41 protein-coding genes and 1 pseudogene (1 of these 42 running past the window's edge) are annotated in these 45,550 nt (G+C 73.9%); 25 read left to right on the top strand and 17 right to left on the bottom strand.

All coding sequences use genetic code 11. From position 1 onward, the window contains the following. Positions 1-133: 133 nt before the first annotated feature. Positions 134-1,033 carry an FAD-dependent oxidoreductase gene (locus tag ACFYMO_RS22965; protein ID WP_388548506.1) on the bottom strand — a complete coding sequence of 300 codons (900 nt, stop codon included), beginning with the start codon at positions 1,031-1,033 and terminating at the stop codon, positions 134-136. A 241-nt stretch (positions 1,034-1,274) separates the two neighbouring features. On the opposite strand from ACFYMO_RS22965, the gene ACFYMO_RS22960 reads away from it, so the two are divergent. Continuing rightward, positions 1,275-3,323, top strand: coding sequence for a prolyl oligopeptidase family serine peptidase (locus ACFYMO_RS22960; RefSeq protein WP_366771654.1), 2,049 nt, complete (start codon positions 1,275-1,277; stop codon positions 3,321-3,323). Positions 3,324-3,339: 16 nt separating this feature from the next. On the opposite strand, the gene ACFYMO_RS22955 is transcribed toward ACFYMO_RS22960, so the two are convergent. Further along, positions 3,340-4,809 carry an FAD-dependent monooxygenase gene (locus tag ACFYMO_RS22955; RefSeq protein WP_366771653.1) on the bottom strand — a complete coding sequence of 490 codons (1,470 nt, stop codon included), beginning with the start codon at positions 4,807-4,809 and terminating at the stop codon, positions 3,340-3,342. A 114-nt stretch (positions 4,810-4,923) separates the two neighbouring features. Between ACFYMO_RS22955 and ACFYMO_RS22950 the strand changes: the two genes are divergently transcribed. Beyond that, positions 4,924-5,520: a TetR family transcriptional regulator gene (locus ACFYMO_RS22950; RefSeq protein WP_366771652.1), complete on the top strand. Its 597-nt coding sequence runs from the start codon at positions 4,924-4,926 to the stop codon at positions 5,518-5,520. Between the two features lie 106 nt (positions 5,521-5,626). Here ACFYMO_RS22950 and ACFYMO_RS22945 read toward each other — a convergent pair whose 3' ends face one another. Next, the gene (locus tag ACFYMO_RS22945; protein ID WP_388548501.1) at positions 5,627-7,210 is read right to left on the bottom strand and encodes a glycoside hydrolase family 3 protein; all 1,584 of its coding nucleotides are present in this window, start codon (positions 7,208-7,210) and stop codon (positions 5,627-5,629) included. A 531-nt stretch (positions 7,211-7,741) separates the two neighbouring features. On the opposite strand from ACFYMO_RS22945, the gene ACFYMO_RS22940 reads away from it, so the two are divergent. Genes ACFYMO_RS22940 through ACFYMO_RS22920 form a run of 5 tightly spaced genes read left to right on the top strand, consistent with a single transcriptional unit; the run spans position 7,742 to position 13,232 of the window. Beyond that, positions 7,742-8,848, top strand: a complete 1,107-nt coding sequence (locus ACFYMO_RS22940; RefSeq protein WP_388548498.1) for a phytanoyl-CoA dioxygenase family protein — start codon at positions 7,742-7,744, stop codon at positions 8,846-8,848. Beyond that, positions 8,830-10,152, top strand: coding sequence for a DUF6271 family protein (locus ACFYMO_RS22935; RefSeq protein WP_388548496.1), 1,323 nt, complete (start codon positions 8,830-8,832; stop codon positions 10,150-10,152). The genes ACFYMO_RS22940 and ACFYMO_RS22935 overlap by 19 nt, the downstream gene beginning before the upstream one ends. Then, on the top strand, positions 10,149-11,444 hold the full coding sequence (locus ACFYMO_RS22930; protein ID WP_366771648.1) for a type III PLP-dependent enzyme: 1,296 nt from the start codon (positions 10,149-10,151) through the stop codon (positions 11,442-11,444). The genes ACFYMO_RS22935 and ACFYMO_RS22930 overlap by 4 nt, the downstream gene beginning before the upstream one ends. After that, entirely contained in the window at positions 11,437-12,057 is a 621-nt protein-coding gene (locus ACFYMO_RS22925; protein ID WP_366771647.1) for a GNAT family N-acetyltransferase, read from the top strand. Before ACFYMO_RS22930 ends, ACFYMO_RS22925 begins: the two co-directional genes overlap by 8 nt. Beyond that, positions 12,057-13,232: an MFS transporter gene (locus ACFYMO_RS22920; RefSeq protein ID WP_388548492.1), complete on the top strand. Its 1,176-nt coding sequence runs from the start codon at positions 12,057-12,059 to the stop codon at positions 13,230-13,232. Before ACFYMO_RS22925 ends, ACFYMO_RS22920 begins: the two co-directional genes overlap by 1 nt. Before the next feature lie 60 nt (positions 13,233-13,292). Here the strand turns inward: ACFYMO_RS22920 and ACFYMO_RS22915 are convergent, their stop codons facing one another. Beyond that, a complete protein-coding gene (locus ACFYMO_RS22915; RefSeq protein ID WP_366771660.1) occupies positions 13,293-15,362 on the bottom strand; it encodes a SpoIIE family protein phosphatase in 2,070 nt (689 codons plus the stop codon). Between the two features lie 631 nt (positions 15,363-15,993). Between ACFYMO_RS22915 and ACFYMO_RS22910 the strand changes: the two genes are divergently transcribed. From ACFYMO_RS22910 to ACFYMO_RS22900, 3 genes are all read left to right on the top strand, one after another. Next, on the top strand, positions 15,994-16,587 hold the full coding sequence (locus ACFYMO_RS22910; protein ID WP_366771644.1) for a hypothetical protein: 594 nt from the start codon (positions 15,994-15,996) through the stop codon (positions 16,585-16,587). Between the two features lie 98 nt (positions 16,588-16,685). After that, positions 16,686-17,303, top strand: coding sequence for a hypothetical protein (locus tag ACFYMO_RS22905; RefSeq protein ID WP_276476542.1), 618 nt, complete (start codon positions 16,686-16,688; stop codon positions 17,301-17,303). Between the two features lie 155 nt (positions 17,304-17,458). Next, positions 17,459-17,644 (top strand): hypothetical protein, encoded by a 186-nt coding sequence (locus ACFYMO_RS22900; protein WP_366771643.1) that lies wholly within the window; start codon positions 17,459-17,461, stop codon positions 17,642-17,644. Here ACFYMO_RS22900 and ACFYMO_RS22895 read toward each other — a convergent pair. Genes ACFYMO_RS22895 through ACFYMO_RS22865 form a run of 7 tightly spaced genes read right to left on the bottom strand, consistent with a single transcriptional unit; the run spans position 17,628 to position 25,207 of the window. After that, entirely contained in the window at positions 17,628-18,875 is a 1,248-nt protein-coding gene (locus ACFYMO_RS22895) for a beta-ketoacyl-[acyl-carrier-protein] synthase family protein (protein ID WP_366771642.1), read from the bottom strand. The genes ACFYMO_RS22900 and ACFYMO_RS22895 overlap by 17 nt on opposite strands. Next, on the bottom strand, positions 18,872-19,141 hold the full coding sequence (locus ACFYMO_RS22890; protein ID WP_366771641.1) for an acyl carrier protein: 270 nt from the start codon (positions 19,139-19,141) through the stop codon (positions 18,872-18,874). Before ACFYMO_RS22890 ends, ACFYMO_RS22895 begins: the two co-directional genes overlap by 4 nt. Continuing rightward, entirely contained in the window at positions 19,117-20,301 is a 1,185-nt protein-coding gene (locus ACFYMO_RS22885) for a beta-ketoacyl-ACP synthase 3 (protein WP_366771640.1), read from the bottom strand. Before ACFYMO_RS22885 ends, ACFYMO_RS22890 begins: the two co-directional genes overlap by 25 nt. Positions 20,302-20,305: 4 nt before the next feature. After that, the gene (locus ACFYMO_RS22880; protein ID WP_366771639.1) at positions 20,306-21,172 is read right to left on the bottom strand and encodes an SDR family NAD(P)-dependent oxidoreductase; all 867 of its coding nucleotides are present in this window, start codon (positions 21,170-21,172) and stop codon (positions 20,306-20,308) included. Next, entirely contained in the window at positions 21,169-22,263 is a 1,095-nt protein-coding gene (locus ACFYMO_RS22875; RefSeq protein ID WP_388548486.1) for a 3-oxoacyl-ACP synthase III family protein, read from the bottom strand. The genes ACFYMO_RS22880 and ACFYMO_RS22875 overlap by 4 nt, the downstream gene beginning before the upstream one ends. Next, complete coding sequence (locus ACFYMO_RS22870; protein ID WP_366771637.1) at positions 22,260-24,125, bottom strand: hypothetical protein; 1,866 nt, start codon at positions 24,123-24,125, stop codon at positions 22,260-22,262. Before ACFYMO_RS22870 ends, ACFYMO_RS22875 begins: the two co-directional genes overlap by 4 nt. Beyond that, positions 24,122-25,207, bottom strand: coding sequence for an acyltransferase domain-containing protein (locus ACFYMO_RS22865; protein ID WP_366771636.1), 1,086 nt, complete (start codon positions 25,205-25,207; stop codon positions 24,122-24,124). The genes ACFYMO_RS22870 and ACFYMO_RS22865 overlap by 4 nt, the downstream gene beginning before the upstream one ends. 551 nt (positions 25,208-25,758) lie before the next feature. On the opposite strand from ACFYMO_RS22865, the gene ACFYMO_RS22860 reads away from it, so the two are divergent. The 7 genes and pseudogenes from ACFYMO_RS22860 to ACFYMO_RS22830 all read left to right on the top strand — a co-directional run bounded on the left by ACFYMO_RS22860 (position 25,759) and on the right by ACFYMO_RS22830 (position 32,608). Beyond that, positions 25,759-27,135 carry a hypothetical protein gene (locus tag ACFYMO_RS22860; RefSeq protein ID WP_388548482.1) on the top strand — a complete coding sequence of 459 codons (1,377 nt, stop codon included), beginning with the start codon at positions 25,759-25,761 and terminating at the stop codon, positions 27,133-27,135. A gap of 88 nt (positions 27,136-27,223) precedes the next feature. Further along, positions 27,224-27,769, top strand: coding sequence for a hydrogenase maturation protease (locus tag ACFYMO_RS22855; RefSeq protein ID WP_366771634.1), 546 nt, complete (start codon positions 27,224-27,226; stop codon positions 27,767-27,769). 181 nt (positions 27,770-27,950) lie between these two features. Beyond that, on the top strand, positions 27,951-29,129 hold the full coding sequence (locus ACFYMO_RS22850; RefSeq protein WP_388548479.1) for a 4Fe-4S dicluster domain-containing protein: 1,179 nt from the start codon (positions 27,951-27,953) through the stop codon (positions 29,127-29,129). Next, positions 29,126-29,583: pseudogene (locus tag ACFYMO_RS22845) on the top strand (cyclic nucleotide-binding domain-containing protein). Before ACFYMO_RS22850 ends, ACFYMO_RS22845 begins: the two are co-directional and overlap by 4 nt. Further along, complete coding sequence (locus tag ACFYMO_RS22840; protein WP_366771631.1) at positions 29,580-30,377, top strand: FAD/NAD(P)-binding protein; 798 nt, start codon at positions 29,580-29,582, stop codon at positions 30,375-30,377. Before ACFYMO_RS22845 ends, ACFYMO_RS22840 begins: the two are co-directional and overlap by 4 nt. A 1-nt stretch (position 30,378) precedes the next feature. Continuing rightward, on the top strand, positions 30,379-31,164 hold the full coding sequence (locus ACFYMO_RS22835; protein ID WP_366771630.1) for an oxidoreductase: 786 nt from the start codon (positions 30,379-30,381) through the stop codon (positions 31,162-31,164). 103 nt (positions 31,165-31,267) lie between these two features. Then, a complete protein-coding gene (locus tag ACFYMO_RS22830) occupies positions 31,268-32,608 on the top strand; it encodes a nickel-dependent hydrogenase large subunit (RefSeq protein WP_366771629.1) in 1,341 nt (446 codons plus the stop codon). Between the two features lie 21 nt (positions 32,609-32,629). On the opposite strand, the gene ACFYMO_RS22825 is transcribed toward ACFYMO_RS22830, so the two are convergent. Both ACFYMO_RS22825 and ACFYMO_RS22820 read right to left on the bottom strand, forming a co-directional pair. Beyond that, complete coding sequence (locus ACFYMO_RS22825) at positions 32,630-33,049, bottom strand: hypothetical protein (RefSeq protein WP_366771627.1); 420 nt, start codon at positions 33,047-33,049, stop codon at positions 32,630-32,632. A gap of 42 nt (positions 33,050-33,091) precedes the next feature. After that, positions 33,092-33,724 (bottom strand): GAP family protein, encoded by a 633-nt coding sequence (locus ACFYMO_RS22820; RefSeq protein WP_366771626.1) that lies wholly within the window; start codon positions 33,722-33,724, stop codon positions 33,092-33,094. Positions 33,725-34,028: 304 nt separating this feature from the next. On the opposite strand from ACFYMO_RS22820, the gene ACFYMO_RS22815 reads away from it, so the two are divergent. Both ACFYMO_RS22815 and ACFYMO_RS22810 read left to right on the top strand, forming a co-directional pair. Continuing rightward, positions 34,029-34,310, top strand: a complete 282-nt coding sequence (locus tag ACFYMO_RS22815; protein WP_366771624.1) for a metal-sensitive transcriptional regulator — start codon at positions 34,029-34,031, stop codon at positions 34,308-34,310. A 132-nt stretch (positions 34,311-34,442) separates the two neighbouring features. Further along, a complete protein-coding gene (locus ACFYMO_RS22810) occupies positions 34,443-34,838 on the top strand; it encodes a DUF302 domain-containing protein (protein ID WP_366771623.1) in 396 nt (131 codons plus the stop codon). Positions 34,839-34,961: 123 nt separating this feature from the next. Here the strand turns inward: ACFYMO_RS22810 and ACFYMO_RS22805 are convergent, their stop codons facing one another. Beyond that, positions 34,962-35,615, bottom strand: coding sequence for a fasciclin domain-containing protein (locus tag ACFYMO_RS22805; RefSeq protein ID WP_366771622.1), 654 nt, complete (start codon positions 35,613-35,615; stop codon positions 34,962-34,964). Positions 35,616-35,720: 105 nt separating this feature from the next. Continuing rightward, positions 35,721-37,304 (bottom strand): molybdopterin-dependent oxidoreductase, encoded by a 1,584-nt coding sequence (locus ACFYMO_RS22800; RefSeq protein WP_366771659.1) that lies wholly within the window; start codon positions 37,302-37,304, stop codon positions 35,721-35,723. A gap of 254 nt (positions 37,305-37,558) precedes the next feature. On the opposite strand from ACFYMO_RS22800, the gene ACFYMO_RS22795 reads away from it, so the two are divergent. From ACFYMO_RS22795 to ACFYMO_RS22775, 5 genes are read left to right on the top strand one after another with little or no spacing between them, the layout of a single operon-like run. After that, a complete protein-coding gene (locus ACFYMO_RS22795; protein WP_366771621.1) occupies positions 37,559-38,851 on the top strand; it encodes an FAD-dependent oxidoreductase in 1,293 nt (430 codons plus the stop codon). A 20-nt stretch (positions 38,852-38,871) separates the two neighbouring features. Further along, positions 38,872-39,633 (top strand): DUF1365 domain-containing protein, encoded by a 762-nt coding sequence (locus ACFYMO_RS22790; protein WP_366771658.1) that lies wholly within the window; start codon positions 38,872-38,874, stop codon positions 39,631-39,633. 2 nt (positions 39,634-39,635) lie between these two features. Further along, on the top strand, positions 39,636-40,898 hold the full coding sequence (locus ACFYMO_RS22785; protein WP_388548533.1) for a class I SAM-dependent methyltransferase: 1,263 nt from the start codon (positions 39,636-39,638) through the stop codon (positions 40,896-40,898). Next, on the top strand, positions 40,895-42,205 hold the full coding sequence (locus ACFYMO_RS22780; protein ID WP_366771619.1) for a cyclopropane-fatty-acyl-phospholipid synthase family protein: 1,311 nt from the start codon (positions 40,895-40,897) through the stop codon (positions 42,203-42,205). The genes ACFYMO_RS22785 and ACFYMO_RS22780 overlap by 4 nt, the downstream gene beginning before the upstream one ends. Next, positions 42,202-43,023: a DUF1295 domain-containing protein gene (locus ACFYMO_RS22775; protein WP_366771618.1), complete on the top strand. Its 822-nt coding sequence runs from the start codon at positions 42,202-42,204 to the stop codon at positions 43,021-43,023. Before ACFYMO_RS22780 ends, ACFYMO_RS22775 begins: the two co-directional genes overlap by 4 nt. Positions 43,024-43,218: 195 nt before the next feature. Here ACFYMO_RS22775 and ACFYMO_RS22770 read toward each other — a convergent pair whose 3' ends face one another. Beyond that, on the bottom strand, positions 43,219-43,983 hold the full coding sequence (locus ACFYMO_RS22770; protein ID WP_366771617.1) for an anti-sigma factor: 765 nt from the start codon (positions 43,981-43,983) through the stop codon (positions 43,219-43,221). Beyond that, positions 43,980-44,564 (bottom strand): sigma-70 family RNA polymerase sigma factor, encoded by a 585-nt coding sequence (locus ACFYMO_RS22765; protein ID WP_019358982.1) that lies wholly within the window; start codon positions 44,562-44,564, stop codon positions 43,980-43,982. Before ACFYMO_RS22765 ends, ACFYMO_RS22770 begins: the two co-directional genes overlap by 4 nt. Positions 44,565-44,852: 288 nt before the next feature. Here ACFYMO_RS22765 and ACFYMO_RS22760 point away from each other — a divergent pair, with 288 nt between their 5' ends. After that, positions 44,853-45,550, top strand: the 5' end (the start) of a protein-coding gene (locus ACFYMO_RS22760; RefSeq protein WP_366771616.1) for an SDR family oxidoreductase. Its footprint extends 862 nt past the window's final position; 698 of the gene's 1,560 nt are visible here — the first part of the coding sequence; the start codon lies at positions 44,853-44,855; its stop codon lies off the right edge, out of view.

The raw sequence follows: 45,550 nt of genomic DNA, 5'->3' as shown, positions 1-45,550 counted from the left end.
CTCCGCCTACTGACACACCCAAAACCAACACCACCGCCACACCCCGGCAGCACGCCACGGAGCGGACGGGCGGGAGGAACACACCTCCCACCCGCGCGCTCCCGCACGCGCTCGAAGCGCCGACGAGCCGCTTTCAACCGGCGCCGCCCCACCCCGTGTAGTAGTGGGTGAGCACCGCCTCGGCTCCGGAGCCCTGGGCGGTGACGATCCGTTGGTGGCGGGCCGATCGGAGGTCACCCGCGACCAGGAGGCGGGGATGCTGGGTCGCGGGCGGGCAGTAGCCGTCGGGGCCGGGCGCGAGGTCGCCGTCGAGCGGCGCGGCACGGGCGCCGAGGTTGCCGAACAGCGCCCGGGTCCGCACCTCGTGCACCCGGCCGTCGGTACATCGCGCCGCGATCCGGTAGCCGCTGTCCAGGGACACCACGGTGGCGTGCTCGACCTCGTGGAGCCGTACCCGGGCGTCGTCGGCGACCTCCGTCGTCTTGTACGCGTCTCCCGCCGGGTGCAGCACCTCCAGCCGCGCGGCGGCGCCGGGGCGGGTGCGCAGCCAGGTGCCGAGCGGGCGGTCGGCACCCAGCACCACGGCCGGATCCCCCGCCCCTACGTCCTCGGGCCGCGCCCGCCACAGCGGGGGCGGCCGCAGCCCCTCCGGGGCCTCGATCCACGCCGCGTGCCCGGGTGTCAGCGCTGTGACCCCGGTGGCCACCAGCACGGCGGCCGCGGTGAGCGTGCGGCCGTCCGCCAGGACGGTCTCCGCCCGGTCCCGGTGGGCTCGTACCCGGAGGGCGCGCGCCTGCAGGAGGGTGCACCGCCCGGTGTCCCGCACCCGGTCGACGTCCGCGGCGAGCGCCCGGGCGAGGGCGGCGCCGTCGCTCCAGCCTCCGGGGACGTTCTGCAGCGCACCGATGTCCCACGCCTTGCCGCCCACCCGGTCGGCCTCGACGAGGACCGTGCGCAGACCCAGTCCGGCCGCCATGAGCACCGCCGCGACCCCCGCCGGTCCGGCGCCGACGACCACCAGTTCCGGCTCCACGCTCACTCCCTCGTCCGCCCTCCACCACCGGGCCGCTCCGGGCGTGCCGTGCCCCCACACGGTCCCATCCCGGAGGCGAGCGGCCCGCGACCGGCTCCGTCCGATCACCGGCTCGCCCCATCTCCCCCACACCTTGCCCCGGTCCACCGCCCTGCTTCCGGTCGCCGTTCCGCCGCCGGAGCCGGATCGCGGCCGGTCCCCGGTCCGCCGGTCGCCGGCTGCGGGGGACAATCGTGCGGTGATGGACGACGACCCGTATCTGTGGCTGGAAGAGATCGAGGGCGACGCCGCGCTCGGCTGGGTGCGCGAACGCAACGCGGAGACCGTGGCGGAACTGACCGCCGACCCCGGGTTCGAGACGCTGCGCGGGGAAGTGCGGGAGATCCTGGGCGATCCCGCGCGGATTCCGTACGTGAGGCGCCGCGGGCCGTATCTCTACAACTTCTGGCGCGACACCGATCACCTCCGAGGGGTGTGGCGGCGCACCACCCTGGAGGAGTACCGGCTGCCGGAGCCGTGCTGGGAGACGTTGCTGGACCTGGACGCGCTGGCCGCGGCCGAGGACGTGCCCTGGGTGTGGGCGGGCGCCTCGGTGCGGCGGCCGGATCGGAGGCGGGCGCTGGTGGAACTGTCCCGGGACGGGGCGGACGCCACCGTCGTACGGGAGTACGACCTGGAGGCCCGCGCGTTCGTGGCGGACGGGGGAGGCGGCTTCGCGCTGCCGGAGGCCAAGAGCTCGGTCGGCTGGATCGACGAGGACCACCTCTTCGTCGGCACCGACACCGGCCCCGGTTCGCTCACCGCTTCCGGCTATCCCCGCACGGTGCGGCGGTGGCGGCGCGGCACCCCGCTCGCCGAGGCCCCGGTGGTCTTCGAGGGGCGGGAGGAGGATGTGTCGGTCGCCGCCTGGCACGACCCCACCCCGGGGTTCGAGCGGAGTCTGGCCGCCCGGAACCGGGACTTCTGGCACCGCGAACTCTTCCTCCTGGGTCCGGACGACACCCCGGTGCGGGTCGAGGTGCCGGACGACTCCCTGGCCCGGGTGCACCGCCAGTGGCTGCTGGTGCGGCTGCGCTCGCCCTGGTTGGAGCGGCCGGCCGGAGCGCTGCTGGCCTTCGGCTTCGATGCGTTCCTGGCCGGGGAGCGGTCGCACGAGGTGCTGTTCACGCCCGACGAGCGCACCGTCCTGGACGGCTACGCCACCACCAGGCGCCATATCGTCCTGGAGACCCTCACCGACGCCTCCTGCGATCTGCACCTGCTCACCCCGAACGCGGGCGGCGGCTGGTCGCGCAGTCCGCTGGGCGAGGTGCCGCCGCTGTCGACGGCCACCGTGACGGCGACCGCTCCGGATGAGGAGGACGAGAACGCGGAGGAGGTCCTCTTCGACGTCGACGGATACCTGCAACCCTCCGCGCTGTGCCGGGTGGCGGCCGACGCGCCGCGGCCGGAGACGCTGAAGCGGGCACCGGCCCGCTTCTCCGCCGAGGGGCTGTGCGTACGGCAGCACTTCGCCGTCTCGGCGGACGGGACCCGGGTGCCCTACTTCGTCGTCGGACCGGAGCACCAGGAGGGTCCGGCACCGACGCTGCTGTACGGCTACGGCGGGTTCGAGGTGTCGCTCACGCCGTCCTACTCGGCGGTGACGGGCCGGACGTGGCTGGAGCGCGGCGGCACGTACGCGGTGGCGAACATCCGCGGCGGCGGCGAGTACGGTCCCGCGTGGCACCGCGCCGCACTCGGCGCCGAACGGGACCGGGCCTTCGAGGACTTCGCCGCTGTCGCACGGGACCTGACGGCTCGGGGCATCACCGTCCCGAAACGGCTGGGCATCGCCGGAGGCAGCAACGGAGGCCTGCTGACGGGCGTGATGCTCACCCGCTGCCCCGAACTCTTCGGTGCGGTGGTCGCCGAGGTGCCGCTGCTGGACATGCTGCGCTTCCACAAGCTCCTCGCCGGCAATTCCTGGATCGCCGAGTACGGCGACCCCGAGAACCCCGACGAGCGGGCGCACCTGCAGCGCTGGTCGCCGTACCACCATCTGGCCGCGGAACGTTCCTACCCGCCGCTGCTGCTGACGACCTCGACCCGTGACGACCGGGTCCACCCGGGCCACGCGCGGAAGATGGCCGCCCGGATGCGCGACCTGGGACTAGCGGTCCGGTATTACGAGAACACCGGGGGCGGTCACGCGGGTGCCGCCGACCACGAACAGGCCGCCTTCGTCGAGGCGCTGGTCCACACCTTTCTCTGGACCACCCTGAGCGCCCCGGGCAGGGTCCCGGACTGAGCCGGGGACCGGCGCCTCAGCCAAGATGCGTCCGGAGCGCCTCGCGGACCGCGTCCGGGCCGGGCGCCTCGGCGGCCCACGCCGCGTACCCGTCGGGGCGGACCAGCAGGGCGGTGCGACGGTCGCTCGCCCAGTGCCGTACGGCCAGTGGGCCGTTCCCCCCGGCGGCCGGGGGCGTCGCCGCCCTCGGCGCGATCAGGACGAACCGGCCGCCGCGCAGGGCCTCGTGGAGGCGTCCGCCGTCCGCGAGACGCACGTCGGGCACGCGGCGGCCGGTGAGCCGGTGGGAGCCGCGCGGCGCCGGGTAGCGGTAGCCGATGCCGGTGATCCGTCCGGTGACCGCGCGGCGGGCCGGGCCGACGGTGTCGAGGAGGGTGGTCAGGGCCCCGCGTGCGGCACGCGCCCAGGGGGTCTTCGCCATGGCGAGCCGGACGATCCCGCCGCTGCTGCGCAGCACGGAGGCACCGACGGGGTGCCGTTCGGAGTGGTAGGTGTCGAGCAGCGCGTCGGCGGCGTGCCCGGCGGCGACCCGGGCGAGCTTCCAGCCGAGGTTCGCCGCGTCCTGCAGTCCGGTGTTCATGCCCTGGCCTCCGGCGGGCGTGTGGACGTGGGCGGCGTCGCCCGCCAGGAAGACCCGGCCGACCCGGTAGGCGGGCGCCTGGCGCTCGTCGCTGTGGAAGCGGGACATCCAGCGCGCGTCGTACATCCCGAAGTCCCGCCCGAGTGCGCGGCGGGTGATCTCCTTGACCTCGTCGAGCGCGACCGCCTCGTGGTCGGGGACGGCTCGGCCGCGGTGCCATCCGATGACACGGTGGTAGCCGTCGCCGAACGGCGCGATGAACGCGAAGGCGTCCCCGACGGCGTTGACGGTGAGGAGCGACTCGGGCGGCTCGGCCAGTCGCACGTCGGCCAGCACGACGGAACGGATGACGGACCGGCCGGGGAAGGGCAGTCCGACCGCCTCGCGTACGGCGCTGCGCATGCCGTCGGTGCCGACCACGAAGGAGGCCCGGAGGGTCGCCGAGTCCGCGGCCGGTCCGCGTACGTGGACCGCCACGCCGTCCACGCCCTGGGTCAGACCGGTCAGTTCGGTCTCGTACCGGAAGTCGACACCGGCGTCGACGGCGCGCCGGTGCAGGACCTTCTCGACCTCGTACTGCGGAAGGACGAGGAGGTGGTTGAAGCGGCTGGGAAGGGTGTCCAGTCCGATGGTCAGCCTTCCGAAGAGGCGCAGCCGCTCCAGAGGCCGGCCGGAGGACTCCAGGTCTTCGGCAACTGCCCGCGCATCGAGGAGTTCGAGGCTGCGGGCGTGCAGGACGAAGGCACGGGAGAGGTTGCTGATCCCCGCGCCGCGCTTCTCCAGGAGGGTCACCGGGACGCCCGCCGCGGCCAGGTCACCGGCGAGGAGGAGGCCGGTGGGGCCGGCGCCGACGACGATCACGGTACGGGTGCCGGGGGTGGTGCCGGATCCGGTCGTGCTGCTCATCAGGACCCCCTGAACCGCCAACGGCTGTTGGCCAACACCCGTTGGCCACTGGACGGCGACACTATGACCCGGGACAACAGTCGTCAACGCTTGTTGGCCAACGAGTGTTGGCATATGGTCGCGGACGTGACCCGAAGCAAGCCCCCCACCCCCGCCGCCTCGCGGCGCTCCGCGACGACCCGGACCGCCATCGTCGAAGCCGCCCGCGAACGCTTCGCCGCCGACGGCTACGAGCGGGCGACGATCCGCGCCATCGCCCGGGACGCCGGTATCGACCCGTCGATGGTGATGCGCTACTACGGCAACAAGGAGGGGCTGTTCGCCGCCGCCGTCACCGTGGACCTGGACCTGCCGGATTTGGGCGCCCTGCCCCGCGAGTACGTCGGTCACACCCTGGTGGCGCACTTCCTGGGGATATGGGAAGGCGACGGAGAGCTCACGGCGCTGCTCCGGGTCGGCGCGACCAACGAGGCCGGAGCGCAGCGCATGCAGCGCATCTTCCAGGAACAGCTCCTCCCCGTCGTCCGGGGGATGCACCCCGGCCCGGAGCAGGCACCGGTACGGGCCGCACTGGTGGCCTCCCAGCTGCTGGGCCTCGGGCTGACCCGCTACGTGCTGCGGCTGCCGCCGGCCGTGGCACTGGACCGGGAGGAGATCGTGGCGTGGCTGGGGCCCACGCTGCAGCGCTATCTGACCGCCCCGCATCCGTAGGCCGGCCGCGGACAGGCCCCCTCGGCACCCGCCGGCGCCCGGCACCTCCGTACCGGGAACAGCGGGCACCGAAGGCGGCCTCCAGAACGCCGGGAGACGCGGCCCCTCAGGCCGCGCCGGGCACGCCCCCCGGGACAGCGGCCCGGGCGGCCGCCTCACCCGTCCGTCCGGCCACCGGTCCCCGGTCACCTGCCAGCACCTCGGCAGCGGCCACCCCCGAGGCGGCGCTGGCGCCGTGGGTGTAGATCTGCGCGGCGCCCTCGGAGGCGGCACCGGGCAGTCCCATCTCCACCACGATCGCGTCCGGTCGCGCGGCGGTGAGCGCGGCGGCGGCCCGGCTCATCCACGCGTGCCGGGAAGCGTCCCGGACCACCACGACCAGCGGTCGCCCCGCGGCCGGCGCCAGCGCGCAGTCCTCCAGCGTGACGGCGCGCTCCCGCAGTTCGTCGCCGCGCACCCGCGCGGACGTCGTACCCGGGAGCCGCTCCTGCAGCGGAGCCGCGACGCCCCACGGGGTCTGCTTGCCGACGGCCATATTGGTGACCGGCACCAGCTCCACCACGTGCGGGGCTGTGCGCAGAGGCAGGCTCTCCCCGGCCGCGCCACCGAGCCGGACGGCACGGCGGGCGGCGACGTGACCGATGTCCTCGACCATTCCCGGGGCGCTCCGGTCCGCGCGCAGCCGCGCCGACCAGTCGGCGAACTCCGCGACCCGGGCCGCCGCTTCGGCCAGCCTCTCCTCCGACAGGCCGCCGTCGGCGACGGCGCCGGCCAGCGCGTCGACCAGCTGCCCGACAGTGGCCTCCTCGGCGCTCTCCCCGCCGACGCAGATGGCGTCCACCCCGGCCGCGACGGCCCGCACCGTGGCTCCCTCGATCCCGTGGCGCCGGGTGACGGCACCCATTTCGATGGCGTCGCTGACGATCAGGCCGTCGAAGCCCAGCTCCTGCCGCAGCAGTCCTTCGAGCACGGGCCGGCTGAGGGTGGCCGGGAGTTCCGAGTCGTAGGCGGGGACGAGCAGATGACCGCTCATGACCGCGCGGACACCGGCCTGGAGCGCCGCCCGGAACGGGGGCAGCGCCTGTGCGGCGATCTCGGCCGCGTCGGCACCGTAGGTGGGCAGCTCGTGGTGCGAGTCGGCGGCGACGTCCCCGTGCCCGGGGAAGTGCTTGACGCAGGCGGCCACGCCCGACGACTGGAGTCCGCGGATCCACCCGGCGGTGTGCCGGGAGACCAGTTCGGGGAACGCGCCGAAGGACCGGACCCCGATGACGGGGTTGTCGGGGTTGGAGTTGACGTCCGCGCTGGGTGCGTAGTCCAGGCTCACTCCGGCGGAGCGCAGTTGGCGGCCCAGGTCGGCGGCGACGGCCTCGGTCAGCTCCGGGTCGTCGACGGTGCCGAGGGCGAAGTTGCCCGGCCGCGTCGAGCCGGTCGCCCACTCCATCCTGGTGACGTCGCCCGCCTCCTCGTCGATGGCGACGACGAGTTCGGGGTTCTCCGCGCGGAGTCGGGCGGTCAGCCGGGCGACCTGGTCGGGGGAGGCGATGTTGCGGGAGAAGAGCACGACGGACGCCAGCCCGTCGCCGATCTCGCGCAGGACCCAGTCGGGCGCCTCGGTGCCGACGAATCCCGGTTGCAGGACGGAGAGCGCGAGTCGGCGCAACTCGCTGCTGTGCTTCTTGGCGGACATCGACCGCGCCTTTCGGTGAGACCGGTACGTCGGCGACGGCAGGGAACGGATTCCGCGCCGCCGATCATCTTGGTATAGACCAACGCTGCACGCCCCAGATTAACCACCCGCGTCAAGGAGCGCCCCCGCACTCCGGAGGGCCGGACCCCGGTACCGCACGGCGCCGCACCACCACCGGGCGCCGGGGCGGCGGGAGTTGACATTCGATTTGGTCTAGTCCAACTTTGGTGGGGCGCGAGCCAATGGAGAGACACATGTGGCACGTGTTCCGTTTCACGGCGGAGCGCCCCGCATCGCTGCGCCTCCGGACCGCCGCAACGTGACCCGCCCGTGGACCAGGGGACGGTCGCGGGCGCCCGCCGTCCGCGACCGGCGACCGCCGCCGAGCGCCCCGTCCGACCCCGCCCCCGCGCCGCGACCCGGCCGCGAAGCGCACCCTGCCACCCGGCCGGTCACCTGCCACCGCACACCCACCGGACGTACGACTGCCTCCGCCCTCCCGGGGACGGCAGTGAGCACCTGGAGTACCGCATGGCGACGTCTGACCCCTACCTCCATCGAGCCGCATCGAACATCCCCTACTTCAGCGCGGACGGCGACACCTACCTGGCGCGGACGCCGCTGCGCGAACTGAGCAAGACCCGTCCGCTCCGCGTGCTGTCCGAGGAGGACTTCACCTTCTGGCAGACCTACGGCTACGTCGTGGTCAAGCAGGCGATCCCCGGCCCGGCCGCACGACGGCTGCTGGACTTCGCCTGGGGCTTCCAGGGACTCGACCCGGACCGTCCGGAGACCTGGTACCAGGAGCGCGCCTTCCGCTCCGACCTGGAACGGGAGCTGCACATCTACGGGTTCGTCGAGGCCTACCACCACCAGCTCATCTGGGACAGCCGCCAGACCCAGCGGGTGTACGACGCCTTCGTCGACGTGTGGGACTGCGAGGAGCTGTGGGTCACCCTGGACCGGCTCAACCTCAACCCGCCCAACGTCCGCAACCGCGACCGGGCCCTGATCGAGCGCCGGGAGCGGGGCTTCGACATCGAACTCCACTGGGACATCGACACCTCGCTCGGCGTGCCGCCGCAGCGGGTGCAGGGCGTCATCGCGCTCAACGACACCGAACCGGCCCTGGGCGGCTTCCAGTGCTGCCCCGAGCTCTTCCGGCGGTTCGACCACTGGAAGGCCCTGCAGCCGGAGGACCGCGACCCGATCCGGCCCGCGGTCGACCGGCGGGAGATGCCGGTGGTGCGGCCCGAGCTGGCGGCCGGGGACCTGCTCATCTGGAACGGCCTGCTCGCACACGGGGTCGCGCCCAACACCTCCGAGCGGGGGGTACGTTCGGTCCAGTACCTGTCGATGATGCCCGCGCTGGAGAGCCACCGCGCCCTGCGGCAGTCGCGGACCGACTCCTGGCGCCACCTGAGCACCCCGGACTGGAACCCGACCCTGGTCGGTGACCCGGACCGGCACGAGTCCCAGCGGTACGGACCCGCCGAACTCACCGGACTGGGCGCCAGGCTGCTGGGACTGGAGTCCTGGCACGGGCCGGAGCACGGCGCCGGGTCCGTCGAAGGCACCGGCGAAGGCATCGAGACCACCGCGGCCACCGGGGAAGAGACATGCGCCGTATCTGTCTGACCCTACCCACCAACAGGCCCTGCGCCGCGACGATCGCGGCCGTCGGGGCGGAGGCCGACTACGCCGCCGCGCACTTCGGCACCGAGGTCCGCCTGCTGATCCTCGACTCCTGCCCCGCAGCCGTGTACGCCGAGCACGCCGCAGCCGTGCGGAGCCTCCCGGCCTCCCGCGGAGTCACCGTCCACCACCTGGACGAGGCCCGGCAGGCCGACTTCCTGCGGCGGGTGACCGAGCGCACCGGATACGCCAAACCCGCTCTGCTGCGCGAACTGCTGCTGCCCGAAGCGCTCTCCTACGGCGCCTGCACCGACCGCGCCTTCCTGCTCGCCGCCGCGCTCGGCTGCGAGTCGGTGCACCGAAGGGACTCCGACAGCCGGTACCAGTGCGTGGACGGCTCCCCCGTCTTCCCCGTGCACCAGGAGTTGATGTCGCTGGGCGAGCGGGCCGCTGACGCGGCGGCGCACGTGACCAGGACCGCGCTGAGGGCCGAGCACTCCCGCAGACGTGTCGCACTGGTGGGCAGTTCCTTCATCGGGGCGCCGTCGGTGGACCTCGGGGACATGCCGGCCACCGCCCCGGAGATCCACCACGAGGTCGTCGGCTTGTGGGCGCCCGCGCACTGGTCGGCGCGACGGAAGCGGGAGCTGGTCCGGGAGTCGTTCCTGGGCGCCGGTACCCGGCCATTCGAACGGGACCACTCGCTGCTGACCCTGGTGGACCCGATGCGGGTGGACATGTGCAACGTCAGCTTCCACGGCGTGCACGAAAGGGTGCCGCTGCCGCCGGCCCGGGACACCATCGGCAGCGACTACTTCCTGCTCCACCTCGTCCGGCACGCCGGGCTGCCCGGTGTGGTGCACAACCGGAACATCGTCAACTACCACACCACAGAGCGGCGCACGGACCAGGGCTTCCTCTCCTACCAACAACGCTTCGCCAAGTTCCTGCTGTCGATGCTCTACTTCCACTACCTCTACGAGGCGATGGCCGCCGCCGGCGACGCGCTGCTCGACGGCGACGGGCAGGTGCGCGGTTCCGCGGTCGCCGAACTCGCCGACCGGAGCACCGCGCTGGACCAGCGGGAGAACGTCCAGCGGCTCGACACGCTCGAGTCCGCCTACCGCAGGCTGGGCGGCCGCTACGCGGACTTCGCCGACCGGTTGAGCACCGGCCGGGAGCAGCTGCTGGACGAGGCACGCAGCGACATCGCGGACTTCGCGCTGCTGACCGAGGCGTGGGGGGAACTGGTGGCCGCCGCCCGGCGCACACCGGTGACCGCCGAGCCGGAGGTGAGCCGCCGATGAGCACGGACACCCCGGTGCGGCCCGGACCGGACCTCCCGGACACCGCCGCTCCCGGCGCACACCCGGCCGCGGCGCTCACCGCGGCGCTCACCGCGGCGGACACCGACAGGATCGTCTTCGACCTGGCGGGCATCGAGCGCAGCTATGACACCCTGCGCCGGGAACTGCCCGGCGTCCGGGTCCGGTTCGCGATGAAGGCGTGCCCGGTGGACGAGGTACTGGCCCTACTGGCACGCAGGGGCGCGGGAATCGACGCCGCAGGACCGAACGAGATGCGGCAGGCCCTGCGTGCCGGGGTACCGGCCGGACGGATGCACTACGGGAACACCGTCAAGTCCGACGCGGACATCGCCACCGCGTACCGGCTCGGCATCCGGCAGTTCGCCACCGACAGCCTGGAGGACGTGGCCGCCGTCGCCGCCCACGCCCCCGGGTCGCGGGTCTTCTGCCGGATGCTGACCAGCGGCGAGGGTGCGGTGTGGGGTTTCGGCACCAAGTTCGGGTGCCCGCCGGGCGAGGCGGTGGCGGTGCTGGAAGCCGCCCGGGCCGCGGGGCTGGTGCCCTCGGGCCTGTCGGTGCACGTCGGATCCCAGCAGATGACGGCAGAGGCGTGGCGCGGGGCCCTGGAGGAGCTGGACAGGGTGCTGCGCACCCTGGTCGGACGGGACATCCGGCCCGAACTCGTCAATCTCGGCGGCGGGCTGCCCGCGCTCGGATATCTCGACCGGCACGGGCAGCCCCTCCAACCGCCCCTCGACACGATCTTCGCGGTGCTGCGGGAGGGCATGGCCGAGCTGCGGCGTACCGCGGGCGGTCCCATGGAGTTCGTGGTGGAGCCGGGACGCCACCTCGTCGCCGACCACGGGGCGATCCGGGCCCGGGTCAGCCGCCTCGCCAGACGCCGCGGGCCGGACGGCGCGGAGCAGTACTGGCTCTACCTGAGCTGCGGCAAGTTCAACGGCCTCTACGAGATGGACGCCGTGCAGTACCGGCTGGTCTTCCCGGGACACGCGTCCGGCCGGCACGTGCCCGCGGTGGTCGCGGGCCCCACCTGCGACAGTGACGACGCCTACTCCGCCGAGCACGGGCTGGTCCCGGTACCGAGGGCGCTGGCATCGGGCGATCCGGTCTGGGTGCTGTCCTGCGGCGCGTACGCGACCAGCTACACCACCCGCGGCTTCAACGGGATCGCCCCGCTCCCCCACCACTGCACGCCCGCGGCGGGCCGGCCGGCGGGGCAGCGGCCGGCACCGTCCGGTGCCTCCGTCGCGACGGAGGCACTCCATGGCTGAGCCGGTGCGCTCGACGGCCGAGCCAGTGCACCAGGCGGCCGCCGTCCGGATCCGCCCCATCGTGGACGGCGACTGGGACGCCATCGCGGAACTGGAACGGGACGCCTACGGCAGCATCGGCCTCTCCGAAGGGCGGGCCGCGCTGCAGGCGCGGGCGAACGCCTCACCGGCCACCTGCTTCACGCTGGATCTCGGCCCGCGGACCGCCGGCTATGTGCTGGCGCTGCCCTACCCCGCCTTCCGCTACCCCGGCCTGGAGCGGACGGACGGGGCTTCGCGCACCGTCCCGCAGACGGCGGGCAACCTCCATCTGCACGACATCGTCGTCGCCGCGCCGCTGCGCCGCAGAGGGCTGGCGCAGCACCTCCTGCACCACCTCGGCCGGATCGCCCGGGCACGCGGCGACGAACGTATCTCGCTGGTCTCGGTCGGCGGCAGCGAAAGGTTCTGGTCAGCGCGGGGGTTCGTGCCGCATCCGCGCGTCGTCCCCGCCGGGAGCGGATACGGCGTGGGCGCGGTGTACATGTCCAAGCCGGTCCGCGCTCCCGGACCCCCGTCCGGTCCGGGGAGCGCACCGCGGCGCGCCCCGGCGAGGCACCACGAGGTGAGTTGATGCACGTGTCCACCGCAGGCGGTTCGTTCCTCCGGGCCCAGACGGCGATCGTCGCGCTGTTCTGCTCCCTGGGATTCCAGTACGCCACCTGGGCCTCGCGGATCCCGGCGCTGAAGAGCGGACTCGGCCTGACCGCCGCCCAGGTCGGCATGCTGCTGATGGCCGCCGGGGTCGGTGCCGCGGTGTCCTTCCCACTGGTGGCCGTACTGATGAGACGGCTGGGCTCGCTGCGGCTCGCGCTGCTCTCCCACCTGTGCCTGACGCTGCTGCTGCCGGCGCTGGCGGCGGCGCCCGACTACCCGGTCGCGCTGCTGGTGCTGTGCGTCGACGGGGTCTTCGTCGGGTGCCTCAACGTCGCGATGAACGCGCAGGGGGCGGCGCTGGAGAAGCGGTTCGCGCGCAACGCCATGGCACGGCTGCACGCGGTCTTCAGCGGCGGGTCGCTGCTGGCGGCCCTGCTCGCGTCGGCCATGAACGCGCTGACCCCTTCGGTGGGGGCGCACTTCGGTGCCGCGGCGGCCGTCCTGCTGGTGCTGGGCGGATACGCGCGGACCGGGTTGCTGGCGGACGGCGGCGCCACCGCGGCGACGGAGAAGTCCGACCGCGGCCGGTGGGCACTGCCGTCCCGGGTGACGCTGTGGATGTGCTGCGCCATGGTGTTCGGGACCGTCGCCGAAGGGGCCATGAACGACTGGTCCACGCTCTACCTGCGGGATGTCGCCGAGGCGTCGGCGGAGATCGCGCCGCTGGGGATCGCGGTGGTCTCGGGAATGATGGTCCTGGCCCGGCTGTTCGCCGACGGCTGGCGCAACCGCTGGGGCGACCGGCGGGTCGTCCTCCTGGGCAGCGCCCTGGCGGGTGCCGGGCTGGCCTGCGCCCTGGCGGCCGGCGGTGTGGTACCGGCCCTGGCGGGGTTCGCCTGCGTGGGCCTGGGCATCGCCGCGGTCACCCCCTGCGTGTACGCGGCCGCGGCCAGGGAGGGCTCGGACGCGCTGACGCTCGTCGCCGCCATGGGGACGACCGGGCTGCTGGCCGGGCCGCCCCTCATCGGCTTCGTCGCGAGTGCGAGCAGTCTGGCCTGGGGCATGGCGACGGTCGCCGCCTCGGCTCTGGTGGTCTCGCTGTGCAGCACCCGGATCCGGTGGACCCCGCCGGTGACCGCCGCGTCCGGCTGAGCTCCGCCGTATCGCGCGCCGGGCGCGCGGCGGCTCCCGGCCGGGGCCCGTACCGCCGGGCTATGCGCCCGTGGGACGCAGCAGGAGCAGCGCGATGTCGTCGGTGACCGGCACCTGCCGCGCGGAGGGGTCGGTGAGGGCGTCGGCGAGGGCGTCGAGGTCGGGCTCGGTGGCCTCGGCCAGCCGACGGGCCAGTGCTGCGGTGCACGCTCCGATGTCCGCCCCGGGGATCTCGACGAGCCCGTCGGTGTAGAGGGCCAGGACGGAACCCGGTTCGAGCGGGACGCGGGTCGTGGGGTAGGCGCTGTCCGGCTCGATTCCGAGCAGCAGCCCGGGTGGCAGGTCGAGGATTTCGGTACGGCCGTCCGGGTGGCGCAGCAGGGGCGGCGGATGTCCGGCGGTGGCGAGGCTGACCTCGTTCCGGGCCAGGTCGAGGTGCGCGTACAGGCAACTGGTGAACAGGCCGGTGTCCAGGTCGATGAGGAGCCGGTTGGTGCGGGCGAGGATCTCACCGGGTGGCGCACCGGCGGTCGCGTGGGTGTGGACGGCGGTGCGCACCTGCCCCATCAGCGCGGCCGCCGTGGTGTTGTGTCCCTGGACGTCGCCGATGGCGGCTGCGGCGCTGCCGGGGCCGCAGCGGACAAGGTCGTAGAAGTCGCCCCCGATGTCCATTCCGCGCCCGGCGGGCAGATAGCGGGCGGCGACCTCCAGCGACGGGATGCGGGCCAGGCTGTGCGGCAGCAGACCGGTCTGCAAGCTGTGGGCCAGGCGCCGCTGGGTGTCGTAGAGCCGGGCGCGGTCGAGTGCTTGTGCGATCAGCCCGGCCAGGGAGGTGAAGAGGGCGCGTTCCGGGGAGGTGAAGGGGTGGGGCTGGTCGTAGGCGAGCACGAGGGTGCCGATGGGACTGCCGGACGCGGTCAGCGGCAGGTATGCCCAGGCGGCCATCCCGTCCCGCTGGGCGCTGTGCGCGTGGGCCCGTTCGAGGTCGGCGGTGCTCGCGAAGAAGGCCGGGACACCGGATGCCAGCACGCGTGCCGCGGGTGCTCCGGAGGAGAGCGGCACCGCGTCCGAGCGCTCCATCGCCTCGGCCGGGAAGCCGCGGTGCCCGACGATGTGGAGGCGCCCCTCCTCGGCCGTCAGCAGGGCCATGGCGCCCGGGCCGAAGGCGGGCACGAGCTGGTCGGCGACGAGTTCCACGACGTCGGCGACGCCCACCGCCTCGCTGAGCACGGCCGCCAGATGGGTGAGGTGATAGAGAGCGGTGGCGCCGCCCGGCGGTCCCGCCTCGGCCGGGCCGCGGTCCGGGGGCTGGAGGGCCTGCTCGGTGGCGGCGGGTGTGATGTGCACGCTCACCCCGCCCTCGCCGGGGAACAGCCGGAAGGAGAGCCAGGTGTCGGGGGGACGCCGCGCGGTGAAGGTCGTCGGCTGCCGGGCGATCACCGCGGCCCGGTACCGGTCCTCGAACACCGGGTCGTCCAGCCAGGGCAGCGACTCCCAGGGCCGCGTGCCCAGCAGCGCCTCCGCATCGACGCCCACCAGCGTCGCGGCCGCCGGGTTGAGGAAGACGATCCGGCCCTCCACGTTCAGCGAGCAGCAGCCGTCCGGGAGGCGTTCGAGGAACGCGAAGGCGGCCGTCGCCTCGGCGGGTTCGGGGTCGCGCGGCGGCCCCGGCTCCAGCAGCCGGGGTTCGTCCCCGGGCAGCAGTGGTCGGCCGCTGTCCGCGGCCCGTCGCAGGACCCGGCTCCCACTGCGGCAGCTGGCCCCCAGGACATGGCGTTCGTGGGTGCTCAGCTGCGTCGGGTGGGCGGACGGCCACAGCAGCACGATGCCGCCACGCGCCGCGCCGGAGGTGAGGATGGGTGCGGCGGCCAGCCGGAAGTCGTAGGGCAGCACCAGGCCGACTCTCGGATAGCGGCGGGCCATCTCCTCCTGGCTGGCCAGCCACACGATCCGCCGCTGGCGCATCGCGACCGCCACCGGGATCGGTGCCTCCAGCGGCACCCGGGCCCACGGCGCGGCGATCCGCCGGGAGACCCCGGCCACCACGGCGAGGCGGAGCACCCGCTCGCCGGGCGGCAGCAGGTACAGCAGCCCCATCGAGGCGCCGGTGGCAGCCATCGCCTCGGACATCACCGCGTCCAGCCGCCCCCAGTCGGGTTCGTCGGGTTCAGCGGACCGCACCGTATCGCTCACACCGCTCCCGGAACTGGACGCAGGTAGCCAGGGCAGCCGGTGCGGCGCACTGTGCGCACCCGGCCGCCGCCTGACATTGTTCCGGTACAGGTCCGCGCTCCGGTGGCGGCGCACCGACGGGCGGCCAGGTAGCCCCGCGGGCGGAAGGCCGGATGCGCGGCCGGCCGACGGCGCCGCCCGCGCGTGGCACCGGGCCGGATCGGGCGGGCGGGACGCGGGGAGGCGGCGGTACCCGGACCGGCCTCCGTGCCGGCGCGGGCTCCCGCTCCCCGTCGGCCGGACGCGCGTTCGATCCGCCGGGCCCGGAACGACCGGGCGAGGACGCGGGCCCCGCGTTCCGCAGAGCGGTCCGGCAGCCCGGCAGGCAAGCCTCCCTCCCCGACCGCGCGGCCCGCTCGGACGCTCTGGCCCGGGTCCCACAATTCCGGGCACCTTCCGGGAATCACCGCTGTTACATCCGGTAACTTCCGGGCAATACCGGGCTTGCTGTTTCAGCCGCGGACCAGCGAGCACGCGTACTGCTGTTCCACGCCAACCCGGCGTGCCCCACGAACAGTTGGAGGATCACATGCACTCCCGGCCGAGACACCGCACTCGACGTACGGTCACCCTGGCCGCCTCCGTACTGCTGGCCGGGGCCGTAACGGCACCGGCCGCACAGGCCGCCCCGGCGAGCAGCGGAGGCGGACCGCGACACTGCACACTCGATCTGAACACCGCCGCCGAGCGCTGCTTCGCCGACTTCACCGCGGCCGTCGAGCACGCGAGCGGCGGACGCATCGACGACGCTCCCGCCTCGGCCCGCGCGGCGGCACACGACAGCGGGTTCCGTGCCCGGGCCCGCTCGCTGGCGGCGGACAGCGACCGGCAGGCCGACGGCGTCATCCAGGGCACCTTCTTCGAGGACGTCGACTTCGGCGGCGACTCACTGACCATCACCGGCGCGGGCCTGTGCGAGAAGGACGGCTGGGTCGACTACCAGTACGACCTGCAGGACGCCTGGAAGAACCGCATCTCCTCGGTGCAGCCCTGGGGCAACTGCTGGCTCTGGCTCTACCCCGAGCCCGACCTCGGCGGCGACCGGGACGGGCCGTTCAAGGAGAACACCGCGGACATCGGCTCGTTCATGAACGACCGCACGCAGTCCATCGGCTTCAGCTGACGCCGAGGGGACGGACGGTGCCCAGTGCGCCCCGCCCGGCCCCGCCATCGCGCCGGCACTCTTCCGCCGTCCCCCACCTTCCGTGAGGAGAAGCCCCCATGAACCAGCGCGTCAAGTGGTCCGTCCTGCTCGCAGCCCTCGCCACCGCGGGCAGCGCCGCACTCGCCCCCGGCGTGGCGCAGGCCGACGACAATCCGCCGACCATCCGCGAACTGCTCGACAAGTGCGACAACGGCACCGATGTCTGCGTCTTCCACCCGGACGGGCCGCCCCGCGACTCGATGGGCGAGTCGCACCAGGTCGGCGACAGCGCCTTCAACTGCACCCAGGACCTGCAGCGCTCGACCGTCGGCTGGTCCGACACCACCGGCGAGAGCAACAGCGTGGGCGTGTCGCTGAGCGCGGAGTACGGCTTCGCCGAGGTGTTCAAGGTCAGTATCGAGACGAACTACCAGCACACCTGGGAGAGTTCGCACACCGAGACGGACCAGACGAACATCGACGTCCGGCCCGGTGAGGTCGGCTGGGTCACACGCGAGGCGCAGTTGCAGACCGTCAGCGGGCAGTACGAGATGCACTTTCCCGACCGGTTCCACGGCCATTACATCTGGTACGTCCCCTTCGAGGCCACCGGCCCGAAACCGGACGCACCCAGCACCAAGACCCAGCACACCCGCCAGATGACCGACGACGAGCGGGCCCAGCACTGCGGCTGACGCAGCGCGCCTTCCCCGGCCGGCCCCCCGGTACGCCGAACAGGGGGACCGGCCGGGGCCACTCGGGCGGTCGGCCGTGAAGTGCCGTACCACAGCACGGGTGACACTCGGCGAGGCTGTCCGGTGCCGGAGGCCGGGCGCGGTACCCCTGTGGCATGACCGATCCGGAGCACTACGCGCTGGCCATTGCACACCGATCCGCACCGCCCGGCGACCCGACACCGGCCCCCGAGCGTCGACCGGCGGCGCGCCGCACCGGCACCGAGCCGGACGAGGCGGCGCCTGCGCCGCAGCACACCGCGTCCCCGGCCCCGGCGGGCGACCTCAACCCGCCGACGTAGCAGCGGAGACGAACGCCAGCACCACATTGTGGCCGCCGAATCCGCAGGAGTTGCTGAGGGCCAGCCCCACGGGCCGCGCACGAGCGGTCCCGTGCACGAGGTCGAGCTCCGGGGCGCCGGGGTCGGCACAGCGGAAGTTGGCGGTCGGCGGTACCGTTCCGCGCTGCACGGCCAGCACGGTCAACGCCGCCTCCACGGCCCCGGCCGCACCCATCATGTGCCCGGTGACCCCCTTGGTGGAGGTGACCGCGGGGCCACCGCCGAAGAGGGAGTGCAGCACGGCTCCCTCGGTACGGTCGTTGAGCCGGGTGCCGGTGCCGTGCGCGTTGACGTGGTCCACGTCCGCGCGGGCGGCACCGGCCCGGTCCAGCGCCTGCGCCGCCGCTCTCCGCAGTTGCCGGCCCTCCGGCTCCGGCGCCACCGTGTGATGCGCGTCGGCCGACGAACCGTGCCCGGCCAGCAGGGCACGGACGGGGGCACGCCGCGCCGCCGCGTCCGCCGCGCGCTCCAGCACCAGCACTCCGGCACCCTCCGCCAGCACGAAGCCGTCCCGCTCGGTGTCGAACGGACGCGAGGCGCCGGCCGGATCACCGACCCGGCGGGAGAGAGCGCCCGCCCGGGCGAAGGCCGTCGCGCACAGCGGGGTCACCATGGCGTCGCTGCCGCCCGCGACGGCGATGTCGCAGGCGTCGGCGTCCAGCAACATGGCCGCGACGGCCAACGCGGTGGCACCCGAGGCGCAGGCCGTCGCGGTGTGCAGTACCGGTCCGTGCGCTCCCAGGTCGATGGCGAGCCGGCCGGCGGCCATGTTCGGCAGGAAGGCCGGCAGGGTGAGCGGGGAGACCGCACGGTGTCCGGTGGTGAGGAACCTGTGGTGCTGCTCCTCGTAGGTGCCCACGCCGCCGGCCGCCGAGCCCAGGATGACCGCGACCCGTGCGCCGTCCCACGAGCGCGGCTCCAAGGCGGCGTCCCGCACCGCCTCCCGGGCCGCCACCAGGGCGAACTGGGTGAATCTGTCGTCCCGCCAGGGCTGGGCGCCGCCCACGTGCCGGCGGGGTTCGAACCCCGCGACCCGGCACGAGAGCCCGACCGGCGCCCCGGCGAGTGCGGGGTCCTCGGCCGCGGTGGCTCGGCCCGCGCACACCCGCCGCCAGGTCTGCTCGGTCCCCAGACCCGCCGGAGTGACCAGGCCCAGGCCGGTCACCGCCGCGGGACCGGCGCTGCCGCTCACTCCGGCGTCCCCTGCCCGGCGGGCCGCTGCTCCCCGCTCTGCAGCTTCCGCACCAGTGCCGCGACGTCCTCGGGGGTGGCCTCACCGGTGACGGCGTTGTCGGGCGGGCCGACGGCGTACTGCTCCTGGAGCGTGACCAGGAGTTCGGTGACGGCGAGGGAATCGAGGCCGAGTTCGGTCAGGGTGGTGCCGGGAGAGATGTCTTCGGCGGGGATGTCGAACTTCTCGGTGAGCACGGTGATCACATGGTCGTGGACGGGGTCCATGGGGCTTCCTCCCGCTGCTGTCGGTCCTGTGGCAGGTTCGTGTCGTGGGACAGGTTCGTGTCGTGGAGCGGCTTCGTGTCGTGGGGTGCCCGGTCCTCGGCCGAAGTGGCCGATCCGGCCGGGGTGCCGGCGCACGCTCGGGCCGCGGGCCAGGTCAGGGCGATCGACCCCCAGGTGAGCCCGCCCCCGAAGGCGGTCAGCAGAGTGGGGGCACCCGGCCGCACCACGCCGCGGACCGCGGTGTCGGCCAGCGCCAGCGGAACGGAGGCGGCCGCGGTGTTGCCGACGTCGCGGATGTTGCCGAAGCGGCACCCGGCCGCGACGCCGAGCCGGTCGCCGACCGTGTCCAGAATCCGCTGGTTGGCCTGGTGCCCGATGAACGCGCCGAGCGCCGAAGCCCGCCAGTCCGCCCGCCGCAGAGCGGCGCGGGACGACTCCGTCATCCGGCGCACCGCGTGCGCGTACACCTCCCGCCCGCGCATCCGCAGATACCGGTCCTCCCGCGGTGGCCGGCCCGAGGCGCCGGGCGCGGCGGAGCCGCCCGCGGCGATGGCGATCAGATCGCTTCCCGCACCGTCCGCCCCCAGGTCCCAGGCGAGCACCTCGCCCGGTTCCCCGGGGTCCCCGGCGCGCAGCAGCACCGCACCCGCGCCGTCGCCGAAGACGACAGCGGTGTCCCGGTCCCGCGGGTCGACGATGCTGGAGTAGGTCTCCGCGCCGATGACCAGAGGCCGTTCGCAGAGCCCGGCCCGGACCAGCCCGGTGGCCACGGTCAGCGCATAGACGAACCCCGAGCAGACCGCCGCCAGGTCGAAGGCGGGGACGGGGCACAGACCGAGCCGGTGCGCCACCTCCGGAGCCGTCGCCGGACAGCGCCGGTCCGGTGTCGTCGTGGCCAGGAGCACCAGGTCGGGCGCGGCGCCGCCCGCCGACTCGAGCGCGGCCCCTCCGGCGGCCGTGGCCAGGTCCCCGGTGGCGATGCCGGGGCCCGCGCGGCGGCGGCGGGCGATGCCGGTGCGTGAGCGGATCCACTCGTCGCTGGTGGCGAGGTCCCCCTCGCGCGCCACATCCGCGTTGCTCCGCTCCGCGGGGGGCAGCGAGGCGCCGATGCCGCACACCACACCGGCCCGTCCGTCGTGCTGACGTGTCCGGGACGCCACCGGCTCACACCTCCGCGAAGGGGGAGGCGGGCTTGGGGATGCCGGCGAGACCGCCGTCCGGTACCGACAGTCCCCCGTCCAGGAGCAGCGCCTGCCCGGTGAGATAGGCGGCCGCGGGCGAGGCCAGGTACAGCGCGGCCCAGGCGGCCTCCTCGGGTTCGGCCCAGCGGCCCATCGGCACGTGCGCCATCAGCCAGTCGGAGACGGGGGCGGTGCCGGAGGCGAACGAGGTCATGTCGGTGCGGGCCCACCCGGGGCACAGCGCGTTCACGCGGATGCCCTCCCGCGCCCACCCGACGGCCAGGCTGCGGGCCAGGGAGACCTGTCCGGCCTTGGTCGCCGCGTACGCCTCCATCATCGGGGTGCCCACGGCTCCGGCCACCGAGGACATCAGCACCAGAGAGGCCCGCCGGGACTCCTTGAGGTGCGGATGGGCGCTGCGGCACAGCGCGGCGGAGGCGTTCAGGTTGACGGTCACCACGGTGTCCCAGTCCTCCTGCCGCGTGTGCTGCAGGGGAGCGACGTGCGGTGTGCCGTCGGGGCCGCCGGGCAGGATGCCGGCGTTGTGGACGACGGCGTCGAGTCCGCCCAGCGCCTCGGCCGCCCGGTCGACCACGGCCCCGGCGGCGGACGGCTCGGAGAAGTCGGCGGGTGCCAGGGCGGCTGTCCGCCCGCGGCGTGCGACCTCGGCGGCGGTTTCCTCGAGCGCCGCCGAGGTACGCGCCGACAGCACCAGGTCGGCGCCCGCGTCGGCGAAGGCGAGCGCGACGGCCCGGCCGATTCCGCGCGACGCACCGGTCACCAGGGCGCGGACGCCGTCGAGCCGGAACGCCTCAGCGGTGGTGGGGGTCGGGGTGGGGGCGGTGTTCATCGCGGGCTCCATTCCGTGGATTCCGGGGTGGGGGCGGTGCGGATGACGGGGGCGCCGCTCCAGGTGAGCAGCGCACTGCCCCAGGTCATCCCGGCGCCGAAGGTGGTGAGCAGGACGCGACTGCCGTGCGGCAGCGCGCCGTCGGCGGCCGTGGCGGCCAGCGCGTAGGGCGTCGAGGCGGCACCGATGTTGCCGACCTCGTCCGCGACGATCGGGAGCCTGCCCGGCGGGATGCCCAGCGACGTGCCGACCGAACGCAGCAGCCTGGGGTTGGGCTGGTGGGCGACGAAGGCGTCGATGTCCTCCATGCGCAGCCGGTTGCGGGCCAGGCCGTCGGCGACGACGGCGGGAAACATCTCGGCGATGAAGTCCCGCACGGCGCGGCCGTCCATCCGGATGGTGTGCCCGCCCGCGGCGAGAGTGCCGGAGCTGGCGGGTGCCCGGCTGCCCCCTGCGGGGATCAGCACATGGTCGGCGAGGGCCCCGTCGGAGCCGAGGTGGAAATCGGTGAAGCCCTCCCCCTCGGGGACCGGGCCCAGCACCGAGGCGGCGGCCCCGTCGGCGAACAGCACGGCCGTGGCCCGGTCGGCGGGGTCGAGGAACTTCGAGTACGCCTCGACGCCCACCACCGCCGCGTACCGGGAACAGGCGTCGGAGCGCAGGTAGTCGTGCGCGACGCGGACCGCGAACAGCCAGCCCGAGCAGGCCGCGCTGACATCGAGGGCGACCGCGTTGCGGGCCTTGGTGAGCGCCTGGACACGGCAGGCGGTGGCCGGTCCCAGCTCGTCGGGGGTCGAGGTGGCCAGGATCAGCAGGTCGAGCTGCCCGCTGTCGAGGCCGGCCGCCGCCACGGCGGACCGTACCGCGGCCGCCGCCAGGTCGGAGGCGGCCTCGTCCGGGGCGGCCGCGTGGCGGTTGCGCACGCCGGTCCGTTCGGCGATCCAGTCCGGGCTGACGCCGGCCGACCGGGCGACCTCGTCGTTGGAGCGCCGCACGGCGGGCAGGTGGGTGCCCATGCCGAGCACGCCGATGGCGGGCGGCCGCGCGGCGGGCGCCGGAACGGCGCCGGGGGCGGGCAGGGTGGTGGTCACGGGTTTCCTCCGTCGGGGCGGTCGAGGGTGGCGTGGAGCGCGGCGGCGTAGTCGGGATCGGTCAACGGGGTGGGGGCGAGCGACTCGGGCGGGCCGAGTGCCGTCGCCAGTTCGTCGAGGTGCGGGGCGAGTCGCGCGCACTGGCGGTCCGCGGCCGCGTCCAGGGAGGCGGCCGCGCGGTCGGAGACGACACCGGTCCACTGCAGCGGTCCGGCCAGCCGCAGCGCCTGTGTGGTGCCGTAGAGCGCGGTCAGCGTGGCCCGGGCCGGATCGGAGCCGGTGGCCGCGGAGGCGGCCACGGACTGCGCGGCGAGCCGGAGGGTGTGGACCTCGCCGAGCTGCCGGGCGCGCTCCAGCAACGGGTTCCACAAGTCCATCCCCTCCAGGCCGCGGCCGCGGCCTTCCGCCAGCTCCGCCCGGAGTGCGGCCGCCAGCCGCTGCTCCAGGTCGGTGACGGCCCGGCACCACCAGGTGGGATCGTCGGGGTCGGGCGGCGGGCGGGTGCCGGCGGGCGGTCCGTCGGCGGGGCGCTCCTCGGCCAGGGCGCAGCCGATGTCGAGCAGCACGAGCCGGTTGTCGCCGCCCGCCGCGCCGAAGGAGTCCGCGAAGCCGCTGTAGCCGCTGAGCCGGTTGACGGCGAGGTAGCCCGCGACACCGCAGCGGCGGCGGCACTCCGCGGTGACACGTTCCGCACCGTCCACGGCGGACGCCTTGAGCGCGGACAGTGTGCGGTCGACGGCCGCCCAGGGGGTGAACGCCGCCCCGTCGGCCGCGGCGGGACGGTCGGCGGACCGCCCCGCCTGTGCGTCCTCGGCCTGCTGCCAGAGGTCCAGCGCGGTCTCCGCCACCCGTTCGAGGGCGAACGCCTCCGCCAGCGCGCCCAGGACCGCGCGCTGTTGGGTGCGGTAGGACAGCACGGGCGCGCCCGGGGCGAGCCGGCCGTGCGAGCGACGGTGCCGGGAGTGGCGCAGCGCGGCCACGGCGGAGGCGCGGGCCGTGGCGGCGGCCGCGGTGGGTACCGTCGCCCACAGGCGGCGTCCGACGTCCAGGGTGCGCCGCAGCGCCAGGCCGGGGTCGCCGCCCGGGTCGTGCAGGACCCCGTCGTCGTCGATCGAGGCGGCGCCGCGCAGCCAGCGGTCGTAGGGCAGCCGTGCTCCCTCGAACCGCACCAGCGCGTACTCCAGCGGGAGGGCCTCCACACCGAGCGGTCCGCTGATCGCGACCCCGGGAGCGGTGCTCCGCTCGTCGCAGAGGTCGGCGAGGAAGGGATGGACCCCGTGGCAGGTGCCGTCCACCAGCAGGCGGGCACACACCACCGCCGACTGCGGCCTGCCCGGGACGCCGACACCGGAGAACTTGGCGGCCCCGGCGTCCGGCGTGCGCAGGACGAACTCACGGCTCTCCGGGTCGAACTCGGCGGTGGTACGGAGCGCGAGGTGGCTGTTGGCATCGCCGATCTCGGTGACCAGGAAGACTCCCTTGCGGTGGCCGCTCTCCAGGGCTTCCACCGTCCGCGCGAGTTCCTCCGCGCCGAGTTGCTCCTCGTCCGCCGCGCCCGCGACCGAGCCCAGGCAGAGGATGTGGTGGTTGACGACGGTCATGTACAGCGCCGGGTCCACCAGGACCGTGCAGGCGCTCAGCGCGGCCAGCCACTCCCGGTCCCGCAGCAGTGCGCGGACGGGCGGCAGCACCTCCGCCAACCGCGTCAGCGCGTGCTGGGTCCGGTGGTTGCGGCTGGGTCCCTCACCCGGTGCGGGAGGGCGCTGGGCTCCCAGGGCGTCCGCGATGCGCCGGGCCTGCCGGGTACGCAGGGGGTCGCCGGCGCATCGGTGCGGGGGTGGCGTGCCGTCCGGGTGTGTCACGCGATCACCCCGTGCTGCTCGCGGCGGTGCGAGCCGGGGCCCTCGCTCCCGGCCGGCCATCGGCCGGGGCACCCGTTGAGCCGGTGCGGCCGCTCCCAGGGGAAGTCCGGTTCGGTGAGCGGACTGCGCGCCGCGACCAGATCGTGCCCGGCCAGGACCCGGCGTGCGTTGCGGGTGAGCGCCTGACCGGTGCCGGCCTCCAGCAGCAGGGCCGGGCCGGGGGACGCGGCCCGCTCCAGCACCGGGGGCAGCCGCACCGGGCGGGTCAGGCAGCCGGCGAGTCCCTGGTACGGATCGTCACACCTGCTGTAGGGGCCGCCGTGGACGGCCGAGTGCACGGGAGTGTGGGCCGGTCGGGACGGCAGGGTGCGGATCGCGGCCGCGAACCCCTCGGCGTGCGTGCCCAGCGACGGATGGTGGGAGGCGAAGGGCAGCCGGAGCCGGACCGCCGCCACCCCGTGCCGCTCGGCGCACGCCTCGGCCTGCGAGAGCTCATGCGTCGGGCCGCTGAGGACGGTCTCCTGCGGGTCGTTGACACAGGCCACGGCCACCCGGCGGGCCCCCGCCGTGTCGATCAGCTCCCGCGCCCGTTCCTCGCCTGCCGCGAGCAGGGTCATGCCGCCTCGGCAGCGGCTCAGGTAGCGCGAGAGCCGACAGGCGATCCGGGTTCCGTCGGGGATGTCGAAGACCCCTGCGGCGGTGAGCGCGGCGATCTCGCCGAAGCTCACGGCGACGATCCGCCGGGGTGCCGCGCCGATGGCGCACAGTGCCCGGTGGATCGTCAGGGACGCTCCGAACAGGGCCACTTGCGGGGTGCCCACCGGGCCGGCCGCCAGGGTCCGGCCGCTGGGCGGTGTGCTGCCGAGCAGCGCGGGGCCCAGCGCGGGCACTCCGTAACTGCCGCTGACCGCGTCGACCTGGGCGAACACCTCCTCGGCCGCGGCGCGGACCACGGGGTGGGCGCGGGCGGCCGCCACCAGGGGCGAGACGGCGAAATCCCCCTGGCCCGGGAAGAGATGAACGAAGTCGGGAGCGGGCGCACCCCGGGCGGGCAGCTCGGGCCGGTCGGATGCTGAGGGCATGGTGCTCTCTCCTTGCGCAGGGGGCGCTGTCCGCATGGCGGGCGGGGACAGCCGGGTACGGTGGACGGATGGCGCCTCCGGGCGCCGGAAGAGGGTTCTTTCGCTCGGTGGGATGCGGCGACGGGCGGTCACCGGGGTGGCGCGCAGGGCCGGGGAAGGTCCGGGGCGTGCCGGGCGGTGCCGGATTCTGGACTTTTCCTCGTGGGCCCGGGGCGGCCGCACCCCGGACCGGGCCGTTCCATGAGAACCCCTCGTGACGTGCAGCGTTGCAATGCGCCTCGGCGGCGTGTGACGACTGGTGCCGGAGGAACGGCAACAACTGACACACGGAAACCGCCGGGCCAGTGGCACCCCGTGTGTGCAGTCCGAAAACATTCCCGGTTGGTGCGGAGGTCTCCGCCCCGGGTATGTCTCCACCGAAGCACAATGACGGGCGCGGTGATAATCGGATCCGGCCATCGGGATGTGAACGCGTTGAAAGCCCCGGGCCCGTGCGACCGGGCGGCCTCGCGGAGCGGAGCAGCCGGGCAGGAGCGAGCCAGGAGACGCCCATGGGCCGGTACCGGCCGAACCGCCATCTCGCCGCGCTGCTCGCCGAGTCCGGGTGGAGTGCGGGAGAACTCGCCCGGGCGGTGAACGCCCTGGGGACCAAGCACGGGCTGCGGCTGCGCTACGACCGGACGGCGGTGGCCCACTGGCTGGACGGGTCGAGACCGCGCCCACCGGTTCCCGGCCTGGTGGCGCAGGTGTTCGGCAAGCGCCTGGGCCGCGCCGTACACATCGGTGAGACAGGGCTTGGCACGGCGGCAGCCGCAGCCGCGCCCGGCACAGCGCTGCAGGCGGACGACCCGGTGGAGCGCCTGACGGCGCTGTGCGAGGCGGACGCGGATCCGGCTCGCAGACTCGCCCTCAACCGGGAGCTGTCCACCGCCGCCGATGTCCGACTGCCCGCCTGGCCACCGCCCCCGAGCGGCACCCGCACCGGCCCGCCCACCGCGCGGGACCACGCTCCCCGTCCCGACGCACGCCTGGCCGACCTGGTCGCCGTCTTCACCGAGCTGACCGAGAAGTACGGCGGAGCGCACGCCCGTTCCGCACTGGGCGCCTACATCGCCAAAGAGGTCGCCCCCCGGCTGGTGACCACGCCCGGCGGCGGCGCGGCCGCTCCGGCAGTGCTCACCGGCAGCGCCTGCCTGATGCATCTGCTGGGCACGATGGCCGCCGACGCGGGGCTGCCCAACCTCGGACACCACTGCTACCTCGCCGCCCTCGACCTCGCCCACCGGGCCGGCGACCGGAACGTCTACGCCATCACGCTGCGCACCATGGCGGTGCTCGCCCTGCGGCTGGACGACTTGGCGCACGCACACCAGTGGTCGCGGATCGCCCTGGAGGTGGCGTCCTTTGCCGCGCCCCCCCATGTACGGACCTATCTGTACGCCGGGCGGGCGGTGGTGCGGGCCGCCCACGGTGAGCGGGAGGAGGCGCTGGCCGACCTGCTGGCCGCGGAGCGCTCCTACGCCGCCGAGCCCGGTGGCGACGACGCGCCGGGCCCCTGGACCCGGTACGCGCCGGAGGCCTTCCACTACCAGCGGGGCGAGGTGCTGCTGTCACTGGGCGATCGCGCGGCGGCCGTCCGGGCGTTCGAGGAGTCCCTGGCCGCGCGCCCGCCGGACCATCACATCGCGCATGTCCTCACCCACGCCCAGTTGGCCGAGACCCTGCTGCCGCTGGGCGAGCTGGAGAGGGCGCTGGACCGGTGCCGGGAGCTCTTCGCGCACTACCCGTACACCTCCTCGCGGCGCACCACCGCCTCCCTGACCTCGCTGCACCGGACGCTGGCCCCCTACCGGCGGCACCCGCGCGTCCGCGAGGTCCGCGACCGCATCGCGCGGCTGACCCGGCCGGCCGCGGAGGGCACCGGGTGAGGTCTGCACCACACGGTGACCGACGCGGAGATACGGGGCCCGGCCCGGTCACGGGACCCCGCCGGCCGCCCGCGCGAGGATGGCGGCCATGGACAGCGGCGGCCCGGACGGCGGGCAGCGGGCAACGGCGGAGACGGCGCGCGTCACCGTCATCGGGGTCGGCAACACCTTCCGCGGGGACGACGGCGCCGGACCGGCGGCCGTCGCCCGGCTGCGGGCCGGGACGCCCCTCGGCGGGACCCCGGCAGGCGTGCGCACGGTGTGCTGCGACGGCGATCCGGCCCGCCTGATCGACCTGTGGACGGATGCCGCACTGGCGGTGGTGGTGGACGCGGCGCGCGCCCGGCCGGCGTGTCCGGGGCGCATCCACCGGCTGGAGCCGGGCCCGGGCGCGACCTGGCCGGTACGCGCCACCAGCAGTCACGGGCTCGGTCTGGGATACGCGGTGGCACTGGCACGGACGCTCGGCAGGCTGCCGGGGCAGCTGGTGGTCTACGCGGTCGAAGGGGCGGACGCCTCCCTGGGCGAGGGACTGACCCCTGCGGTCGCCGCGGCCCTCGACCCGCTCGTGGAGCGGGTCCGCGCGGAGATCACCCGCGCGGCCGCGGCCCTGCCGGACGCGCGGCGGTACTGATCCGGAGGGCCCCGCGGGCGGCTCCGGGGTCCGGCCGGGTACGTGGGGGCGCCACCGGCGGCGGAAGCGGCACCCGGGCAGGCGGGCGCACCCTGCGCAGCTCCCGGCGCGTCCCCGTGCGGGAAGGGGGCGCCGTGGTCAGGCTGTGGGGCAGCACATCCACCGAACTGCAGGAGCAGCCATGGCCGCCGCGCCGGCACCCCCGGACACCGAGGAAGCGCGCTGCGTGCTGGACCGCGAGGGCATCGATGCCCTGGTGCGGGAGCTGCGGGACGACGGGCGCACGGTGGTCGGACCCACCGTGCGCGACAGCGCCATCGTGCTGGACGAACTCGCCGGTGCCGGGGAGTTGCCCTGGGGATGGGGAGTGGAGCTGGAGGCGGGCCACTACCGGATCGTGCGGCGGACCGACGGCGCGGGGTTCGCCCACAGCGCGGGCCCGCAGTCCTGGAAGAACTTCCTCCACCCCGAGCGGGTGCGGCAGTGGACGGCCGACCGGGCACCGGACGGAGCGATGACGGTACGGGAGGAACGTCCCTCGCCCGTTTCCTTCGCGTTCCTGGGGGTGCGCCCCTGCGACCTGAGCGCCGTGCGGATCCAGGACCGGGTGATGACCGGCGGCAGGCACCGGGACGACACCTACCGGGAGCGCCGCACGGGCGCGTTCCTGATCGTCGTGGAGTGCATCGAACCGGGCGCCACCTGCTTCTGCGTCTCCATGGACACCGGACCCGCCGCCCACCCCGGCTACGATCTGGCACTGACCGAGGTGGTGGACGCCGCGGGCCACCGCTTCCTGGCCCGTGCCGGGACGCCGGAGGGCGCGGAGCTGCTGCGACGGCTGCCGCACCGTCCGGCCGACGAGGCGACGAGCAGTGCGGCGCGCCGGAGCGTCGAGGACGCAGCGGGGCGGATGGGCCGCACGATGCCTCCCGCGAGCCTGCGGGAACTGATGGCGGGCAGCCTGGACGCCGCACGCTGGGACGACGTCGCGGCGCGTTGCCTCACCTGCGGCAACTGCACGATGGCCTGCCCCACCTGCTTCTGCACCACCAGCGAGGACGTCACCGACCTGACGGGAGATCACGCCGAGCGCTGGCGGCGCTGGGAGTCCTGCTACGACCTGGACTTCTCCCATCTGCCGGGCGGCTCGGTCCGTGCCTCGCCGCGCAGCCGCTACCGGCAGTGGCTCACGCACAAGCTGGGCACGTGGTGGGACCAGTTCGGCAGCTCCGGATGCGTGGGATGCGGCCGCTGCATCGTCTGGTGCCCGGTCGGCATCGACATCACCGAGGAGGCGCACGCCCTGTACCAGGAGGGGCGCCAAGGCCAGGACGGTCGAGCGGACGGTGCGCGGTGAAGCACGCCGGGGTACTGGCCGCGCTGCGCGAGGGCCCCCGCGCGCGCCTGCTGGCGCTGGGCCCCGCGAGGTGTCCTTCGGGGCCGGGACGCGGATCTTCGAGGAGGGCGAGCGGGCCGACCGGTTCTGGATCATCCGCAACGGAACCGTGAGCCTCGACATCCACGTCCCCGGTCGCCCCGCGGCGGTGGTCGACACACTGGGCCCCGAGCGGCTGCTGGGCTGGTCGTGGCTGTGCCCCCCGCACCAGTGGCACCTGGGCGCGGAAGCAGTCGGGCGGGTGCGCGCCTGGGAGTTCGACGCGGCGGAGGTGCTCTCGCAGTGCGAGAACGACCACGAACTCGACCACGAACTGCTCAGCTACGTGGTGGAGGTGATCGGCCGGCGGCTGCGCGCCGCCCGCACCCGGCTGCTCGACCTCTACGGCCCCTACGGAAGCGGACCCCAGCCGTGACCGCGGTTCCCCTCCCCTATCGCGTGGTGGACAACCGGGCCGAGAGCGCCGACACCCGGACCCTCGAACTGGAGCCGGTCGGGGAGGCGCCGGCGGGCTTCCGCCCCGGCCGTTTCGCGATGCTCTACGCCTTCGGGGTCGGCGAGATCCCGGTGTCGGTCGCGGGGCTGCTGGACGGCGTGCTCACCCACACCGTCCGGGGCGTGGGTGCGGTCTCCCGGGCACTGTGCGCGGTGCGGCCCGGCGAGCAGGTCGGAGTGCGCGGGCCGTTCGGTACGGAGTGGGACCTGCCGTCGGGCGGGGACCTGCTGGTGGTGGCGGGCGGCATCGGTCTGGCGCCGCTACGGCCGCTGGTGCGGGCCGCACTGTCCGAGCCGGCGGCGCACGGCAGGCTGAACGTCCTGATCGGCGCCCGCACCCCGCAGGACCTGCTGTACCGGGACGAACTGGCCGCCTGGGGGCGGCCGTACTGCGGCGTGACGGTGGACCGTCCGGCTCCGGGCTGGGAGGGCGAGGTGGGCGTGGTGACCGCGCTGCTCGACCAGGCGTCCTTCACCCCGCAGGACACGACCGCCTTCCTCTGCGGCCCGGAGGTCATGATCCGGGCCACCGCCCGTGAGCTGCGGCACCGCGGCGTGGCGGCGCAGCGTATCCGGGTCTCTCTCGAACGCAACATGCACTGCGCCACCGGCCACTGCGGCCACTGCCAGCTCGGGCCGCTGCTGCTGTGCCGGGACGGCCCGGTGGTCGGCTACGACCGGGCGGAGCCCCTGCTCGCCGTACGGGAGCTGTGAGATGACCAGGTCCGAGCGCCCACGCCTGGGCGTCTTCAAGTTCGCCTCCTGCGACGGCTGCCAGCTGACCCTGCTGGACTGCGAGGAGGAACTGCTCCCCCTGGCGGCCGAGCTGGAGATCGCGCACTTCGCCGAGGCGTCGAGCGACATCCGGCCCGGGCCCTACCAGCTCGCGCTGGTCGAAGGCTCGGTCTCCACTCCCGAGCATCTCGAACGCATCCGTCGCATCCGCGCCGAGTCCCGCCACCTGGTGACCATCGGCGCGTGCGCGACGGCGGGAGGCATCCAGGCGCTGCGCAACTCCGCGGCCGGCGACGCCTTCCGCGCGACGGTCTACGCGGAGCCCGAGTACATCGAGAGCCTCGCCACGTCCACGCCAGTCTCGGCGCATGTGCCCGTCGATTTCGAACTGCGGGGCTGCCCGATCGACCGGGGGCAGCTCCTGGAGGTCATCACCTCCTTTCTGGCCGGCCGCCGCCCGGACATCCCCGATCACAGCGTGTGCTTCGCCTGCAAGCGCCGCGGCACCACCTGTCTGCCCGTGGCGCGCGGCATCCCCTGCCTGGGACCGGTGACCCACGCCGGCTGCGGCGCCCTGTGCCCGGCCTACGGACGCGGCTGCTACGGGTGTTTCGGCCCGTCCGCCTCCACGAACCTGCCCGCCATGATCCCACTGCTGCGCAGCGACGGGATGAGCGACGGGGACATCGTGCGCTTCCTGCACACCTACAACGTCGAGGACTTCGCCGCGCTCGAACCGCCCGGCGCGCTGGACGAGGACGGCTGAGCGGTCGCCCGCCGCAGGACAGCCCGCTCCCGGCAACGCGCCGGCGACCCCGGGGGCGGCGGCCGGGGCGGCCGGGGCGGCCGGAGAGAAGGACGGAGCAGTCATGGCAGACAGCAGCACACGGGTGCTGAGCGTGGGCGCGCTCGCCCGCGTCGAGGGCGAGGGCGCCCTCCGGTTGCGCGTCAGCGGTGACAGGGTCACCGAGGCGCGGCTGAGCATCTACGAACCGCCCCGGTTCTTCGAGGCCTTTCTGCGCAACCGTCGGCACACCGAACCTCCGGACCTCACCTCGCGGGTGTGCGGTATCTGCCCGGTCGCCTACCAGACGAGCGCGTGCCACGCGATCGAGGACGCGTGCGGTGTCACCGTGGGCGGACAGCTCGCCGCCCTACGGCGCCTGCTCTACTGCGGCGAGTGGATCGAGAGCCACAGTCTGCACATCCATCTGCTGCACGCGCCCGACTTCCTCGGTGTCGACAGCGCCCTGGAGATGTCCCACCGGCACCGCGCGGCCATCGAGCGGGGGCTGCGGCTCAAGCAGGCGGGGAACAGCATTCTGGAGGTCCTCGGCGGCCGCTCCGTCCATCCGGTCAACGTCCGGGTCGGCGGCTTCCACCGGGTCCCCTCGCGGGCCGAACTCCGCCCGCTGGCCGAGCGGCTGGCGCGGGCCCGGGAGGACGCGCTGGCCGCCGTGGCCTGGGTGGCCGACTTCGATTTCCCCGAAGCGGAGTGCCGCGCCGATCTGTTCGCGCTGGCGGAACCGGGCACCTACGCCATCGAGCGGGGTGTCCCCACCGTGCTGCCGTACGGGGACGAGGAGCGGCGCAGGTCGTTCCCGCTCACCGAGTTCGGCGCGCATGTCGTCGAGGAGCAGGTGCCGTACTCCACCGCTTTGCAGGCCCGGCTGGACGGCGGCCGGCATCTCACCGGAGCACTGGCCCGGTACGCCGTCAGCGGGCATCTGCTGCCGTCAGCGGTGCGGGAGGCGGCCCGGGCGGCCGGGCTGCCGGATCCGGCGTCGGGCGAGGTCTGCCGCAACCCGTTCCGCAGCATCGTCATCCGGGCGGTCGAGGTCCTCTACGCCGTGGAGGAGGCGCTGCGCCTGATCGAGTGCTACGAGCCGCCCGCGCGCGCCGCCCAGAAGGTCGCGCCGCGTGCCGGTACCGGTCACGGGGCCACCGAGGCGCCGCGCGGGCTGCTGTACCACCGCTACATCCTCGACCGGGACGGGCTGGTCACCGATGCGAGTCTCGTCCCGCCCACCTCGCAGAACCAGGGTGCCGTCGAGGAGGAGCTGCGCCTGTTCGTCCAGGAGCGGCTGGCCCGGGGGGAGGCCACGGACGCCGAACTGGCGGGGCTGTGCGAGCGCGCCGTCCGCAACCACGACCCCTGCATCTCCTGCTCCGCGCACTTCCTGGACCTCACGGTGCTGCGGGAGCGGTAGGCGGACCGGCCGGCCGCCCCGTCAGGGCGCTTCGGCGGACTCGGGCCGGGCGACGCACAGCGCCCAGATGACGAATCCGTAGAGCGCGATCAGCACGACTGACCAGACCGGGTAGTAGGGCAGCGACAGAAAGCTGCTCACCAGGAGCAGACCGGCGATGGCGACTCCGGCGACCCGGGCCCAGAGCGTGAACCTGAAGAGGCTGAGTCCGGTCATCAGGGCCACGATGCCGAGCGCGAGATGGATCCAGCCCCAGCCCTCCACGTTGAACTCGAAGACGTAGTCGGGCGTGTTCACGAAGACGCTGTCGTTGGCGATGGCCATGATGCCGCGGAGGATGCCGAGCACTCCCCCGATGACGAGCATCACCGCGGCGAACGTCGCTATACCGGCCGCCAGCGGCTCGCGGTGTGATGCGGGGTGTTTCACAGCCTGTGTCATGAGTACTCCTCGGTTGCTCGGCCGGTGCGGCCGACTCGGATGTCACGCCAGGATCAGTACGACGAAGAGCAGGCAGACGATGATGTTGACCAGCCAACTGTTGTTGTTCATCCAGTCGCGCAGGCCGGGCATCGCGGACGCGGCCCGATGGCCCAGGAGGACGCGCAGCAGCAGCGGGGTGGCGGCGACCAGGGTGGTGAGGGCGATGAACGGCAGCGCCTCGACGAACGAGCTGTGGCCCTGGTGCAGATGGACGCCGACGGTGAGCATCACCATCAGGTCGGAGGGCATCAACAGCACGACCAGCAGGCCCGTCTCGAACGCCTTCCGGGCGTCGGCCGACATCAGCGCGTGCAGCCACTTCGGCGGCTCGACGGTCTCCCGTTTCCGCCAGTTCCGCAGCGCCGCCAGGATCAGCAGGCCCACCAGCACGTACTGGATCACCCGGCCGACGGAGCTGTTGTCCCCCGAGCTTCCGAAGTCGACGGCACCGCCCAGCGCCGTGGCGATCCCGAGCATGACCGCCACGCCCAGCGACGTGGCGATCAGCACTCCGGTCACGAAGCCCAGGGAGACCCGCACGGCCCGTTGCGCCGTGGCCAGAATGACGGCCGACATGATCTGGGGCCCCGCCATCATGGTGATGGCGAGCGGCAGAATCTTCAGGCTGTCCATAGGAATCGCCATCCGTGCAGGTGCTGACGACAGCAGTCGCGTGCCTGCTGCGCAGGCCCTGACGCGGCTCCCCTCCGCTCTTGCGGTTCGCTCTCAATTGGACCAGCGCCGCCGTCAGCCGCATCCGAACGTAGTCCGAACGGGTGAACCAGACGGTCGACCGGACCGTGCCGGGGCCTCCGGTGCGGGCCTCCGCGGGGCAGACGGGACGAGTGTGACGACCTGGTCGCCCTCCGTGCAGGCCGCTCTCCCGGGTAGAATACCTGGAGGGGTATATCGGACGGAGTTGGCGAACGGAGTTGCCGTGGAACTGTCGATGGCGGCCGAGGAGCTCAAGGCCGTGGTCAACCGGCTGCGCCGGGCGCAGGGGCAGATCGCCGGAGTGATCAGGATGATCGAGGAAGGGCGGGACTGCGAGGACGTGGTCACCCAGCTCGCGGCCGCCTCCCGGGCGCTGGACCGGGCGGGTTTCGCCATCATCGCCACCGGTCTGCAGCACTGCCTGACCGATACGGACCTGGCCGAGGGCGAGGACCGCGAGCAGTTGCGATCCCGTCTGGAGAAGCTCTTCCTCTCGCTGGCCTGAGGCCTCGGCCGCGCTCCCCCGGCAGCGCCCGGCGCCCGCGGCCGGCCCCGGCGTGTCCTCGCGCTCCACCGGGGGATCCGGTGGGATACAAGGAGATCACCGCACCCCGCCGGACCGAGCCGAGGAGTTCCCGTGCCCTACGACCGCACTGTCACTCTCGAAGCCGACTTCGCCACCGCGGTGGCCGCCGTCCGCGCGGCGCTCGCGGAGGAGGGTTTCGGCATCCTCAGCGAGATCGACGTCCGCGCGACGCTGAAGGCGAAGCTCGACCACGACATGGAGGACTATCTGATCCTCGGCGCCTGCAACCCGCCCCTGGCCCGGCAGGCGCTGGCGGCGGACCGCAGCATCGGCCTGCTCCTGCCGTGCAACGTGGTCGTCCGGCGCGACGGCGACCGTACGGTCGTGCAGGCACTGGACCCGGGCACCATGGTCACCCTCACCGGGCTGCCCGCGCTGGAGCCCGTGGCCTCGGAGGCCACCAGACGTCTGGACGCCGCCCTCGCCGCCCTGCCCGGCATCGGCTGAGCGCCTCGGGGCAGCGGTGCCGGGCTCCGGCACCGCGCGGAGACGGCGGGCACCCCCACGGTGACGGCCGTGAGGGTACCCGCCGTAGTCATCCGGAACGCCGCCGGCTGGGCGGGGGCGCGCTTACTTGGGGGGCATCAGCACGGTGTCGATGATGTGGACGGTGGCGTTGGCGGTCTTCACGTTGCCGCAACCGATCTTGGCGTCGTCGTTGACCGTGTAGGAGTCCCCGGAGCCCTTGGTGGTGAGCTTCTGCTTCTCCAGGGTCGCGTACTCCCCGTCCTTCAGCTCGGGCTTGCCCAGCGGCTTGCCGACCACGTGGTAGGTCAGCACCTTGGTCAGCATCTTCTTGTCGTTGAGCACCTTCTCCAGGTCGGCCTTCGGGATCTTGTCGAAGGCGTCGTTGGTCGGCGCGAACACGGTGATGTTCTCGCTGCTGTTGAGGGTGTCGACCAGTCCGGCCTTCTTGACGGCGGAGACCAGCGTGGAGAGCTCAGGGTTGTTGGAAGCGGCAGTCGCGACCGGGTCCTGCGCCATGCCCTTGAAGCTGCCCTTACCGGTCTTGGGCACAGAGGCGCAGGCCGGACCGAAGGTGTCCATGGCCATGTCATCGCCACTGTCCTGCTTGTCGCTCTTCTCGCTCTGCTTCTGCTCGCTCTTGCTCCCCTCGGACTTGTCGCCACCGCTGTCGTCACTGCCACAGGCGGCCAGCCCGAACGGCAGCACGAGGGCGGCGGTGGCGGCCAGCAGAGCGTGACGGGTGCGATTGCGGTTCATTCTTCACTCCTACGTGGATGATGGTGCGGTTGCAGATGCGGATCACGGGCGTGACCCGCGGGATTCGCCCGGCGCCGGAGGGATCCGGCGCGTGCGACGAGCGGTTCAGGTCACGTTGACCACCACCGAGTGGCGCCCGGTGGCACCGTCGGGAACTGTGCCGACCCGGTCCGCGGTCTGGGTGCGGCCCTTCTTGTCGGTGGCACGGACCTGGAGGGTGTGGGAGCCGGGTTCGGCGTCCCATTCCCACAGCCACTGGCGCCAGGTGTCCTGGCTGTCCTCCTCGGCCAACTGCGCGGTCCGCCAGGGCGCGTCGTCCACCCGGACCTCCACGCGGGCTATGCCGCGGTGCTGCGCCCAGGCCACCCCGGCCACCGCGACCTTGCCGGAGCGGACGTCGGCGAGCGGACGGGGGGTGTCGATACGGGACTGGATCTTGATGGGCGCCTCGCGGGCCCAGCCGCGCTCGACCCAGTAGACATCCATGTCCTCGAAGCGGGTGAGCTCCAACTCGCGCAGCCACTTGCAGGCCGACACGTAGCCGTACAGGCCCGGGACCAGCATGCGCACCGGGAAGCCGTGCTCGAAGGGCAGCGGCTCGCCGTTCATACCCACCGCGAGCATCGCGTCGCGGCCGTCCATGACCGTCTCCACGGGGCTGCCGAGGGTCATTCCGTCCTCGGAGCGGGCCACCAGCTGGTCGGCAGGCCCGCCCTTGGACGGGGGACGGACCCCTGCCTCGCGCAGCAGCGGAGCCAGCGGGACACCCAGCCAGCGCGCGTTGCCGACGTAGGAGCCGCCCACCTGGTTGGAGACACAGGTCATGGTGATGTCCCGCTCGATCAGGCCGCGTTCGAGCAGCGCGGCGAAGTCGAGGGTCACCGGCCGGGACACGCCCTTGCCGTGGATGCGCAGGCTCCAGTCCTCCGTGGTCAGCCGGGGGACCCGCAGCAGGGTGTCCACCCGGTAGAAGCGGGAGTTGGACGTGATGAAGTCGCCCAGCCCCGCCACCCGGAGTTCGGCCCCCCGGGGCACGGGCGCCGCGCGCGAGGAAGGCGCGGGAAGCGTCACGGCCTCGCGGGACGCCTCGGCCGCGGCGCCGCGTGCGGCCCCCAGGAATCGGCCCAGCCAGCCGGCACCGGTCGCGGTGACGGCCACCGCCCCCGCGGCGAGGACAAAGCCGCGGCGGCCGGTCGGGGTCACCCGTCCCACCGGCCCGGCGAGCACCGGGCCGGTGCCGTCCGGGCCCCCGTGCAGGAAGCCGATCAGGAGGTGGAGCACGGCCGCTCCGGCGACCGCCCCCACCAGTGAGGGCACCACATCGGTGTACTCCCCCTCCGGGCGGCTGAGCGCGGTCACGGCACCGACGACGCCGAACAGCAGCACGCCGCCCGCACCGGCCCTCCGATACCGCAGCGAGACGACGCCCAGCGCCGCCGCGCACAGTGCCAGCACCACGGCCATGCCGAGTTGGAGGACGAACTTGTCGTCGCTGCCGAAGGTGCGGATCGCCCAGTCCTTGACCGGAGTCGGCGTCGCGTCGATCGCCGCGCCGCCCACGACCACCAGCGGGCCGCTGCGCGGCCGCACGGCCACGGCCACCAACTCGGCGACCGCCAGCGCGGCGTAGCCGGCCAGCAGGCCGCACAGCCCCGCCAGCCCCGCGCGGGCCGCCCGTGCGGTCGGCATGCGCGGCGACTCGGGATGCTGCCCGTCGGCCGAGGTCTCTTCCGTCTCACTCACGCCCCTGCTTCGGGTCCCGGAGCACGGTGGATTGGTCGACCCGCGAAAAGAATGAATCTTTTCCCGGGAGTTGACGCCGGGGTGCGGATTTCCCCGTCCGGGCCAATCCGCCACGCGCACAGCTTCGAATCCCATGCGGCTGCCCGGCCCGGGGTGGTGTCCGGACAAGCGCCCACACGCGCGACGAGGAGAGGAGCGGCATGGCGGCACAGCGGCGGAGGACGGCCGTGATCGGCAGCGGGATCGCGGGACTGACGGCGGCCTGGCTGCTGCGCACCACCGACGAGGTGACCCTCTTCGAGGCCGACGACCGGCTCGGCGGGCACACCCACACCCATGAGGTCGTCACCGCGGACGGCCGCCCGCTGCCCGTGGACTCCGGGTTCATCGTCCACAACACGCGCACCTATCCCCTGCTGACCCGACTGTTCGGCGAACTCGGCGTGGCCACGCAGGAGTCGGAGATGAGCATGTCGGTGCAGTGCCAGGGCTGCGGACTGGAGTACGCCGGGGCCAAAGGGCCCGGCGGGCTGTTCCCCCGCCCCGGGCACCTGCTGCGCGGCCGCTATCTGCGGATGCTCACCGAGATCCCCGTCTTCCACCGGCGGGCCCTGCGCACCCTGGCCGCGGAGGACGACCTGCCGGCGGGCGGCTCCCCGCAGACCCTGGGCGGCTTCGTGCACGGCGGCGGGTTCTCCCCCTATTTCACCTCCCACTATCTGGCGCCGCTGGTGTCGGCCGTGTGGTCCTGCGCGCCGGACACCGCCCTGCAGTACCCGGCGCGCTATCTCTTCCGCTTCCTGTCCCAGCACGGAATGCTCGGCATCGGCGGCTCACCGGTGTGGCGCACCGTCACCGGCGGCTCGCACACCTATGTGCAGCGGATCGCCAAGGAACTGCCCGACATCCGCACCTCGGCGCCGGTGCGCGCGGTACGCCGGCACTCCACCGGAGGCGCCGGGGCCGAGATCGTCACCGCCGACGGCCACGAGCACCACTACGACAAGGTCGTCCTGGCCGTCCACGCGGACCAGGCACTGCGGGTGCTGGAGCGCCCCACCGAGGACGAGAAGCGGGTGCTCGGCGCCTTCCGCTGGTCCCGCAACCCGGCACTGCTGCACACCGACAGCACGGTGCTGCCCCGCTCACCGGGTGCGGGGGCGAGCTGGAACTACCGGATGCCGGACTGCACGGCACCGCCCGGCCGGGTACGGGTCAGCTACGACATGACCCGACTGCAGCACCTCGCGGCGCCGGACCGCTACGTGGTCTCCCTCGGCGAGGGTGAGCACGTCGACCCGGACCGGGTGCTGGCGCGGATGGTCTACGAGCACCCCGTCTACACACCGGAGTCGGTCGCCGCCCAGCGCAGGCTGCCACAGCTCGAGAGCGGACCCGTGGTGTACGCGGGCGCCTGGCACGGCTGGGGCTTCCACGAGGACGGCTGCCGCTCCGGCGTCGCCGCGGCGCGCTCCCTGGGGGTGCGCTGGTGACCGGGCGCACCGCGGCCCGCCTGCCGGACGGACGCGCACCGGCGCGCCGGAAGGCGCGCACACCGGCCCTCTACCGGTGCGTGATCTCCCACACCCGGCTCCGCCCGCTGCGCCACTCCTTCCGCCAGGGCACCTATCTGTGGTTCGTGGACCCGGAGCGTCCGCCCCGGCTGCCGCGACCACTGCGTGGCCTGGCCCGGTTCGAGGCGCGGGACCACTTCGGCGGTACCGCGCCGAGCATCCGCGCCGGACTCGACCGGTTCCTGACCGCGCACGGCATCACCCTCGGCGGCGGCCGGGTGCGCATGCTGACCTCCGCCCGGGTCCTGGGCCACGTGTTCAACCCGCTCACCCTCTACTGGTGCCGGCCCGCGGACGGGTCGCCGGAGTGCGTCGTCGCCGAGGTGCACAACACCTACGGCGAGCGGCACTGCTATCTGCTGCACCCCGACCCGGAGGGCCGCGCCGAGGTCCCCAAGGACTTCTACGTCTCGCCGTTCTTCACGGTGGACGGTGTCTACCGGATGCGGCTGCCCGAACCGGGCGACCGGCTGCGGCTCGGGGTGCAGCTGCGGCACGGGGACGACACCTCTTTCGTCGCCACCGTCACCGGGCGGCACCGGCCCGGGACGGCCGGACAGTTGCTGCGGACCGCTGTCCGCCACCCCTGGCCGACCGCGGCCACCACGGCCGGTATCCGGCTGCACGGCATCCGCCTGTGGCTGCGCGGGCTGCCGGTGCGCCCCCGTCCGCGAAACCCCCGACAGAAAGGACTGTCTTGACCCTGCACGCCTCACCCGCCGTCCCCGCCACGCACAGCGTGGACCCTGTCCGATGGCCCGACGTGGCCGAGGTGCCGCGCTCCTCGTGGATGCGTACAGCAGTCACCCAGCGCCTGCTGCGCCGGGCCCTGGGCGAGCTGCCGCTGCGCGTGCAGCTTCCGAGCGGCGAGCGGTGGGGGCGGGGCGGACCGCTGATGGAACTGCACGACCCCGCCGCCTTCCACCGCCGCGTCGGCCGGTTCGGACTGATCGGGTTCGGCGAGTCGTACATGGCCGGCGAGTGGGACACGCCCGATCCGGTCGGTCTGCTGTCCGTCTTCGCCGAGCACGCCGACCGGCTGCTGCCCGAGTCGCTGCAGCGGCTGCGGCATCTGTGGGCGCCGCGCAAGCCCGCCGCCGAGCGCAACACCGTCGCCGGTTCGCGCGCCCACATCAGCCACCACTACGACCTGTCCAACGAGCTGTTCGCCCTCTTCCTGGACGAGACCCTCAGCTACTCCGCCGGCCTCTTCCGCAGCCTGCCGGCCGACCAGGAGGCCTTGGCGCCCGCGCAGCGCCGCAAGGTCGACCACATGCTCGACCTGGCCGACGTGGGGCCCGGAACCCGGCTGCTGGAGATCGGTACCGGGTGGGGCGAACTGGCGCTGCGGGCCGCCCGCAGAGGCGCCGAGGTGGTCAGCGTCACCCTCTCCCGGGAACAGCTCGACGTGGCCCGGCGCCGGGTCGAGGAGGCCGGGCTGAGCGACCGCGTCTCCGTCCGGCTGCACGACTACCGGCAGGTGCGGGGTTCCTTCGACGCCGTCGTCAGCGTGGAGATGATCGAGGCCGTCGGCGCGGAGCACTGGCCGGTCTACCTCGGTGCGCTCGACCGGCTGCTGGTGCCCGGCGGCCGGGCCGCGCTCCAGGCCATCACCATGTCGCACCAGCGGATGCTGGCCACCCGCAACACCTGGACGTGGATACACAAATACATCTTCCCCGGCGGGCTGATCCCCTCCCGCGAGGCGCTCACCCGCATCGCCCACGAGGAGACCGCGCTGTGCCTGGCCCGGTACGACCGGCGCGGTCCGCACTACGCCGAGACCCTGCGGCTGTGGCGGGAGCGGTTCGCCGAGCACACGGCGGAGGTCTCCGCGCTCGGCTTCGACGCCGTCTTCCGCCGCATGTGGGATCTCTACCTCGCCTACTCGGAGGCCGGGTTCCGCACCGGGTACCTGGACGTCCAGCAGCTGCTCTTCATCAAGGACGGAGCCACCGCACCGTGATCCAGCTCGTCTCCCGAACCGGCGCCGCACAGCGCCTGGCCGCCGTCGCCGAGGAGTTCCTCGGCGGTGCACTGCCGTTCCGGCTGCGGGCCTGGGACGGCAGCGAGGCCGGACCGTCCGGCGCCCCGCTGGTTGTCCTGCGCTCGCGGACGGCGCTGCGGCGGCTGCTGTGGCAGCCCGGCGAACTCGGTATGGCCGACGCCTACATCAGCGGCGACCTGGAGGTCGTGGGCGACCCGGCGGAAGCGCTCGCCGCCCTCTGGCAGGCCGCGCGGGAGCGCGGCCTGAGCCGGCCGCGGCTCACGGCCCGGCAGTGGGCAGAGGCGGCTGCGCTGCTGGTGCGGCTCGGCGCGGTCGGTCCTCCGCCGCGCCCGCCGGGCCGACGCGCCCGGCAGGGCGGCACGCTGCACAGCGTGGCCCGGGACCGCAGCGCCATCAGCCACCACTACGACCTGTCCAACGACTTCTACGAGCTCCTGCTCGACGAGACGATGGCCTACTCCTGCGGCTACTGGAGGCAGCCGCCCGGCACCGAGGGCTACGGGCCGGCCCAGTCCCAGCACGACAAGCTGGATCTGATCTGCCGCAAGCTGGCGCTGCGCCCCGGGGCCCGGCTGCTCGACATGGGATGCGGCTGGGGTTCGCTGACGGTGCACGCGGCCGAGCACTTCCAGGCGCAGGTCACCGCCGTGACCCTCTCCGCCGAGCAGGCGCGCCACACCCGGGAGCGCGTGAGGGCCCGCGGGCTGGAGGACCGGGTGCGGGTGCGGCACTGCCACTACCGCGACCTGCCCGACGGCGGATTCGACGCGGCGGCCACCGTCGAGATGGGCGAGCACGTGGGTGCGGACGCCTACCCGCACTTCGCCGCACGGCTGCGGCACGCGCTCGCTCCGCGCGGCAAGCTGCTGGTGCAGCAGATGTCCCGGGGCGCCGACGCACCGGGCGGCGGACCGTTCATCGAGACGTACATCGCCCCCGACATGCACATGCGGCCCCTCGGGGAGACCGTCGCGCTGCTGGAGGAGGCGGGCCTGGAGGTCCGTGCCGCCACCTCGCTGAGGGAGCACTACGTGCACACCATCGACGCCTGGCGCGACACCCTGGAAGCACACTGGGACACTGCCACGGCCCTGGTCGGAGCCCCCACGGCGCGGCTGTGGCGGCTGTATCTGGCGGGCGGAAGGCTGGCCTTCGCCGAGCGGCGGATGGGCGTCGACCAGATCCTCGCCGTCCGGCCGGACGAGGAGGGCCGCAGCGGGCTGGGCGCGAACCCGCTGGGCGGGCACGAGGGGACGTGGTCATGACCGGCGGCACCGACTGGTCCGCGCTGGGCGGGGACGTGTGGGCGACGGTCGCCGCCGTGGCGGCCGTCATGCTGCTCACCTTCGCCGTCGCCCTCCGCAAGGGTGTCCACCGCATCGTGGACGTCGCCTGGGGACTGGCTTTCGCGGCGGTGGCGCTCACGACGTGCGGGTTCTCCGCGGGCGAGGGCGATCCGGCGCGCCGGGCGCTGGTCACCACGCTCACCGTGGTGTGGGGGCTGCGGTTGGCGGGGCACATCGCCGGCCGGGGGCGGGGCAAGGGCGAGGACCCGCGTTACGCGCGCATGCTCGACAAGGCGCCGGGCAGCCGGAACGCCTACGCGCTGCGCAAGGTCTATCTGCTGCAGGGCGCGCTCGTGCTGGTGGTCTCCCTTCCGGTGCAGGCGGGGCAGTACGTGCACACCCCGCCCGGTCCTCTCGCCTGGGCCGGGTGTGCCGTGTGGCTGGTCGGGATGTTCTTCGAAACCGTCGGGGACGCCCAACTGGCCCGCTTCACCGCACGGCCGGAGAACCGGGGCACCGTCATGGACCGGGGACTGTGGTCGTGGACGCGGCACCCGAACTACTTCGGGGACTTCTGCGTCTGGTGGGGTCTGTACCTCGTGGCGGTCACCGACGGCGCGACGGCGCTCGCGGTGCTCGTCTCCCCGCTGTTGATGAGTGCGCTGCTGACCGTGGGCAGCGGAAAGCGCCTGCTGGAACAGCACATGGCCGACCGGCCCGGCTACGCGGCCTACGCGGCGCGCACCAGCGGCTTCCTCCCCCGACCGCCACGGCGGACAGTCGGCGGGAGGAGCTGACCGCCTCCGCGCCGCGCGCCGGCGCGGGAGGGGATGCAGGGACACGACCGGTCCGTCCCGTGCCTGTGGCACCGCCCGGTGCCAAGGCACGGCCATGGGCACAGGTGCGAGACCCCCCGGTCCCGGACGAGGGGACGGCGGGCGGACCGCCGTGCCGCGGGCAGCGCGCGCACGGCGGTCCGGGCCCGCGGCGGATCACGCCGGGAAGTCCACCAGCATCACCGGCTCGGAGGTGGGCTGCGGGGAACCCCCGTCCGGCTCGACGGTGACCCCCATGCCGGAGGCGCCGTCGAGTTTCCCCTCGAGCAGGGCCGCTTCGGAGCCGGAGCCCGGATGCATCAGGCCCGCCGGACGCATCCGGCCGTCGTCGCTCAGCCACAGCTGGTAGACCTTGCCCTTCGGCGGCGCCGGCATCCCGGAGACCACCAGGGCCGCCCGGTTCTGCGACTGCGAGAGGACCACGGTGCTGGAGCCGCCGCCCGGCAGTTCGCCGCCGGAGACGGCTTTCGCGTCGGAGGCTGACAGCACCCGCGCGAGGGCCTCGGCCCGGTCCTGGGCCCGCTCGCTGCGCTGCCGCGCGTCCTGGGCCTCCTGGTGCTGCCACACGGCGACCCCGCCCAGCGCCCCCGCGGCCGCGACGCACGCCGCGAGTGCCCAGATGTGCCAGGCCCGTCGCCGCCCGCGCGGCGCCCGGACGGCGACGTCCTCCTCCGCCGCCCGGCCTCCCGGCGACTCCTGACGCACCTCGCCGATCCGGCGCAGTACCCGTTCGCGCAGTTCCGCGGGGGGCTGCTCGGAGACGGCCTGGCCCAGCCGGGCCGCGGTGGCGCGCAGCTCGGCGACCTCCTGGGCGCAGAAAGAGCAGGCACGCAGATGCTTCTCGAACTCGTCCCGCTCGTCCCCGGAGACGGCGTCCAGCGCGTAGGCGCCGGTGAGCGTGTGCAGTTCCGCGGTCTTCATCCCTGCACCCCCAGGCAGTCCCGCAGCCGGATCAGGCCGTCCCGCAACCGTGTCTTGACCGTGCCGAGCGGCTGGGAGAGCAGCTCGGCGACCTCACGGTAGGTCAGCCCCTTGTAGTAGGCCAGTGTCACGGACTGGCGCTGGATCTGGGTGAGCGTGCGCAGGCAGCGGCGCACCTGCTCCCGCTCCAGCCGCGCCTCGACCTGCTCGACGACATGGTCGTAGTCGCGGGAGCCGGAGAGCTGCGCCGCCCGCAGCTCCCGGTCGCTCGCGGACTGCTCGGACCGCACCCGGTCCACGGCGCGGCGGTGGGCGAGCGTCATCACCCAGGTCATCGCCGTTCCCTTGGCCGGGTCGAACCGGGCGGCCACCCGCCAGACCTCCACCAGCACCTCCTGGGTGACCTCCTCCGACTGCGAAGGGTCGCGCAGCACGGAGCGCACGAGCCCGAACACCGGACCGACCACTCTCTCGTACATGGCTGCGAAGGCGTCCTGATCGCCTCGCGCCACCTGGACCAACAGGTCACCCAGCTCGACGGGCCCCACCGCGGGGGACCCGAGGGCAGCGGCTTCATCCATCCGCCCTCACCCCCGGCGCTCCCGGCCCGGCCGGACGGTCACCGCGTGCGCGGCCTCGTACAGGAGACACGTTCTTCCCTTCTCGACATGACAGCTCCACCGCTGCTTCGGAGCCGCACGCCCGGCGGATTGGCCGACGCCCGCACCGGGCGGCGGCACCGGCCCGCCGGTGCCGCGCAGACGTGTCGCGTGCTCCGGAGGGTATCCGTCACCGGGACGATGCGGAGAAGCGGGCCGCGGCAGGTACCGCGAGTAGGGACCGTGGGACGGCCGAGGTGGAGGCAGAGGATGGCGGAGCAGCGGGCGGACGGGCGGCGGTGCCTGGTGACGGGCGCGACCGGCTACATCGGGGGGCGGCTGGTGCCCGAGCTGCTGGACGCGGGATACGCGGTGCGCTGCCTGGCCCGGTCGCCGGAGAAGCTGCGCGACCACCCCTGGGCCGATCGCGTCGAGGTGGTGGGCGGCGACCTCACGGACCGCGGCCCGACCGCGGCCGCGCTGCGCGGGATCGACGTCGCCTACTACCTGGTGCACTCACTGGGCACCGGGAGCGGCTTCGAGGAGACCGACCGGATGGCCGCCCGCCTCTTCGCCGAGGAGGCACGGACGGCCGGGGTGCGGCGGATCGTCTACCTCGGCGGGCTGGCACCCGCGGGGGTGGACGAGCGGGAACTCTCGCCCCATCTGCGCTCCCGCGCCGAGGTCGGCCGCATCCTGCTGGAGTCGGGCGTGCCGACGGCGGTGCTGCGCGCCGCGGTCATCATCGGCTCCGGTTCGGCCTCCTTCGAGATGCTGCGGTATCTCACCGAGCGGCTGCCGCTGATGGTCACCCCGAGCTGGGTGCGCACCCGGATCCAGCCCATCGCCGTACGGGACGTGCTGCGGTACCTGGTCGCGGCCGCGGCACTGCCGACCGGTCTCAACCGCACCTTCGACATCGGCGGCCCGGACGTGCTCACCTACCGGGACATGATGCTGCGCTACGC

The sequence above is a fragment of the Streptomyces sp. NPDC007025 genome, assembly GCF_042869455.1.
Classification (GTDB): Bacteria; Actinomycetota; Actinomycetes; order Streptomycetales; family Streptomycetaceae; genus Streptomyces.
Note: the sequence above shows the minus strand (reverse complement) of the source record. Positions and strands in the feature narration are given on the sequence as shown.

Bases quoted from the DNA above. Each gene is read 5' to 3' on its own strand.
- ACFYMO_RS22960 (WP_366771654.1), top strand. From the start codon at position 1,275: ATGGACGACGACCCGTATCTGTGGCTGGAAGAGATCGAGGGCGACGCC.
- ACFYMO_RS22955 (WP_366771653.1), bottom strand. From the start codon at position 4,809: ATGAGCAGCACGACCGGATCCGGCACCACCCCCGGCACCCGTACCGTG.
- ACFYMO_RS22950 (WP_366771652.1), top strand. From the start codon at position 4,924: ATGGTCGCGGACGTGACCCGAAGCAAGCCCCCCACCCCCGCCGCCTCG.
- ACFYMO_RS22945 (WP_388548501.1), bottom strand. From the start codon at position 7,210: ATGTCCGCCAAGAAGCACAGCAGCGAGTTGCGCCGACTCGCGCTCTCC.
- ACFYMO_RS22940 (WP_388548498.1), top strand. From the start codon at position 7,742: ATGGCGACGTCTGACCCCTACCTCCATCGAGCCGCATCGAACATCCCC.
- ACFYMO_RS22935 (WP_388548496.1), top strand. From the start codon at position 8,830: ATGCGCCGTATCTGTCTGACCCTACCCACCAACAGGCCCTGCGCCGCG.
- ACFYMO_RS22930 (WP_366771648.1), top strand. From the start codon at position 10,149: ATGAGCACGGACACCCCGGTGCGGCCCGGACCGGACCTCCCGGACACC.
- ACFYMO_RS22925 (WP_366771647.1), top strand. From the start codon at position 11,437: ATGGCTGAGCCGGTGCGCTCGACGGCCGAGCCAGTGCACCAGGCGGCC.
- ACFYMO_RS22920 (WP_388548492.1), top strand. From the start codon at position 12,057: ATGCACGTGTCCACCGCAGGCGGTTCGTTCCTCCGGGCCCAGACGGCG.
- ACFYMO_RS22915 (WP_366771660.1), bottom strand. From the start codon at position 15,362: ATGTCCGAGGCGATGGCTGCCACCGGCGCCTCGATGGGGCTGCTGTAC.
- ACFYMO_RS22910 (WP_366771644.1), top strand. From the start codon at position 15,994: ATGCACTCCCGGCCGAGACACCGCACTCGACGTACGGTCACCCTGGCC.
- ACFYMO_RS22905 (WP_276476542.1), top strand. From the start codon at position 16,686: ATGAACCAGCGCGTCAAGTGGTCCGTCCTGCTCGCAGCCCTCGCCACC.
- ACFYMO_RS22900 (WP_366771643.1), top strand. From the start codon at position 17,459: ATGACCGATCCGGAGCACTACGCGCTGGCCATTGCACACCGATCCGCA.
- ACFYMO_RS22890 (WP_366771641.1), bottom strand. From the start codon at position 19,141: ATGGACCCCGTCCACGACCATGTGATCACCGTGCTCACCGAGAAGTTC.
- ACFYMO_RS22880 (WP_366771639.1), bottom strand. From the start codon at position 21,172: ATGAACACCGCCCCCACCCCGACCCCCACCACCGCTGAGGCGTTCCGG.
- ACFYMO_RS22865 (WP_366771636.1), bottom strand. From the start codon at position 25,207: ATGCCCTCAGCATCCGACCGGCCCGAGCTGCCCGCCCGGGGTGCGCCC.
- ACFYMO_RS22860 (WP_388548482.1), top strand. From the start codon at position 25,759: ATGGGCCGGTACCGGCCGAACCGCCATCTCGCCGCGCTGCTCGCCGAG.
- ACFYMO_RS22855 (WP_366771634.1), top strand. From the start codon at position 27,224: ATGGACAGCGGCGGCCCGGACGGCGGGCAGCGGGCAACGGCGGAGACG.
- ACFYMO_RS22850 (WP_388548479.1), top strand. From the start codon at position 27,951: ATGGCCGCCGCGCCGGCACCCCCGGACACCGAGGAAGCGCGCTGCGTG.
- ACFYMO_RS22835 (WP_366771630.1), top strand. From the start codon at position 30,379: ATGACCAGGTCCGAGCGCCCACGCCTGGGCGTCTTCAAGTTCGCCTCC.
- ACFYMO_RS22830 (WP_366771629.1), top strand. From the start codon at position 31,268: ATGGCAGACAGCAGCACACGGGTGCTGAGCGTGGGCGCGCTCGCCCGC.
- ACFYMO_RS22825 (WP_366771627.1), bottom strand. From the start codon at position 33,049: ATGACACAGGCTGTGAAACACCCCGCATCACACCGCGAGCCGCTGGCG.
- ACFYMO_RS22820 (WP_366771626.1), bottom strand. From the start codon at position 33,724: ATGGACAGCCTGAAGATTCTGCCGCTCGCCATCACCATGATGGCGGGG.
- ACFYMO_RS22805 (WP_366771622.1), bottom strand. From the start codon at position 35,615: ATGAACCGCAATCGCACCCGTCACGCTCTGCTGGCCGCCACCGCCGCC.
- ACFYMO_RS22800 (WP_366771659.1), bottom strand. From the start codon at position 37,304: ATGCCGACCGCACGGGCGGCCCGCGCGGGGCTGGCGGGGCTGTGCGGC.
- ACFYMO_RS22795 (WP_366771621.1), top strand. From the start codon at position 37,559: ATGGCGGCACAGCGGCGGAGGACGGCCGTGATCGGCAGCGGGATCGCG.
- ACFYMO_RS22775 (WP_366771618.1), top strand. From the start codon at position 42,202: ATGACCGGCGGCACCGACTGGTCCGCGCTGGGCGGGGACGTGTGGGCG.
- ACFYMO_RS22770 (WP_366771617.1), bottom strand. From the start codon at position 43,983: ATGAAGACCGCGGAACTGCACACGCTCACCGGCGCCTACGCGCTGGAC.
- ACFYMO_RS22765 (WP_019358982.1), bottom strand. From the start codon at position 44,564: ATGGATGAAGCCGCTGCCCTCGGGTCCCCCGCGGTGGGGCCCGTCGAG.